Source organism: Nitrospirota bacterium, from assembly GCA_040757595.1.
GTDB lineage: Bacteria > Nitrospirota > Nitrospiria > Nitrospirales > Nitrospiraceae > JBFLWP01.
Map to the genome: position 1 here is coordinate 65,172 of JBFLWP010000013.1, position 54,817 is coordinate 119,988.

A 54,817-nucleotide genomic window follows, 5' to 3' on the forward strand; every position below is an offset into this window, starting at 1 on the left:
CGACGGGCTGGACACCGTCCTGGACGCGTCGGGGCAGGACACGGTGGCCTTCGGGACCGGGATCCGGCCCAGCGACGTGGTCGTGCACCTCCAGCAGGACGACGCCGGCAGGACGGTCGCCTATCTGCGGTTCACCGATACACAAGGGCAGGAATTGGCCGGTCAGGGACTGAACATCGGCGTCCCGTTGACCGGGATCGTGCCGATCGAGCGGTTCACGTTTGCCGACGGCACCACGGCGGGACTGTCCGACGTCCTGGCCGAGACGCGGACGTACATCGGAACCAAGCGCAAAGACGTGCTCCACACCGGTGCGGAGGACGACACCATCTACGCCAAGAACGGGGGCGACAAGGTCTTTGCCGGGGCGGGGTGGGACACGGTGTTCGGGGGAAAGGGCAACGACATCATCTACGGCGAGGACGGCAACGATCTGCTCTTCGGGGACGAGGGCAACGACCTCCTCGACGGGGGGGCCGGAGACGACCGGCTGCGCGGCGGGAAGGGGAACGACAATCTCTTCGGCGGCCAGGGGGACGACAATCTTCAAGGCAACGACGGGAACGATCTGCTCGACGGCGGCGCGGGCGACGATGTCCTGGACGGAGGCCGGGGGAACGACCTGCTCGTCGGCGGGGCGGGCGACGACACGCTCTTGGGCGGACGCGGGAAGGATACGTTGCAAGGCGGGGCGGGCGACGACATTCTCGACAGCGGCGAGGGGAAAGACCTGATCCTGTTCGGCCGGGGCGACGGTCACGACACCCTCGTGGGCCGCGAGAACAATCATGGGGACACGGTGCTCTTCGGCACCGGCATCCGCTACGATCAGCTCTGGTTCACGAAGGAAGGGAACGATCTCACGGTCAGCGTGCTGGGTCAATCGGGTCCCACCGACCGGCTCACCGTCACCGACTGGTACGCGGACAAAAAGAATCAGGTTGACGACTTCAAAACGAGCAACGGCGCCACGCTCGAGGCCAAGCAGGTCGAGCTGTTGCGCCAGGCCATGGCGGCCTTCTCGCCGCCCCAATTGAGCGCCGATCTCAAGCTGCCGGCCCCCATTCAGGACCAACTTTCTCCGATCCTGGCCGCTGCATGGCGCAAGGAGTAATCCCTCTGGACCCTTCCGGCCCTGCTGCGCGCGACACGGGCTTGGCCTGCCTCCTGATCCTCGCCCGTTACTACGGCGTGCCCGCCGACGCCGGGCAGCTCCGTCACCAGTTCGGCAAGGCCGGGCAGCCGGCCCTCGCCGAGGTGGATCTGCTGCGGGCCGCCAAGCACCTGGGCTTCAAGGCCGGCCTCGTCGAGAACGAGTGGACGCGCCTGGCCACCGTGCCCCTGCCGGCCATCGCCCGCCGCACCGACGGTCGCTACGTGGTGGTCGCCAAGGCCGACGCCGAGAAGGTGCTCGTGCAGGACCCCTGCGAGGACCACCCGCTGGTCCTCCCCCGTGGCCAGTTCGAAGCCGCCTGGAGCCGTCACCTCATCCTCCTCACCAAGCGCGCCGGGCTCCGGCCGGAGGACCGCACGTTCGACTTCACCTGGTTCATCCCTGCCATCGTCAAGTACCGGCGGCTGCTGGGCGAAGTGGCGCTGGCCTCCTTCTTCCTGCAGCTCTTCGCCCTCCTGACCCCGCTGTTCACGCAGGTCGTGATCGACAAGGTGCTGGTCCACAAGGGCCTGACCACCCTGCACGTGCTGGCCATCGGCATGGTGGCCCTGGCCGTCTTCGAGGTCGTGCTGGGCGCCCTGAGGGCCTACCTCTTCTCGCACACCTCCAACCGGATCGACGTGGGCCTGGGCGCCCAGTTGTTCCGGCACATCCTGGCCCTGCCGCTGGCCTATTTCGAGGCGCGGCGGGTGGGGGATACGGTGGCCCGGGTCCGCGAGCTGGAGACCATCCGCCAGTTCCTCACCGGCTCGACCGTGACTGCGGCCGTGGACCTGATCTTCGCCTTCGTGTTTCTGACCGTGATGCTGTTCTACAGCCCGTTGCTGACGCTCGTGGTGTCGGCCACGATCCCCTTCTACGCCGGACTTTCGATCTTCGTGACCCCCGTCGTCCGCGCCCGCTTGAACGAGAAGTTCAACCGGGGCGCCGAGAACCAGGCCTTCCTCGTGGAGTCCGTCACGGGCATCCAGACGGTCAAGGCGCTGGCGGTCGAGCCGCCGCTGCAACGGCGGTGGGAGGAGCAGTTGGCCGGCTACGTGCGCGCCAGCTTCCGGGCCACGAACCTGATCAACGTCACGGGCCAGGCCGCGACGTTCCTCCACAAGGTGACCACGATCGCGATCCTCTGGGTCGGGGCCCACTTGGTCATGCAGGGGGATCTGAGCGTCGGGCAGTTGATCGCGTTCAACATGCTGGCGAACCTGGTCACCACGCCGGTCCTGCGCATCCTCCAACTCTGGCAGGACTTCCAGCAGGTGGGCATCTCGGTCCAGCGGCTGGGGGACGTGCTGAACGCGCCGACCGAGCCGACCTACAACCCCAACAGGACGACGCTGCCGCAGCTCGAGGGCGGGGTGGTGTTCGAGGACGTGACCTTCCGGTACCGGACGGACGGGCCGGAGGTGCTGCGCAAGGTCTCCTTCGAGGTGCCGCCGGGCCAGATCATCGGGATCGTCGGCCGGTCCGGGTCCGGGAAGAGCACGGTCGCCAAGCTGGTCCAGCGGCTCTACGTGCCGCTCTCCGGACGCGTGCTGGTGGACGGGGTGGACCTGGCCCAGGTGGATCCGGCCTGGCTGCGCCGACAGATCGGGGTGGTGCTGCAGGAAAATTTCCTCTTCAACCGGTCGGTGCGGGACAACATCGCGCTGGCCGATCCGGGTCTCCCGATGGAGCAGGTGGTGCGGGCCGCGCAACTGGCCGGCGCCCACGAGTTCATCCTGGAGATGCCGCAGGGCTACGACACGGTGGTCGGCGAGCAGGGCTGCACCCTGTCCGGCGGGCAGCGGCAGCGCATCGCGATCGCGCGCGCCCTGGTGGCGAACCCCCGCATCCTCATCTTCGACGAGGCGACCAGCGCCCTGGACTACGAGTCCGAGTCCGTCATCCAGAAGAACATGGCGCAGATGTGCAAGGGGCGTACGGTCTTCGTCATCGCCCACCGGCTCAGCGCGGTCCGCATCGCCCAGGCGATCCTGGTCATCGAGAAGGGCGAGATCATCGAGCGGGGAACGCACGAGGAGCTGGTCCAGCTCAACGGGTACTACGCGCGCCTCGTCCGGCATCAGAAGGGGCTCTATGCCGTGGCCTAGCGCGTCGTCGTTGACTTCCATGAGCCACGGGCTGGCCCGGCACTTGGCGGTCTGGCGGGCCGCCTGGCGGGAGGAGCGCGGCCGCGGCGCGGGGCTCGCCCTCGGCCGCCGGGAGACGGAGTTCCTGCCGGCCGTCCTGGAGATCCAGGAGTCGCCGCCGTCTCCAGTGGGCCGTGCGGTGATGTGGCTCATCATGGCCGTGTTCCTGGCCGGCGTCCTCTGGGCCAGCCTGGGCCGCATTGACATCGTGGCGGTCGCCCAGGGCAAGATCATCCCGAGCGATTACTCGAAGGTCATCCAGCCGCTGGAGAGCGGCGTCATCTCGGTGATCCACGTGCGGGACGGGCAGGCGGTGAAGAGCGGGGAGGTGCTGATCGAGCTGGACGCCACCGTGAACGCGGCCGAGCAGGCGCGGCTGTCGAACGAGTACCGGGCGGCCAAGGTCGAGAGCGCCCGCCTGCGCGCCCTGCTCGCGGGCACGGACCGGATGGAGGCGCCCGCCGGCTCGGACGCCAAGTTCGTGGAGCTGCAGGAGCAGCTCCTGCGGGATCAGTTGGCCGAGCAGCGGGCCAGGATCGAGGCGGCGCGCCAGCAGGTCGAGCAGCGCAAGGCCGCCGTCGAAGGGACCAGGGCCGAGATCGCCAAGCTCGAAACGACCGTGCCGATGCTGACGCAGAAGGCCCAGGCGTTCAAGAAGCTCCTCAGGGACCAGTACGTGGCCGAGATGCAGTACCTGGACGCCGAGCAGAGCCGCGTCGAGGCGGCGCAGAACCTCGAATCCCAGAGGAAGAAGCTCGTGCAGGATCAGGCCGCGCTCGCCGAGGCGCAGAAGAACCACGAGCGGCTGAAGTCGGACGTTCAACAGAGCCGCATGGCCGAGCTGACCGCCATCGAGACCAAGGCGGCGTCGCTGGCTCAGGAGCTGGTCAAGGCGGGCCAGCGGACGGGCCAGCAGCGGTTGGCGGCGCCCATCGACGGGGTCGTCCAGCAACTGGCGGTCCACACCGTGGGCGGCGTCGTGACACCCGCCCAGCAACTGATGATCGTCGTGCCGAACGACCACCCGCTGGAGGTCGAGGCCTGGGTGGAAAACAAGGACATCGGTTTCGTCAAGGAGGGGCAGCCGGTGGAGATCAAGGTCGAGACCTTTCCCTTCACGGTTTACGGCACGATCAGCGGCCGGATCGTCAGCGTGTCGGACGACGCGGTGCCGCTGGAAAAGGGCGGGCTGGCCTACACGGCGCGCGTGAGCATGGACCGGTCCGAGATGGCCGTGGAGGGCAAGACGGTGCGGCTCTCGCCGGGCATGGCGGTGACCGCCGAAATCAAGACCGGCCAGCGGCGGGTGATCGAGTTCTTCCTGAGCCCCCTCCTCAAGTACGCACAGGAAAGCGTGCGCGAGCGCTGACCCGTTCCCTCCTCAGCCTGCCCGCCCGTCCTTCTCCATGATCGTCTTCGCACAGAGTTCACCGCTCTGGAGCGCGCTCTCCAGCGCGGGCGGCAGTCCCGTGTCGGTCCAGGCCCCGGCCAGGAAGAGGTTCGGGAAGGGACTCTGCGACAGGGGGCGTAAGGAAGCGCAGCCGGGATGGGGCAGGAGGTGAGCCTGGGGCATCCGGACGACGAGGCCGTCGCCGCCTGACGCGGCCGATCCGGCAAGGGCCGCAACCGCCTCTTCCCGCGCCAGGCCCTGCAGCTCCTGGTCGGACTTGGCCAGCAGGTCGGCCCGACCCACGGCGACGACCGAGACCGACTCGTGCTGGGCGGTGAGCCAGTGGAAGGTCCCTCCGGGGAGCAGCACCAGGCGCGGGGCGGAGAGCGGCTTGGCCCGCTTGAGCCGGACCGTCACCACCGGGCTGTCGCTCAGCCTCGTGAGCTGTTGAAAATAGGCGAACCGCGACAGGACCCGCTCCGGGAGCAGCGGGGTGACCTCCCGGTGCGGGACGGCCAGAATGTACCAGTCGGCCGTGAGGATCGCGCCGCCCGGCACGCGCACGCCGCTCACGCGCTGCTCGTCGAACCGGACCTGATCCACCCGGGTTTCCAGGCGGATCGTGGCGCCGGTCTGACGGAGCCGGTCACGGATGGGCCCCACCAGCAGGCTGCGCAGCTCTCGCGCCGGAACGGCGGTCCTGGCCTGCTGCGGGCCGGAGCCCAGCCAGCGGATCAACGTGTGGACCAGGAGGCCGGCGGAGACCGCGGTCGCTTCGCCTCCGACGAGAAATCGGACGAGCGGGTTCCAGATCCACCGGCGGGCTTCGGCCGATTGGCCGATGCCGGCCAGCCAGTCGTCCACGGTGCGGGACTCGAGGTCGTCCGGCAGCGGCGGATCCCCCTCCCAGGTCCGTTCCATCCAGGACAGGAACCGCCACCGATCGGCCGCGGACAGGCCGCGAAAGGTGGCGACGCTCACCAGGGTATGGAGGGGAGGGGGGGCGAGCGGTCGGCGGAGCTTGACGGTCCGTCCGTTCGGAAGCAGGAACTCGACGGGAACCTGCTGAGGGAACAGCTCCTGCCGGCTCAGGCCCAGGTGATCCAACAGCGACAGGGTGGCTGTGTGGCAGCCCAGGAGAACCGGCGGCACGAGGCCGAGCCGGCCCGCCAACCTTCCGTCCCGCTCCAGCAGGGTGACTCCATAGCCGCTGCGGCTGAGCCTGAGGGCTGCAGCCAGGCCGGCAGGGCCTCCTCCGACGATCAGGACGGTGCGCGTCATCACGGGGCTAGCGCGGGGCAGCGGCGAGTCGGTCGCCCCCGTTTCATTTGCAGGAGAGCAGGGAGCGCAGCCAGATCCCGCCGGCGATGGCCAGGCGATAGGGCGGCGCGAGCCGGACGCGGGACCCGAAGACCCGGTAGCCGGACGACTCGATCCGGTCGAGAATCCTGGCGTAGACGCCGTGCATGATTTCCGCGGCGATCAGCGCCCGGCGATCGTGGGCCGGGAGGCGCTCGACGGCCTCGCGGGCCTTGCGGTAGAACTGCCTGGCCCGGTCGCACTCGAAGCGCATCAACTCGACGAAGGGCGGAGACGTGGTTCGGGCGAGCAGGTCCTCCTCCCGGTAACCGAAGCGAGTTAAGTCTTCTTGGGGCAGGTAGATGCGGCCCCGGTCCGCGTCGGTGCCCAGGTCGCGCAGGATGTTGGTCAGCTGGAACGCCAGGCCGAGATTGACCGCGTAGTCGCGGGCCAGCGGGGAGGTCGTGCCGAAGACCTTCAGACACATGAGCCCGACGACCGACGCGACCCGGTAACAGTAGAGGTACAGCTCGTCGAAGGTCCGGTAGCGGGTCTTGGCCAGGTCCATCTCCACGCCCGCGATGAGCTCCAGAAAATATTCCTTGGGGATGTCCAGCCGGCGCACGTGCTCCGCCAGGCTGATTGCGACCGGGTCGCGCGGAGCGCCCTCGTAGACCGCCGTCAGCTCCTCGCGCCATCGGCGCAGTTGCGCCTGGGGGTCGCTGCCAGGCGGCGGGTCGTCCACCGCGCTGTCCACCTCGCGGCAGAACGCGTAGATCGTGTACATGGCCTCGCGCCGGGCCCGCGGCATGAACAGGAACGAATAGTAGAAGTTGCTTCCGCTCTGTTTCGTGACCGCGGTGCAGTGGGCCTGTGCCTCGGAGAAGGTCATCACGCGTCGGATTGGGAGCGGGTGCGGGGCAGCCGGCTCATCCGTTGAATGCCCGAGGGAAGGTCCGACCCGAACACCTCTGGATGGATGGCCGTGGCCAGGATGGCGACCCCCTCCACGAGCCGGGGGCCGGGCCGGTTGAAATACGACGGCCCGTCCACGACGAACACGCGGTCATGCCGGACGGCGGGTAGGCTTTCCCATCCGGGCCAGGAGGCCTCGGGGGCCAGACGCTCCAACTCCCGGAGGGTCCGGTCGATCGGAAAGCCGCAGGGCATCAGGACGAGCACGTCCGGCTCGGCCGAGCGGACCTGGTCCCACGTGATCGGCCGGGACGGGCCCCCGGCCGAGGCCAGCACCTCCGTACCGCCGGCCCATTCGACCATCTCGGGGACCCAGTGTCCCGCCGTATAGAGGGGATCGAGCCACTCGAGACAGGCCACCCTGGGCCGGTTGCGGCGGTCGGCAACCGGCGCGCGCAGGTCGTCGAGCCGTTTGCGCAGGGCCGCGGTCCAGGCCTTGGCCTCGGACAGCTTGCCCGTCGCGCTTCCGATCCGTTCGATGTCGGCCAGGACGTCGTCCAGCCTGGTCGGGTTGAGGGTCAGGAGCGAGGGGGGGGCGGGGAGCGCGGCGATGGCCTGCTGCAACTGGTCGGGCGTGACCGCGCAGACGTGACACAGGTTCTGGGTGATCACCAATTCCGGCTTGGCTCGCCGGAAGGCCGGCTCGTCGAGCTCGTAGAGGCGCCGGTTGCTCCCCAGCGAGGCCGCCACCTGGCGATGGATGTCGGCGCTGGTGGCCCGGTCCCCTTCGACGACCGCGCGCACCAGCACGGGTTTGTTCCGGATGGCCGGGGGAAAGTCGCATTCGTGGCTGATGCCGACCAGGTCGTCGGCCAGGTCCAGGGCTGCGACCACCTCCGTCGCGCCGGGAAGCAGGGAGCAGATACGCATCAGCGTCTCAGCTTGCTAGGTTGCGCCCCACAGACGCTGCTCCAAGTCGGACAATCGGACATCGGCAAGCGAGGACGTGACGGCGTCCGCCTCGTGCAGATCCTGAACGGTGTGGGTGTTCGAGACGGCCAGGGCTTTCATGCCGGCCGCGTGGGCCGCCCGGATGCCGGGGATCGAATCCTCGATGACCAGGCAGTCTTCGGCCCGCAATGGCGCCGCGCCGCTCGGCCGGCTCCGGTTGAGTCCCTGGAGCGCGTGGACGTAGGGCTCCGGATCCGGCTTGCCGCGCGTGACGTCCTCGGCGCTGGTAATGTGCTCGAATTCCTTCCGTATGCCGGCCTGTTCGAGGATGAACTCGATCTCATGGCGGAGCGCGCCGGATGCGATGGCCAGCCGGTATCGGCTGGCGGCTTCGCGGGCCAGCTCCCGGACGCCCGGAAAGATGACCAGGCGCCGCTTGATGTGGTCGAGGTAGGCCGAGGCCTTCCGCGCGACGAGGTCCTCGATCAACTTCCGGGAGACGGGCCGGCCGTGGGCCGTCAGGACCGCCTCGAAACAGCCCTTGTCGTCGAAGCCCAGATACTTGCCGTAGTAATCGGCCTCGCTCAACGGCAGGCCAATTTCGCTCAGCACCTTCTGGAACGTGGCGAAGTGGATCGGCTCGTTGTCCGCCACGACCCCGTCGAAATCGAAGATGATCGCCTTGAGCATGTCAGTCCGTGAGCCCGATCGGCCTGGTGCGCGCCGGCAGTCGCGATGTCGCCGGGCGCATTATAGCACAGGCGCGTGCCAGGCTCGCCCGTGAGCCGGCGATCGAACCATTGAGAAAAACGGTCGGGGAGGGAGTTAGGGCTTCGCGGGTCGCAAGCGCGTCTCCGCGATCCAGCCCGTGGCGCCCTGCTGTGTGCGGACCGCATAGAACCAGACATTGCTTCGCAACTCTCCGTCCACCACGGTGACGGACGTGCCTGGAATGACGGCGGGGCCCGGCTTGGTCCCGCCGGCGTCGCCGCTCAACAGGACGGGGCTGGTCGGGGAGGCCGAATCGGCCGCGACGGACACTCTCTGTCCCTCGCCGAACAGAGGAGACGGCGCGACGGTCACGGCCGAAGCGGGCTTCGTATCCGCGGGCATGGCCGGCGTCGGGACGGCCGGAGCCGGCTTGGGCGCGGCGGGCACGGGCGGCATCGCCGGCCGTTTCGGAGCCGGGATCGGAGCGGCCGGCGGCGCGTCGGCTCCCGAACCCAACAGGCTCGTGAGCGTGTCCGGGTCCGTGCCCACGTAGACGCCCGCGCCGACCACGAGGAGGAGGAGGACGAGGACGAGCGGGCGCCGGCTTCCGGATTTCCCGGGATCGCCGGAGGCCTTCCCCGAATCCATCATGACGGTCTTGTCGGACTCGGCGGTGCCTTCGTCCAGGTCCAGGTCCGGCTCTGGTTCCGGTTCGCGGGCAAACAGGAGGCTCCACTCGGGGAGACTGCCGAGGGCTACGGTCGCGCCGGGCTGCCTGAACATGCCATTCCCTCCTCGTCCGGGTGCCATCATGGTTGGGCGAAAAGCAGGGTCTCTACATACCATCGTTGTCCAGCCCTGTCAATTCCGGTTTCGCCCTGCCCGTCCGTGCCGGTCAGGTGATGACCAGTCCCGCGTAGCCGACGACGCTGCCCCGGTCTCCGCTGACGTCCCCGGAAGTGGCGTAGCGGATCAGCGACGCGCCGGTGGCGCCCAGTGATCGGACCGCGTGCAGGACGGTGACCATTGGGGCGTAGCCGCACATCGTAATCCGGTATCGCTTGACGGCGGCGCCCAACCCGTCCGGGTCCAGTCGTTCGATGGCCTCGATCGCATGCCGGTCTTTCTGGCGGACGACGGGGTCCGGATCGTAATGGCTGAAGTCCGTGCTGACGAGCAGGAGCGGCCTGGGCGCGCGGTCTCGGATCAGCCGGGCCAGGCAGAGGCCGAGGTCCCTCAGGGTTTGTTCGCTGTCGCTGCCCAGCACGATCGGCACGATGCTGACATCCGGACGGGCGTGACGCAGAAAGGGCAGTTGGACCTCCAGACAATGCTCGTTGCGGTGCGCGGAGGCGTCGGCCTCGGCCAGCGGGAAGGCCGCGAGGATCGCGCCGGCCAGGTCTCGGTCCACCGGCACGGTCCCGCCTGGGATCAGCCAGGCCCCGTCCTGATACACGGACAGGGGAGGACCGACGCCGGTGTGGTTGGGGCCCAACAGGATGACCGTCGTCGGCACGTCCACGCGGCTGAACACCGCGCCGGCGACGTGGCCGGAGTACATGAGCCCGGCGTGGGGGGACACGACGGCCAAGGCGGGCCGGCGGTCGGCGGAGAGGTCGGTGTAGCGCGCGACGTCCGCGCTCAGGGCCTCGGGCGAGGCGCTGTAGAACTGGCCGGCGACGGCCGGTTGTCGGATCATGGCTTACGCAGGTGCGGGGTTCGAGGCACGGGGCGCGAGGCTAGAGGGAAAATCCTCGACGAGTTTATGCCTCTTGCCACGAGCCTCGTGCCCCTTGCCTCCTAGCAGTACTGCACGCCCGCGCAGGAGAGGACCTGCTTCTCGCGGCTTCCCGTTCGGAAGACCGTGAGGCCCTTGCAACCAAGGCGATGGGCCAGGAGGAAGGCCAAGGCAACGTCCGCCTTCGTGGCCGATGCGGGCAGGTTGATGGTCTTGGACACGCCGCTGTCGCTGTGCCGCTGAAACGCGGCCTGCATCCGGACGTGGCGCTCGGGGGACACGTCATGGGCGGTGACGAACAGGCGGCGAAAATCGGACGGGATCTCCGAGAGATGCTGGACGGATTCGTTGGCGGCGATGCGTTCGAGCAGTTTCGGGGACGCGATGCCGGCCGCGCGGGCCATCTTGACGAACAGCGGATGCACCGTGACCAGGCGGACGTCCTCCATGACCGTCCGGACGAAGCTGACGCCATAGAGCGGCTCGATGCCGGCCGAGCAATCCGCGATGATACTGAGCGTGCCGGTCGGGGCGACCGTGGTGACGGTGGCGTTGCGCAGGCGGCGCCCGTCCGATTCCAGCCGGCTTCCCTTGAAGTTGGGAAAGAGCCCGCGCTCGACGGCCAGCTCCGCCGAGGCCGCCCACGCCCGCTCCCGGATGAACCGCATGACCCGCTCGCCCGTGGTCAGGGCCTCGTCGTCGTCGTAGGGGATGCGCAGCTTGATCAACAAGTCCGCGAACCCCATGACCCCCAGTCCGATCTTGCGGTTTCCCCTGGTCATGCGCTCGATGTCGGGAATCGGATAACGGTTCATGTCGATGACGTTGTCCAGGAACCGCACGGCCAGGGGGATCGTCTCGGCCAGGCGGTCGAAGTCGATCCTGGGGGCGGTGGCGGAGCCGGTCACGAATCGAGCCAGGTTGATGGACCCGAGGGTGCAGGATTCGTAGGGGAGCAGGGGCTGTTCGCCGCAGTTATGCACGACGAATCCGTTGGCATCGAATGTGCGGGGTCCCGGCACGTGCACGTCAAACACGTCCTCGACACCGTCCGCGCGTACGTTCGTCACACGCGCCAAGAAACGTTCGCGGTTGAGACGGCGCCGGTAGGTTTGCAGGAGGCGAGCAAGTTTGGCGGCTTTCTCCGTGTCCGCAAAGCCGATGCGTTCTTGAAAACGAAGCAGATTGTCTCCGTACACGACCAGGTCGTGCTGGCTCCGGATCGCATAGGCTTTGGAGCCGCCCTTCCCGTCAGGCAGGCGGTGGGAGCCCGTTCGCCTTCGGTTCATGTAGATTCGAGAGGCGATGCCGAGTCGCAGCAGCATCCGCTGGACGGCTTTCAGTCTGGTCGCGTCGCTTTGTCCGAGGTGCACGCTGACTCCCTTGGCGAGGGAGCCCTGCACCGAGCCGTCCGCGTCGAAGAACCCGCGGAGAAATCCTTTGTGAAAGTCGCTCGAACCTTGCTCGACCTGAGCGGTGATCGCTTTGTGACCTGGGCGCATGCCGCACGCGAGGGCAAGATGGCGGAGCGCGGCGAGGGCTAGCCGGTACTCGTGGCGCCCGGGCACGGAGACCCAGCCGTTGAAATCGCTCCGATGGGGCAGGCTATAGGCGCAGCGCAGGGCTTCGTTCATGACGCCCGCGGTCCCTTTGCCGCCCGTGTGCCAGACAGACAGAACGGCCTTGTCTTGTTTGAGCACCCCGTCCCCGACCAGGAGGCCGAGCAGGTATCCCTGCTCGAAAGTATAGTCGCCCTTCCACCCGGCGTTCGTCCGGTGATCGTGGAGGAGCACGGTGTCTCCCGGCACGAGGTCGCCGGCCCGATGCCACTCGCTTTCAATGACGTAGCGGGTCTTTCGAGTGACGCGACGGATCAGGTGGTCGGCGGTCACCCTGACGGTGTAGCCTTCGGCAGTCTGAATGCGCAGGACGGGTTGCGTGCCCGTGCGGAAGAAACCGTTCGGGCCGGTCACATGCGGTTCCCCGTGAACCTGAGCCAGAAAGGGTCTGCCGATCAGAGTCCCGACTTGTCGGGGTCCGTCAGCCGTGTGGACCCAGGTGTCCGCCGTCACGCAAGGATTCGTCGCTTCGATCCGGCCGATGTGCGGCGTCGGATTGGCGGCGTTGATCGTGTCGAGGAACACCACGCCCGGCTCCCCGCTGTGCCAGGCCGCCGCCACCAGCCGATCGAAGACCTCGGCGGCCTTGAGGCGGGTGACGGTCCGACCGGTCCTGGGGTTCACGAGCGCGTACTCCCGTCCCTGATCCAGCGCGCGCATGAAGGCGTCGGTGACGCCGACCGACACGTTGAAGTTGGTGAGCTCCTGGGGGGATTGCTTGACCGCGATGAACTCCAGGATGTCCGGATGGTCCACCCGCAGGATTCCCATGTTGGCGCCGCGGCGGGTCCCGCCCTGCTTGATCACCTCGGTGGCCATGTTGAAGACGCGCATGAACGAGACGGGCCCCGAGGCGATGCCGCTGGTCGAGGCGACACGATCGCGCTTGGGCCGCAACCGGCTGAACGAGAAGCCGGTCCCGCCTCCGGACTGGTGGATCAAGGCCTGCTGCTTGACGGCCTCGAAAATCGACTCGAGGGAATCCTCGACCGGCAGCACGAAGCAGGCGGAGAGCTGCTGGAGATCGCGGCCGGCGTTCATCAGCGTCGGGGAGTTGGGCAGGAAGTCCAGGCTCCGCATCAGGCCGTAGAAAGCCTCGCCCATCCGCGCGGCCCGCCGCGCCCCCTCCTTTCGACTCGGGGCGTACAGGTGCTCGGCTTGGGCGATGTTGCCGGCGACGCGCCGGAAGAGCTGCTCGGGCGCCTCGACGGGCTTGCCCAGGGCGTTCTTGGCCAGGTAGCGGCGCTGGAGGACGTTCAACGCGTTGGCCGACAGGCGAGGCGCGTTGGGAAGGGCGGTCCGTATGGTCATTGGCTCGACCGACGAGTGTGCCCTATTATATGCGAAAACCAGCGCGGTCCACCACGGATTGTGCGGATTGAGTTGGTGGTCGGTCTCGACTTCCGTCCGTTCGGCGCAGAAGTGCTTGCATCTCTTCTCTCACCTCAGGCAGAATGCGTCAGACGTCGGTTTCTTGGCCGCCCATGAAGTCCTACCGGGAAGAGCTCTGGTTCGAGACGAAGACCCGCCGCGCCTATCTCAACATCACGCCCCAGGTCGAAGCGGCCGTCCGGAAGAGCGGAATCAGGGAAGGGCTCGTCCTGGTCAACGCCATGCACATCACCGCCAGCATCTACATCAACGACGACGAGGCGGGGCTGCTGAAGGACTACGATGAGTTCCTGGAGCGGCTGGCGCCGCAGCAGGCCCGGTACCGGCACAACGAGACCGGCGAGGACAACGGCGACGCGCACGTCAAACGACAGTTGATGGGGCGGGAGGTCGTCGTAGCCGTCACGGGCGGGCGGTTGGACTTCGGGCCCTGGGAGCAGATTTTCTACGGCGAATTCGACGGCCGTCGCAAGAAGCGGGTTCTGATCAAAGTCATCGGGGAATAGCAATCGTCCTTCATCGTTCCGCGTTCGTCGTTTATGAGGGGGCTTGCCTCTGACCCGGAACTTTGGCAACATGACTGAGCGACGCGCGTTGCTCGTGAAGCGTTCCTCCTTCGTCGGGACCGAGTTCCCTGGAGCGACTTCCGCGATTCACGTCCCACGAACGACGAGGAACGGTTCAGGGAGGGGCATATGTCAAGTTGGTACCGGCCCGATCCTTTGACGCGAGACCTCATCCACCTGATCAACGCCCGGCGCCACGATCACGGGGATGCCGATGCGGCCGTGGAGACCTTGCAGGCGTTCCTCGAGCAGGATCGGGAGCAGGATCTCCTCACGGTGCTGGCCGCGCTCGACGAGGAGATGGCCGAGTGGCTCTTCGATCTTTTGGCCGAAGCCGCCTGCTCGGTGATGATGGAGGGGCAGCCGGAGGACAAGCCCACTTATGCGGTCATGGCTGCACTGGAGCTGCCGCTCCAGGCCAACCTCAGCCTGCCGCTCGGGCTGAAGATCGACCCGGTGGCCACGGCCGATCTGCTTCACCGTCACCTGCACCTGTCGCCGGGGACCGTCGTGATGGTCGAGCCCCGCCTGCTGACCGACGCGACGCTGGATCTCCTGACGCTCCATTCCATGTACGACCACATCGTCTCGCTGGCCGATTCCCGCCGCCGGCAAACCATGGCCGCTCGGCTGCATCCGCCCGTGGAGGCGACGGCCTACCTCATGTTCGAGTTGCTCGGCTCGCCCGACCCGGGGTTGCCGGAGACCTTGGAGGACGAGGATCGCCAGGCTCTGCTGGCCGGGCTCGTGGCCCAGTGCCCGGAGTTGGCCTCGGCCCCGCACATGTTGGACGCGCCGGTCTTCGCGGCCTACGCGATGTTCGATGCGCAGAACGCGGTGCGGCTCCACCGGCTGGCCGACGAGACCGTGGCCGTCTGGCGCGAGCTGGAGCCGACCGTGCGCAGCCGCACGATCGTGCACCTGCACACGCAGTGCGGGAACGGGGTCTACATGCCGGTCTGGACGGACTTGTTCGATCCCGAGCTGCCGGAGGATCACGGGCCGGTCTGGACTTCGCCGGACGTCTGGGTCTTCACGGCCGACCTTCCGATCGAGTGGCCCGGCGAGATGCTCACCAACCGCCTCCTTGCGGAGGGGTGCACCAGGTTCGAAAACCACATCGTCGAAGCGCCGGAAAACTGACCCGGGATTCCGGTCGGCTCGGTTGCGCTGAAGGGTCGGAGCGGATTCTGCTCAGCGGCTCGTGCCGCCGCGCCACTGACTACCGCCGGGATTGCTGCCCGGAGCGACGCCGCCCCCGTATGGGATCATCGGAAACAAGGGGGCAACCGGGGGAGCGAGGGGTGGGATGGTCGGGCCGATCCTGGGCGAGTCGAACCGGTAGATCGTGCCGGAATTGAGATCGCCGCTAGGCCCGCTGAACCGGTACTGCTGGATGGTGCCGAAGTCGTAGACCGTGCCGGTCGTCCCCCGTGAGTCGTTGTACAGCTTGACCCCGCCGAAGTCGTACACCGTCCCGGTCGTGCCGTCCTGTCCCCGCATGATGCTGATTCCGGATCCCCAGGCCTGGCCGACGGCAAGCAGCCAGCCAAGGGCGAGCGCGGCGAGTGTCCGTGTCATCGTGCGGCCCTCCCGTTGAAAGAGGACTCGGCAGGCAACCTATAACAGCGTTCCCATCATAGCAGACTTTTCTGCGTCCGCGAATGGATCGGCCGGTCCGGTTCAGGAGAAGGACGCGGCCGCGCGCTTGAGAGGCTCGATCAGCTTGCCCGGGACTTTCAGCCCGCCTCGGCCCACCCCCACCTCGATGTCCGGTTTCGTGATCCCATGGAAGTCGCTCCCGCCGGTGACCAGCAGGTCCAGCCGCCTGGCCAGTTCCAGGTACTGGGAAGTCTGCTGCGGACGGTGCGTGCTGTAGTGGCATTCGATCCCCATCAGGCCGGCGGTTTTCAGGTCGGAGCAGAGCCTGACGAGCGCCTCGCCGGTTTCTTTGAGCCAGGTCGGGTGGGCGAGCACCGGGATGCCCCGGGCTTCCCTGATCCAGGCCACCGCTTCGGCGGGGGCCGGCAGGTCCCTGGGAACGTACGCCGGCTTCCCGGCGGCGAGGTAGCGCTCGAAGGCTTCCTTCGCTGAACCGACGTAGCCCTTTTGCATGAGGACCCGGGCAATGTGGGGCCGTCCGACCGACTCGGTGCCGGCCAGTTCCCGGACCTCGTCATAGGTGATGGAGAGGCCCAGCCCGTTCAGCCTCTCGATGATCCGGGGATTCCGTTCGTGGCGACCGGCTCGAAGCCGGGCGAGGCGGGTCTGCAGGACCGGATCGGTCCAGTCCAAATAATACCCCAGGACGTGGAGCTCGTTGTCTCCGTGGCGGGAGCTGATCTCGATGCCGGGAATCACCTCGATTCCCAACCGCCTGCCCGCCTCGAGGGCCTCGGGGATGCCGTCCACGATGTCATGGTCCGTGATGGCCAGGGCCGTGACGCCGGCCTTGTGGGCCAGGGTCAGGACCTCGGCGGGCGGGAGGCTCCCGTCGGAATAGGTCGTGTGCAGGTGGAGGTCGAGCCTGCCGGGCTCTTTAGCCATGGGTTTCCTTTCGGGCGACCAGCCTGGCCGTGAACGCCGGCCGGTCCGTGCGGCTGTCCGCGTGCTCGCCCTCGTCATAGTGCAACACGCGCAGCCCCGGCACCAGCCGCAGCAGCTCGTTGCGTTCCAGGCAGAACTCGCGTCGGCGCGGATGCTGGTGTCGGAGGTGGTTGTCGATCAGGAACGTTTCGTAGACCAGGACCCCGCCTGGTTTGATCGCCTGGATGAGGGCCGGAAAAAACGGGCGGTGGAGGTAGAAGAAGACGAGAACCACGTCATACCGTTCCCGTGCGATGTCCGGCGGGCGGTCCCCGCTTTCGAAATCGACGGCGCGCGTGCTCAGGCCCGTCAGGTTCCTCTCCCGGGCCACGGAGGCCAGGGAAGCCAGAACCGACTGGTCCCGGTCCAGCGCGTCCACCGCATAGCCGCGGCCAGCCAGAAACAGGGCGTTCCGCCCGGATCCGCACGCGACGTCCAGCGCGGCTCCTTTGGGGAGGAGGTGCATCTGTTCCAAGAGAAAGGCGGCGGGGGCGGGATCAGGAACTTCGGCCGACCTCCTCCGTTCCAATCTGACCCCGACCGACCCCTTGACCTGTTCGAGCGGCGGGGCCAGCTTCCTGACCCAGAGCCGCACCGCGGCGACGGGAAATTCGGCCAGGATCACGGTCGCGAGGCGGTCCGCGAGCGTCTCCAGGAGGTGAAATTCCTGGGACGTGCCGGTCTCCCGTGCCCGCTCCGCCACCCGGGCATAGTCGACCGCCTTCGAAAGATCGTCGCTGGCAGCCGCACGCGCCAAACCGTCGGGCTGGTAGTCCAGCTCCAGATCCAGGGCGAGGGGCTGCGGCACGCGGCGCTCCTCGGGCGTCACGCCGCAGCGACCGAGGAATTCCAGATTCTGAATCAGCAATTGGTCGAACATCACCCCATTCTCATTGATGCTCGCACCGGGAGTCAAGCAACGGCCGCAGCGATCGGTGCGCCGGAGGGACGGTCGCCGGTTTGTGCGGGAAAAGGAAGCCGACCGCGCGGCTTGCGGTGCGCCATTGGCAGCGGCTCCATTTCGCTTGACTCCGTTTCCGAGCGACTTCTATAATTTCACCTGGTTCAACGGTTCGTGATTTCAGGGGAAAATGGCTGAGTTCACGCACTTTAACGAGTCGGGGCGGGCCCGGATGGTGGACGTGACCCAAAAGGACTCGACCGAACGGGTGGCCACGGCCCAGGCTCGCGTGTTCCTGCTTCCCGAGACCCTGGAGAAGATCCAACGGGGGAAGATCGCCAAGGGGGACGTGCTAGCCGTCGCCCAGGTGGCCGGAGTCATGGGGGCCAAGCGGACTCCCGACTTGATCCCGATGTGTCATCCCATCCTGCTCACCGGCGTGGACGTCGATTTCAAGGAGGATCCCCAGCCGGACTTGAACGGGCGATGCTCGATCACGATCACCGCCACCGCCAAGACCACCGGGCCCACCGGGGTCGAGATGGAGGCAATGACGGCTGTCTCGGTGGCCGCGCTCACGATCTACGACATGTGCAAGGCCGTCGACAAGGGGATCAGCTTCAGCGATGTCTATCTGGTTTCCAAGTCCGGGGGCAAGTCGGGGACGTACACGAGGGGCGCACGATGAACGCGGGGAGGGAAATGACTGGCAGCCCGAACGTGGCCGACGTCTCCATCCTTCGCTCAGCGCTCAGCCTTCAGCGCGGGGTGCGATCGTGATCACGATCAGATTGTTCGGTCTGATCAAGACGCTGGCCAACAACCAGCCAGAGCTGTCCCTGTCGCTCAACGGCGGCCGGCGCGTGAAGGATCTGGTCTCGTTGCTGGACCGCCGCTACCCGCAGATCGGCGAGCTGATCCACAAGAAAAAGGTGCTCGTGTCGGTCAACCAGGAGATCGCGCACGAGGAGACCGAGATCAAGGATGGCGACGAGATCGCGTTGTTGCCCCCCTTCGCAGGCGGCGCGCCCGACGGTGGCGACGAGGCCATGCTCGTGCGGGTCCAGCGGGAGAACTTCTCCGTGGACGCCGAGATCGACCGAGTCCGGCGCCGATCCACGCGCATCGGCGGAATCGCGACCTTTCTCGGAACGGCGCGGGATCGGTCCAAAGGCCACGACGTCAGCTCGATCACGTTCGAGCATTACGAGGGCATGGCCCAGAAGAAACTCCGGGAGATCCGGGAGCGGGCCCTGAAGGATTTCGACGTGCTGGAGGTTTTGATCCTGCACCGGTACGGCGACATTCAGGTCGGGGAGAACATCGTGTTGATCGTGGTCGGAGCCGAGCATCGGGCCGACGCGTTCCGGGCCTGCAAATGGTGCATCGACGAGTTGAAGCAGATCACGCCGATCTGGAAGCTTGAGCACACGCCGGAGGGCGAAGTCTGGGTGGAGGAGCATCCGTGAGCACTGGGCCAGCCAACAGCGCGTCGCCAGCGGTCGGCGATTCGTTCGGCCGTCCGTTGCAGAGCCTCCGCCTCTCGGTCACGGATCGGTGCAACCTCCGCTGCCGGTACTGTATGCCGGAGGAGGAGTACGTCTGGCTGCCCAAGGACACGATCCTGACGTTCGAGGAGATCGCGACGCTCACGGATCTGTTCACCGGGCTCGGGGTGGACAAGATCCGCCTGACGGGCGGCGAACCGCTCCTGCGGCGGGACCTGCCGACCTTGGTCGCCATGCTGGCTGCGAACCCCCGGATCAAGGACCTCGCCCTCACGACCAACGGCATCTTTCTGGCCGAGCAGGCTCAGGCTCTCCGCCAGGCCGGCCTTCACCGCGTGACGGTCAGCCTGGACACGCTCGATCCTGGTCGGTTCAAGGCCCTGACACGGCGCGACACCCTCGGCAAGGTGCTGGAAGGGATCGAAGCGGTCGGGCGGGCCGGATTCAAGGGGCTGAAGCTCGACACGGTCGCCATCCGTGGGTTCAACGACGACGAGCTGGTCAAGCTGATCGAATACGGGAGGCGGGTGGAGGCCGAAGTCCGTTTCATCGAATACATGGACGTCGGAGGCGCGACCGATTGGTCAATGGACAAGGTCCTGTCACGCGACGCCATCCTGGACCTCCTCGGACGGCGCTACGGGAGGGTCGAGCCGGTCGTCGAGGAGAGCTCCGCTCCGGCGCAGCGGTTTCGGCTGCCGGACGGGACGACTTTCGGGATCATCGCCTCCACGACGGCGCCATTTTGTGCGACCTGCGACCGAAGCCGGCTGACGGCGGACGGTCTCTGGTTCCTGTGCCTCTACGCAGTGGACGGCCTCGACCTGCGTCAGCCGCTCCGTTCCGGACGGTCCCGGGAAGAGATCGCGGCGCTCATTCGGTCCGGCTGGCAGGCCCGAAGGGACCGCGGGGCCGAGCGGAGGAAGGAGCTGGAGCGGGTGGGCGTCAGAGCCAGGCTGGTGGAGATCGAGCGGCTCCGAGAAGATCCCCACCTCGAGATGCACGCCCGGGGCGGCTGAATCCACCCCCGCGGCTCGCCTTCGGAACTGATCCACGGCCTCATGTCAGACGCGCATCTCATCACCCTGCTCGGGCTCGGGTTCCTGCTGGGGGCTCGGCACGCGTTGGATGCCGACCACTTGGCGGCAATCTCGACGATCCTCTCCGAACGTCCCTCCCTTCGCACCTCGGGATTCGTGGGATTCTGCTGGGGGTTCGGCCACACGGCCGTGCTCCTGCTGATCGGCTCCGCGGTCATCCTGCTCCAGGTCACCATTCCGGAACGGGTGGCCCAGGCGTTCGAGTGCGCCGTCGGCCTCATGCTGGTCCTGCTGGGGATATCCCTGGCCGTTCGGCTGGTTCGGGAACGGTGGCACCTCCACGCGCATCGGCACGGAGGGGAGACCCACCTGCATCTCCACAGCCATCGGCTCCATCCGGACCACGGGCACGATCACTGGCTGCGGCTTTCCCTCCGGCCCCTCCTCGTGGGCTCGGTCCACGGTCTGGCCGGTTCCGCCGCCCTCCTGCTGGTGGTGCTCTCTGCCGTCCGGTCTCCCTGGGAAGGCGTGGCCTATATCCTGTGCTTCGGGGCCGGCTCGATCGCCGGCATGATGGTGCTCGGCCTGCTCATCAGCCTCCCCCTGGTCCTCTCCGCCTCGCTCGGGAGTCGCGTGCTGGCCGTGGTCCAGGGCCTGGCGAGTCTCGGCAGCGTCGGGCTCGGCGCGACGATGCTGGTCCGCCTCGGGCTGGGTGGGAGCCCGTTCTGACCGTCCGCTGATTGCGGTCCCTGCCGAGCCGATTTGTGGTTTGTCCTCCCGGTTACTCACGGGTTTTCACGCATGGGCCAATGGCCTTTGATCTCGGAAACGGCCGTCTTGTTGCGGCCAATCGCGGGGCGGCTGACGGGCGTGCGGAATGAGTGATTCTTGGTGCGGGGGGAAGGCGTGCTGTGCTATCCTGCGCCATCTTTTTGAGGGGCTCGGATGCGGGGCGTGGCGTTCATGAAGCTTGCCGGCAGCCAGGAGACGGCGCCGTGAAAATCCGGGTCCTGGGGTGCCACGGGTCCGACCAAGTCGTCGGCGGGGACGTCGGAGTGCATCAGTGCCGGACTTGCGGCTTTCTGGTCAACGGGACCGTGATGGTGGACGCCGGCACGGTCGGCGCCGCCCTTCACCTTGAAGAGCAGAAGCGGATCCGGCACGTCTTGCTCTCCCACCTGCACTTCGATCACATCCAGGGGCTGCCGACGCTGGCCGACAACCTGGTGGACGACGCGGTCAATTCGGTGGTGCTGACCAGCATCCCGCAGGTCCTGAACGGGCTCCGGACGCATCTCTTCAACGGGAAGCTGTACCCGAATTTTTTCAGGCTTCCCAACGCCAGGCAGCCGATCTTCGTCCAGCGGTCGCTGACGATCGGCCGGGAGAGCGAGGTGGCCGGGCTGCACGTGACCCCCGTCAAGGTCAACCATCTGGTCCCTACCGTGGGCTTTTTGCTCCGCGAAGGAAACGCTTCGTTCCTCTACAGTGGGGACACGTACGAAACTGGGGAGATCTGGAAGGTCGCGGCCAGGGAGCCCACGCTGAAGGCCGCGTTCATCGAAGTGTCTTTCCCGGAGGAGATGGCCGAACTGGCCCGCGTCAGCAAGCACCTGACCCCGTCCCTCTTCGGTCGGGCGTTTCGCCGGATCGGCCGGCCTGACCTGCCGGTGTACGCCTATCACCTGAAGCCGCGGTTCCGCGAGGAAATCAAGCGGCAGCTGGCTGACCTGAAGATTCGCAACCTGACGGTGCTGGAAGAAGGACAGGAAGTCCACATTTGAACGCAAAGCGATGAACGCTGAACGCTGAACGAACGAGGATTGCGGAGTTTTCCCTCATTCATCGTTAGAGCAAGCAACGTATGGCCTGGTTCAAGAAGGACGCGCCGTCGAGTCAGGAGGCCTCGAGAAGACCGAAGGTCGTCGAGGGCCTGTGGCTGAAGTGCAGCCATTGCCGCGAGATCGTCTATCGCAAGGAGGTGGACCGGAACAACAAGGTCTGCCCGAAGTGCGACTACCACTTTCCCATTTCCGTGACCGAGCGGATCGCCATGCTGGTGGACCTCGGCACGTTTCGGGAGTGGGAGGCCGATCTCGAGCCGCAGGATCCTCTCGGGTTCCTGGACACCCGACCCTACCGGGAGCGGCTGCGCGCCCAGCAGGAGAAGACCGGGCGAAAAGACGCGGTCGTGATCGGCGAGGGGGCCATCAACGGCCGGCGGGTCGCGCTCGGCCTGTTCGACTTCGGGTTCATGGGGGGCAGCATGGGGTCCGTCGTGGGAGAGAAGCTCTGCCGGGCGGTGGATCGCGCGCTGGCCGCGCGGCTCCCCTTCGTGCTGATCACGGCCTCGGGCGGGGCGCGGATGCAGGAGGGCATCCTGTCCTTGATGCAGATGGCCAAGACTTCCGCCGCCGTGGCCAGGCTGGGAGAGGCGCGCGTGCCCTTCATCTCCGTGCTGGCCGATCCGACCTTCGGGGGGGTCACGGCGAGCATCGCCATGCTGGGGGACGTGATCATGGCGGAGCCGAAGGCGCTCATCGGGTTCGCCGGCCCCCGCGTCATCGAGCAGACGATCAAGCAGCAGCTGCCGGACGAGTTTCAGCGGGCCGAGTTCCTGTTGGAGCACGGCATGATCGACATGATCGTGGAGCGGAAGCACCTCAAGGAGACCTTGGGTCTTCTCCTCAGCCACTTGTAAGGCTGCCGCCCGGCAGCCGGATCCTCATGCCCTATCCCGACGCGCTCGAGTTTCTACACGGGCTCCAGAGGCACGGCATCAGGCCCGGCCTCGACGTCATCGGCACACTCGTGGCCCGGTTGGGACGCCCGGACCGACGCTTCCCGTCGCTGCACGTAGGGGGGACGAACGGCAAGGGATCCACGGCCGCCATGGCTGCGGCCGTGCTGCAGGCGGCCGGCTATCGGGTCGGCCTCTACACCTCGCCGCATCTGGTCGATTTTCGGGAGCGCGTCCGGGTCAACGGCGAGCCGATCGCCGAGGATGATCTGGCCGCGCTGGTCGAGCGCCTGCGAGAGGCTCTCCCCCCTTCCTGCGCGCCGACCTTTTTCGAGTTCACGACCGCCCTGGCGTTCCAGCATTTCGCCGAGGCTAAGGTGGACATCGCGGTGGTGGAAGTCGGCTTGGGAGGAAGGTTCGACGCGACGAACGTGCTCGTTCCGCTGGTCGCGGTGATCACGAACGTGGCCCTGGATCACCAGGAGTATCTCGGGGAGACGGTCGGCGCCATCGCGTTCGAGAAGGCCGGAATCATCAAGCCCGGAGTCCCGCTGGTCACCGGACGGCTTTCGCCGGAGGCGGAGGGGGTGATCGGTCGGGTTGCCGGGGAGCGTGCGGCCCCCTGGTCCAAGTGGGGACGCGATTTCCGAACGACGGGGGAGCCGCTGACGGGGTTCCGCTACGAAGGGTCGCGTGGGTCGTACCAGGGGCTGTCCTGTCCCCTCGCCGGCGCCCATCAACTGGAAAACGCGGCCTGTGCGCTGGCGGTCCTGGAGCTGGCGTCGGAGGCCGGTCTGCAAGTACCCGAGTCGGCCGTCCGGTCCGGCTTGCGGCAGACCCGGTGGGAAGGGCGGCTGGAGGTCGCGGAGCGGCATCCGACGATCCTGCTGGATGGAGCGCACAATCGGGCCGCCGCCGACGCGCTGGCCGTCTACCTGGCCGGCTACCGCCGCGAGCATCGGGGCTCGCGCGTCATTCTCCTGGTCGGCATGATGCGCGACAAGGACCGTCGCGGGTTCCTCCAAACGCTGGCGCCGCTCGCCGACGAGGTCGTGGTGACGCAGGCGGCGATTCCGCGCGCGGCGTCGGTGCAGGAGATGCTGGAGGCGCTCGGCGGACAAGCCGGGAGCGCCTATGCGGAGCCGGTCCCTGCCGACGCGCTGGCGCGAGCCAGACGGCTGGCCGCTCCGGAGGACCTGATTTGCGTGACCGGGTCCCTGATGCTGGTAGGCGACGTGAAAGCCCTCCTGCGCGGGTGCGGGCTGTCTCCCATCAGGGGCTGAAATGGGCCGAAGCCGCCGGTCGGTGCTCGGCTGCCCCATCCTTGCCTCCCTGGCCCTTCTGATCGTGATCTTGCCGTCGGGCGCAGCGGTCTCCTGGGGCGCCAAACCGACCCTCTCGGCTACGTCCGCCGCCGCCCAGCCGATCGAGATCACCGCCGACCACCTCGAATACATCCAGGGCAACGAGGTCTACGAGGCGGTCGGGTCGGTGAAGATCGTCCAGGGGCCCCTCCAGCTGACCGCGGACCGCGTGACCGTCATGATGCTCTCCGGCACGCTCATCGCCACGGGGCACACCCACCTGAAGGACCCGACGTCCGACCTGTGGGCCGACCGGCTGGAGCTGGATGTCAACACGGATGCGGGGGTCATCACGAACGGCAAGCTCTTCATGAAGGAGTCGAACACGCTGGTGACCGGCCGCTTGCTGCAGCGGTTTTCGGAAGACCATTACCGGGCCAAGGAGGGTTCGTTCACCAACTGCGACGCCAAGGAGGGGCAGGTCCCGGCCTGGCGCTTCACGTTCAAGGACATGGACCTGAACGCGGGGGAAAGCTTCTACGGAAAGGACGTCTGGTTCTGCGTGAACGACGTGCCGGTCCTGCCCCTCCCGTCCCTCAACTATCCCGTCCAGAGCGGCCGCAAGAGCGGGTTCCTGGTGCCGACAGTCGGGTACGACAACCGGTTCGGCATGCATTACCGGCAGGGTTTCTTCTGGGCGGTGGACCCCAGCCAGGACATCACGGTCACGCCGGACTATCTGAGTAACCGGGGCTACGGCGGAGACCTGGAGTACCGCTACGTCTGGGATCGGAACACCAGGGGCCAGTGGCTCGGCACGTTCATCGAGGACACCAAGGTCGGGCGGGGCCGCGCGCTCCTGACCGGAGCCCACACACAGAAAGTCACCGACACCCTGTCCATCCGCGCGCAAGCCAACCTGCTCAGCGATCCGAACTACTACAACGACCTCAGCAACACGGGCTTCCTGCGCGCCCTGCCCAGCCAGGAGTCCAACATCAACGTCAACAAGCGGCTCCCGACCGGCAACGTGTACCTCCTGGGCCAGTACCTCCAGCCGTTGCAGGTCGGAGGCAACTCGACGTTCCAACGGCTGCCCGAACTGGGGTACAGTCTGCTCAACGTGGCGCCGTTCGACAATCCGCTGGTCGTCGGCCTGGATACGACCGTTGTCAACTGGCACCGGGACCAGGGGTTCCAGCTCAACCGCGTGGACTTCATGCCGGGGATCGGGACGGAGACGCTGAACGTCGGCGACGTAGTCGGCCTGACTCCCCAGGTCCGGCTCCGCGAAGTCTATTACACGAGGGGCGTGACGACCGCACAGTCGGTCCACCGGGAGACCTTCTGGGCGAGCCTGGACGCCACGACGCGGTTGACCCGGCGGTTCAACCGGGAGGGCGGGGGGAGCCTGCTGCACACGATCGAACCGGACGTGATCTACGAGTTCGTGCCCGCCACCAGCCAGTCCCAGATCGTCCAGATCGACGCGGTGGACGACCTGCCCAAGAAGAACCTGGTCACCTACAAGCTGCGCAACCGGCTGCTCGGCATGGGGCCGGAGGGCGCGACCGTGAACTGGCTGGACTTGACTCTCGCGCAAAGCTATCACGTGGGCGGCGTCCAGACCCAAGCCCGGCAGTTTCCGTTTCCCGACAGCGTCCAGTACACGACCCTGTCCCAACAGCTCCAGCCCACCATGGTCGCCGTGGCCGGAAGGAAATTCTCCGATATCTGGGCCAGAGGCGTCATTGGCAATCCGATCAGCACGTCGCCTCGGGACAGACCCGTGTCGCTGACGGTCGACACGTTCTTCGATCCTTACGAGAGGAACCTGAGCCAGTGGAACACCGACTTGCGGTACCAACACGGGATGAGCTGGTACGCAGAAGTGGGGCAACGGTACACGCGCGAAGGCAACCGGGTTCGACGAGGCGACATCTGGAACCCGCTTTCGTTCGGCGAGGTCTTCGCCCCGACGCCCACCGTCCAGTACGTCACCGCCGCCGGAGGCGTCCGGCTTCCCTACGGGTGGACGGTCGGCGCCAAGACGTACTACGATCTCAAATCCGGGGTCAGGCCGGAGACGGACGTCGTCGCGGTGTACCAGAACCCCTGCCGCTGCTGGTCGCTGGGTCTCTACTACATCCAGTTCCCGGACCGGGTGCAGTACAATTTCCTCATCAGCCTGACCGGCATCGGGGCGACCGAAGGCGTCGGCACCATGCTGATCAAGTCCATCCTCTATCCGCTGTTGATGGACGAGAAGGGGCTGCCGTGGCCAAGCACGACCGCCCGGCAGCCGATCGTACCGGAAGCGGCACCGGGCGGCTCGCCCACCATGGGCCGGCCCTATTGACGCGCATCGCGCGCGGGAGGTGTAGCGTGGAGCAGGAAACGCGGGGAAGATGGCGGACGGAATGGGTTCTAGCCCTTCCGGTGCTCGCGATGTGCCTGATCGTGCCGGACGGCTCATCCGTTGCGTCGGAGGGGGCGCGCGACCATCTCAAGCGGGCCAAGGTGTTTCTCGCGGCAGCGGACTATCGGCGCGCCCTGGAAGCCTGTCAGCGAGAGGTGGAGGAGGCTCCTTCGGCGGAAAGCTACACCTACCTGACTTATGTTTTCCAGGCGCTCGACGGCTATCTGGAGGCGCTGGCCAAGGAGGATCGCTGGGTGGGCGTCGAGCAGCTGTTCCTCAACCTGGCCACCCGGGACACTCAGGACTTGGTGGATCCGCCCGATGTGCTCGCACGGATCGCCAAGGAGATCATCCAGGACAGCGTCCGGCGGCAGGCCGACATCGCCGCCGCCATGGCCACTCGTCTGGACAAGACCGCCACCGAGCGGCTGTGGCGACAGCAGACAGAATGGCGCAAGGCCAATCCTGACGGATGGTGGGCGGGGGTGCCGGCGGAGTGGAGGTGGTAGCCGGCGCTTCGGCCCAAGTTGACAGTTTTGAGAAGCGTGCTGTACGATGCCGGCCTGGGCGGAGCATCCTGCCGCTCATAGCGCGAAGGAGGAACTCCCGTGGCGGCACAGGCGATGAAAGTGGACGAAGGCAGTTGGGACGCCGAGGTCATGAAGGCTCCCGGACTGGTGATGGTGGATTTCTGGGCCGTCTGGTGCGGGCCCTGCCAGATGGTGGCCCCGGTCGTCGAGGAACTGGCGAACGAGTATGCCGGAAAGGTGCGGGTCTTGAAGCTCAATACCGACGAGAACCCGGAGATCGCCGGCCGTTACCAGATCATGAGCATCCCGACCATCATGTTTTTCAAAGACGGCAAGCCGGTCGAGAAACTCATCGGCGCGAGGCCCAAACGCCAGTTCAAGGAAGTGATCGATTCCCTGCTCGCGCAAAGCACCCCCACCGCTTGAACAAAGGATGAAGGGCGAAGGCGGAAGCCTTCATGCTTGCTCGTAAGAATGGCCGGCTCGCATGCTCACCGAGCTGCGCATTTCCAACTTTGCGCTGATCGACAGCCTGAGCCTGGAGTTCGCCGAAGGCTTCCACGTCCTCACCGGCGAGACGGGCGCAGGAAAATCCATCCTCGTTGACGCCATCGCGCTGCTGGTCGGCGGCCGGGCCGGCGGCGATCTGATCCGGACCGATGCGGAGGAGGCCGTGCTGGAAGCGGCCTTCGTCCTGCCGGCGGCCAGCCCTCTGCTCGCCCCCCTCCGAGAGAGCGGCTCGCTGGCTTCCGGGGAGTCGGAGCTGATCATCCGACGGGTCCTGTCCCGCACCGGCCGAAACCGGGTCTATCTGAACGGGCACCTGACGCCCCTGCACGTGCTCCAGTCCCTGGCGGGCACGCTCATCGACATCCACGGTCAGCACGAGCAACAGTCCCTTCTTTCCGCTGAGGCCCAGTTGGAGGCGCTGGACTGCTTCGGGCGCCTCAAGGACCTTCGCGCAAACTATGCGGCCCAGTACGAACGGTGGCGAACCAGCCAGCGCGAGCTCGAGGAAGCGACGCGGCTCGCGGCCGACCGCGCGGCGCGGGAGGAGTTCTTGCGTTTTCAGGCCAAGGAACTCGAGGAGGCCCGAGTCCAGCCGGGCGAGGAAGAGACCCTGCTTGCCGATCGCCGACGCCTGAGCCACGTCCAGCGGCTGGGAGAGCTGAGCGGAGAGAGCTACTCCCTGGTCTACGGGGGTGAGGCGTCGGTGCTGGCGATGCTGGCCTCCGTGGCTCAGCGGCTCAAAGAGCTCAGTGCGATCGATCCGGACGCAGCCGAGTGGGCTGAGTTGTGCGACGGCGCGGCCGTGCAGGTGCGGGAGCTCGCTCAGCGGCTGCGGGATTATCAGAAACAGCTTGACCGGGATCCGGATCGGTTGGGCCAGGTCGAGGAGCGGCTCGATCTTCTGCAACGACTGAAGAAGAAATACGGGGGGACGATCGAGACCCTGCTGACGCGAGCCGCCGAGGTGAAACGGGAAATCGAAGCCCTGGGGAGTGATGAATCGCGCCTGGCCGGGCTGCGCGACCGGGTCGCCGAGAACCGTCAACGCGTCTCCGCCCTGGCCCTGCAGCTCTCCGAAGGCCGCGCCCGTGCCGCCAAAAGCCTTGAGACTCGGCTCAAGGAGGAACTCGCGGCGCTCAAGATGGAGCGAACCAGGATCAAAATCGCGGTCGTGCGGGAGGAAGAGGGTCTGGGACCGAGCGGATACGATCGAGTCGAGTACCTCTTTTCGGCGAACCAGGGGGAGCCGCTCCAGCCCCTCGCCCGCGTGGCGTCCGGCGGGGAGCTCTCGAGAGTCATGCTGGCCTTGAAGACGGTGCTGGCGGAGGCCGATCGGGTGCCGGTCTTGATCTTCGATGAGGTGGACTCGGGAGTCGGCGGCGCGGTCGCGGCGGTGATGGGACGGCGATTGCAGGCCCTGGCTGCCTACCATCAGGTGTTTTGCATCACCCATCTGCCGCAGATTGCCTCCCAGGCCGGCACGCATTTTCTCGTCGAAAAATCCGTCGTCAAGAAACGGACGGTGACGACGGCCAGGCGCCTTGACGACACGGCCCGGCACGAAGAAATCGCCAGGATGTTGGGGGGATTGGCCATCACGAGCGCGGTCCGGCAGACCGCCGCAGAGATGCTCCGGGAGGCCGGCCGGAGAGATTGATGGACCCAGTCAGAGGAGATCGGCCCGCTGATCAGTCGGGAAGAGCAATGGTCCGCGACGAGAGAGCGGGCAGCGTGGTCTTGTTTTCGGCCATTGCCCCGAGGAAGAGCTCCGCGAGCTTGGGATCGAACCTGGTCCCCGCCTGCCGCTGAATCTGCTCACTGGCTTCCTCGATGGACAAGGCTGGTTGAGCGGGTGAGCCGGTAACCATCAGGTCGAATGCCTGGACCAATCCTACGATCCTCGCAGACAGGGGAATCCGCTCTCCTTGCAGCCCGCTGGGATATCCCAACCCGTCATACCGCTCGTGGTGATGGACGATGGCTTGACGGACTTGGGCCGGCAGGCCGAGCGGGAGGATGATCCGGGCCCCGATTTCGGGATGCGGTCTCAACGGTTCCCGTTCATCATCCTCCAGTTCTCCAGTCTTTGAGAGAAAAGGCTCGTTGAACGGAATCGTGCCGATATCATGTAAAAAGGCACCGATAGCCAGCAGCTTTTGTTCCTGGGCCGGCAGGTAGAGGCGCCGGGCCAGCAGCCCGGCGTAGAAGCTGGCGCGAGAAGAATGGTTCAACAACTCGCGGTCCTTGGCTTCGAAGAGATCGGTGATTAATGGAATGAATGCCAGATACTCGGCGGAGCCGAGCGCCGGCTTGGTTGTCTTGGTGAGCGAGCCGTAAAGTTCGAGGAGGAGGCGCCAGGTCCCTGTGGTATCGGGGTGTTCTCTCCAGACGACTGCGTGGGTCTTGAGAAACTCCCGCAGTCCTTGCAGCCTTTGCTTCTTTCCCAACGCCTGGTTGATGACGGAGATCAACTCCGTGACGTTGAACGGTTTCACGAGGTAGCCGGCTGCGCCGTACCGGAGCCCGTCCATGGCCGATTTGAGGCTCCCGTAGCCGGTAATGATGATGACCTCGACATCGCTCCGTTCCTGCTTGATGTCCCGCAAGAGATCCATCCCCTGTCGGTCCGGGAGCTTCAGGTCCAGGGTGACCAAGTCGATCGGCTGCTCTCTGAGCGTCTTCATGGCGGTCAGGGCGTTATCAGCCATATGGAGACCGTAAAACGGCCTCAGAATGATCTTGAGGGCATCGCGGGGACCAGCTTCGTCTTCCACAATCAGGATCGTCGGCTTGCTTGCGGTCATGGTCATGGGATAGCTCCACCCTTTTCGATGAAAGAACCACAGAGAATTATCAAGTAACCGCCATCAGTTGACGAGCAGGTCTTGTGCCACAATCAGTGCCCATTCAGACTGGAAAACCACCCCTTCCCCATCACTTGGCAAGGTCGAAGCGTGCAAATTTGTACGGGCCCGTGTCATTTTTACAGCTTTTCGACCTCCAGCTCGGAGGCTGTCTGGCTCGTGCCGATCCCGAGCGTATCCATTCGATACTTCAGCATCCGCCTGCTGATGCCCAGCAGGGCCGAGGCATGGGTCTGGATATAGTCGGTCTTCCGCAGCGCGTCCAGGATAATCTCTTTTTCGAACTCGAGCACGGCTTTTTCCAGAGAGAGGTGGCCGGAGAGGGTCTCCTCGCGCAACGAGCTGAAACGGGAATCAGTCTTGACGGAGGCCGGCAGGTGCTCCGTCGTGATGGTGCCGCCTTGGGACCAGACCAGGGCCTGCTCGACGACGTTTTCGAGTTCGCGGACATTGCCCGGCCAGTGGTACCGGGTGAGGACCTCCAAGGCTTCCTTGGAGAATTCCTGTTCGGGACGAGAGTCTTCTTCGAGCCGCTTGCTCAAGAAGTGTCTGGCCAACAGGGAGATGTCCTGCCGACGGTCACGTAGAGGAGGCAGAAAGAGCGAGACGACGTGGATCCGATAGTAGAGGTCCTCCCGGAACTGTTTGCGGCGCACCAGATCCTCGAGATTCTTGTTCGTGGCCGCAATGATCCGGACATCCACCTTGACCGGATGGGTGCCGCCGATGCGGGTAAATTCACGCTCCTGGAGCACGCGCAGCAGCTTGGCCTGCGTCGCCAGGCTCAGGTCGCCGATCTCATCCAAGAACAGGGTTCCGCCGTGAGCCAGCTCGAACTGGCCCGCTCGCCGGGCGGTGGCGTCGGTAAAGGCCCCCTTCTCATGGCCGAAGAGCTCGCTTTCGATGAGGGTTTCCGGTAAGGCCGCGCAGTTCAGCGCGACGAACGGGCGATCGCGTCGCGAGCTGTTGAAGTGGAGCGCCCGGGCGACCAATTCCTTGCCGGTGCCGCTCTCGCCGGTGATGAGCACGGTGGCCTTGGTATCGGCTGCCTGCTCGATCTTCGCGTAGATCTCCTGCATGGCCTGGCTCTTGCCGACGAGGTTGTGGAAGGCGTACCGGGTGGCGACCTGGGACCGGAGGTACCGGACCTCCTGCTCCAGTTCGTGGGCCGCGAGCGTTTTGGCCACGATGAGCCGCAATTCCTCGATGTCAAAAGGCTTCGTGAGGTAGTCCGCCGCGCCCAGCTTCATGGCGTCTACGGCGGTTTTCACCGTCTTCGTGGCCGTCAGCATGATGACGGGTTTGCTCCGATCCTCGGCGCGGAGGGTCTGGAGGAGCTCCAAGCCATTCGTGCCGGGCAGGATCACGTCGAGGAGCACGAGGTCCGGAGATTCCTGGCGAAACAGGTCCAATCCCTCCTGAGCGCTCGAAGCGCAGATGACCTCGTAGATCGGCTCCAGGACCACCTTCAGTGAGGCCAGCACACTCGGTTCGTCATCGACCAGCAAGACCCGTTTCTTCATACTGTTCGTGCTCCTTCCGCAGTTTGCCCGGAACCGGGTTTACAGGGAGATTGACGAGAAAGGTGGTGCCCTTACCGACTGCGCTTTGCACTTCGACATTTCCGCGATGTTCCTGCACAATCTGATGGACGATCGACAAGCCCAATCCCGTTCCTTCCCGTTCTCCGCTCTCGTGTTTAGTCGTGTAGAACGGGTCGAATATCTGCTCCAGGTTCTCCGGCTGGATGCCGCGGCCGGTGTCGGCTACCTCGATCTGGACCCACGAATCCCCGGACGCTTTCGTGAGCCGATGGGTCTTGACGGTCAGCCGGCCGCCTGAGTCGGGCATGGCTTCCATGGCGTTGAGGAAGAGGTTCAAGAGCACCTGCCTAATCTGCTGGCGGTCCAACCTTACTAAAGGCAAGTCCGATGCCAGATCCTTTGCAATCGTGACAGCCTGACTGTCCGCCTTGACCTCAACGAAATACAGACAGGAAGCCACCACGTCATTGAGGTCCTCTTCCGTGAACTTGGGCTCCATATAGCGTGCATAATCTAGGATTTCCTGGATCAGCCGCTCGATTCGCTCCACATCCTCTGATACAACTCCGCTGAAATGCTCCATAAATTCAAGGTCGTTCCGGCGCTCAGGCGCGAGTTGGACGAAGGTCTTGATCGAGGTCAAGGGATTGCGGATCTCGTGGGCGAATCCGCCCGCGATGGTTTCCAGGGAGCGCAGACGGTCAGTGCGGCGGACCAGGGTTTGGGACCGCCTCAAGTCCTCGTACAGCATCGCATTGTCCAGGGCGATCGCAGCGTTGTGGCCGAGCGTGAACAGGAGATTGAGGTCATCCTGTGAATACATGTTGTGGTCGGCCTTGTAGCCGAGGTTCAAGAAGCCGATCAGCCGCTCTTTGTTGATCAGGGGAACGCAGAGTTCGGACTCCAGGGCGGTCAGCGTGTCCACGAGCACCTGTCGCTCCCGGAGCTGCGGCAGGCCGAGCCCGTGCTCCAATTCTTCTTTGAGAATGGGCTGGTCGAGCTCTCGCAAGGCTCGGACGAATTGGTCGTGGCTTTTCAGTTGCAGCATCCTGAGGCGGTCGTCGCTCACTCCGTGGAAAGCCCGGAGGGAATAGGAGCCCCGTTCGTTATCCAAGATGAACAGGGAAACCTTTTGGATTCCCATGACCTTTGCCAGGGTGGAGGTGATCTCTTGGTACAGCGTTTTCAAATCCAGGATCGAGACCATCGCCCGGCTGAACTCGATGAGCGTTTCATAAGCGTCATAGCGCGTTTTGAAGAGAGTCTTTTCGACGGCCTTTTCCATCCTCCGCCGGAGATTCACGAGAAGGCCCGCAAAGACCGAAAACACCGCCACGAGGATGCCAGCCAGGACAAATTGCATGGCACCCGTATAGAGGCGAAGCAGCAGGAGGATCATCACGTAGAACGGGATCAGCGCCAGGGCCTGAGCGAGCGGCATGATCCGCGGCTTCGACGTGATGAGCGTCACGTCCATGACCCGATGCTTCACGATCGCGTAGGTGACGATGAGTGGCCAGAGGCTGGCAAAGACCCAGCCGAAGGGATAGAACTCGAGCCCGTAGCTCTGTACGAAGTCAATTGACGCGAGGTACCCGATGGCAAAAGCCCCAAACACGTACTTCACGCGCCGCGCGTCGAGCGGGGCGTTCGCCTGCTTGAGCGTATAGCCCTGGTGGAGCTTGTAGAGGGAGAGCCCGCTGACCAGTCCGAAGTACAGCAGAAACAGCGGGTGCAGCACGCCGGCTTGCGGATAGTACCCCCAGAAGTAGCGATAGTGGCCGCTCAGAAAGTAGGGCGTCGGGATCAGAACAAGAAACGCGGAGCTGACCAAGTAGTTGGCCAGCACTGATCTCCTTGCCGGCGGGTCCTTCAGGAAGCTTCTGTGGAAGTGATAGAACAGGGCGGGGATGAACGCGACTCCTACGTACACGAACCGTCCCCACAGCAGCGCCTCGCGCTCCTGCGAGGCCGAGTACATCAGAAAGACTCCGGACAGCCAGGTGCAGACAGCGAGGCACAGCAGGCCGAAGGTGATGTTCGTGGTCGCCTTCGGGTTTTCCAGCAGGACCCACAGACCGCAAGCGAAGACCAACGTGCTTGCGAACAGCGGAGGGAGTGAATAGAGCGTCGCGCGGTGGCTGATGATCGCGATGATGTAGACAGGCACCATGACGAGGCCGAGCAAGAGGGCATAGGCGAGCCATTTGTTGACGACTATGCGGATGTCCAGGAGCCGGTGCTTGACGATGGCGTACGTCGTGGCCGCGACGTAGAGGGGGATCGCATAGGTTCCGAAAGGGTTGAGGAGGGGGATGTTCAAGCCAAAGACTAGAAGGAAGTTTGCGCCTCCACCGAAGTAGCCGAAGGTCGAAGACCAAAGGAGGTAGGCGAGTTGATTGCGCCGAGAGCCCGAGGCACCGGTATAGGCCCTATACAAGTGATAGTGACCGTAGGCGATGCATGACAGGAAAAACAGGACGGCATATGAGTAGAGAGGGCCTGGTGTCAGGAGATTTTTCAGGTAAAACTTCGGCTCCGTGTCGGCGATCATGTGGGGGGTCATCGAGAGGCATGCAAAGGCAAAGCTTAATGCGTAGCAGACCGCGAGAAGCCATCGCCTTTCTCGGATTCCGAGCAGCCGATGGACGAAATCCACGAATAGGCTGGGGATGAGGAATGACCCGCCCGCCGTCATCAATCTGGCAGCGAGCAGAGACAGGTTCTTGTCCGCAATGAAGTGATGGAAGATTTGAAAAAAACTCCACCACGCGATGCTGAGGCAGTACAGAAAGAAGGTCCTCCCAACAGGGCTTTCCCGTTTATAGAAGAGGACGAAAAGTCCTAGAGCGAGAGTCGTTGAGGAAGTGAGAGAGAGGGCGAGCGCGAGATGGGTGGCAGGAGATGTCATCGCGACATGACTGGTTTCTTTAGAGGATCAGTCCCATGATTCCGACGCCGAATCCGCCGGACCCACCAACGAGCAAGATTTTGTCCCCAATCTTTAAACGGTTTTCGCTTAGAGCCGTACAAAGCGCGACAGGCATGCTCGCGGCCCCGACATTTCCGTGTCTGGGGTAACTCCAGAATATTTTTTCCTGCGGCATTCCCAGTCTCTTATGGAATAAATTGTCGATGATATGGTGTGAAACCTGATGCGGGACGATCAACTCGATATCGGAGATATCCCAATCCAGCATCCTCATGGTTTCCTCGACACCGATCGGAACGTGTTGGAGTGCGGCCCGCTCAATTTCGACCCCATTGCTTCTGAAAAGCCTTTTGCTCGACGAGTTCTCCATGAGCGGGACAACAGCCACCTCCCAATAAGAACTGTCCGTCAGGAACCACCGAGCCTTGATTCCACGCTGCTCGCCGTTCTTGGTGCGCGTGAGGACCGCGGCGCCACCGCCGTCTCCGAGCGTATAGCCCATTGAACTGAGTCTCAGGTCGCCCTTTGTCTCCGGCTCCCAGTTGATGAATTGGGAAATCACCTCACCTGCCGTGACGAGACCTACTTCATACCGCCCGGAGGCGATGAACGAATCCAGCACGTCGATCCCAGAAACGAATCCATTGCAGGCGTTGGCCAGGTCAAAAACATAGGCGTTCGTTGCCCCGAGTTTTTCCTGGATAATGCAGGCGGTTGCAGGCTCTTCGACATCGCGAGAAACGCCGCAGGAGATAATGACCTCAAGATCCTTCGGATCCACGCCGGCGCTTTTCAAGGCGCGAGCGCTAGCTTCTACGGCAAGATCCGACGGGTATGTCCGCGACCCTGCGTAGTGGCGGGCTTGAATGCCGGTGAGTGCTCCAACCACGTCGCCGAACTTTGTCTTTTCACCGTTGCGGGCCAACATGGCGTTGACGTGGCCGTTCGTGATCATGTTGGGGGGCAGGTAGGCTCCCCAGCCGATGATTTTGGAAGCATGAACGCAGCTACGACGAGCGGTGTGGAGCCTGTCAGCTCGCGGTCGTTTCGCTTGGGTGTACAGCTTGGCGGCTTCCAGGGCGACCGCGTCCTTACTGACTAAGAGCGTGAGCAGGGACTTCTCCCGGCCGGAGGGATTCTCCCGCAACGATTCGACGGCCGAGAGGATGATTTTTTGTTCCCAGTCTCGGAGGGCCGCGAGCCGCACCCCGATGGTATAGAGAGGAGAGGCATCGCCTTCCATCCTTCGACAGTACGCGACTTGCGCGGAGAGATCCAAGTAGCAGGTTTCTGCGAAGGAGCACTGCAGCGTGAGCGGCGTCCCGACGCCTAAGGCCGTGTCACTCAGGATGCTGATCCCAGTGGGGCTGATGTCCTGCGAGACTCCGGACACTTCGGTGTCTTGGAAGCGCAACCGAAAGGGGATGCGTAGCGGGTCTCGATGAGCGCCGCGCCGGTCTGCGATCGTTTCCGACTGCGCCGAGGGGCTGGCGGCCTCGGCGTGAGCTTCCCCGGCTTCGAGTTGGAGAGCCTCTTGAGAGTCTGCAGCATTTTTACTCGGCATCGGTTTCCCCTCTCTCCCGGTTCATTTGGTGGTTGACCCTGTTTGTCTGGGCAGAACGGCCCGCAACGGGTCGTGATTCAGCCTGGGTTCCGGTCGAAACCACGGCTAACTTGGCGGATGATCGGGCAAAAGGTTGCGTTTGTCAATGGAAGCCGGGCATTTTGCATGCCAGGCTTGGGCTGACCGAGGGGGGAAGCGCTAGGCCTTCGCTGTCAGGGCGAGGACGGCTTGATTCGCGAAGACACGGTAGATTCGCGGACATTGGGCGCCGCTTGCGCGCAGAAGGGCCGTCAGTTCGTGTTCGTCAATCGGTCGGACGCGGGCAGGCGTGGCGCCTTGCTCGATTCTGCTCCAGAGGCTCAGCAGCTTCATGGCCTGCTTCACCATGTCGGGCTGGTCGGCAATAGGAAAGAGGTTTCGCTGGATTTCTGACAGGTCGGCCAGGGGTTTCAAGGTCGTGACGACCAGGGTTCCCCCCGGGCGGAGGAGCCGCACCAATTCGCGAAGGGAGGATTCCGGGCTCTCCAGATAATTGATCACGAAGTGGCAGACGATCCGATCGAACGAACTTTCGCGGAACGGAAGCTCCCGGTTCAGATCCGCGACGCCGAAGGAGAGCTTCACGAGGGACTCCGGCCATGCCACTCCTGTGGATTGAGCCGACAGCTCGGCGGCCATTCGGGACAGGTTGTGGCTGGCCCGAAGCAGCGCTTCTGAGACGAAGTCTATGCCCACATAGTGAAGCGGTTTGGCCAGGTCTCTCGGTGCGCTGCGAACTCGATAGGCTTCGTCCATGAGGAGAAATGTCCCTGCGAGTCCAGATCCGCAGCCCGCGTCCAGGATTCGCTCGCCCCCGCGGCGCGCTCCGGCTAGGCGGAAAATTTGGGCGAGCGTCTGCCAGTAGTCGGGAAAATTCGCGAGGCACGCAGAGTAGGCAAGATAATTCTTCCACACGGCTCGGCCTTCAGCCGGTCTGCGGCCTTCAGGTTCCGAGTAGGGCGTCGTGGGGGACTCCGTCCCCTTTGAGACTTCCTGCTCTCCCATATCCTGCGGGAGCGATAGGGAGCCGGCCAGTTCGATTGAAAGCGTCTGCCGCGGTATCTCTTGCAGCAGTTGTGCGAGAACCGCTCCTTCGGTGGCGCCGAGTTGGGAAAACGCCACGATGCATTCGAACGCGGAACCAACGCTGGAAGCGATTGGGCCCGATGTCCCGCCGATTCTGACTCTGCTGACCACTCCCGGCAATTCGAGGACCGACGAGTCGAAGTGGATGACGATCTGTACCGGTTGTCGTTCGGCAGCGGGGACCGTCTCATCGAAACCCAGCCGCACACCGCCGAGCGAAATGTCCATGGACGTCCCCTCCCACTTCCATGGCCCAAGGGAGAAGCGAGCTCTGCCGGTCAGAGCCACGCGCGGGGCGCACCGTCGTTCCCCTGCCTGCGGAAGGCGCGGCGGTCGCAGCCGGTCTCCTGGCTCGGGAGATGCGATGGACGCTTGCGGACGTGGAAGCTCGGCCACCGGCAGCGGGAGCGCGCTGGCCTCCCCGTGTACGCCGCCAGTCTTGCGGATGACGCCGATGGTTCCCACAAACCGCCGCTTGTCGTAAAGCCCGGTGGCGGCCAACTCCACCTGGACGATGGCTGACTGCGTCCCATGCGCCGATTTGGCGGCAAGGGGGAGTTGTAGCCGGCGCGTCGAACGCGACCCCGTGCGCCGTTCGTTCATTCGCCATATCGCAAGCCCTTCGTGAGTTTGGGGAATGAGGGTTGAAAAATGGGCGCCGATCAGTTCTTGGGGGTTGTACCCGAGCAATGAGAAGACGTTTTGGTTGATGGAAAGGAAGCGGCCGGCCGAATCCAGCTCGTAGACCACGTCCGGCACGATTTCCATGAGTTCGCGGTAGCGTGTGAACGAGATGTCCAATTGGTGGCTCAGCTCCCGCTTTTCCACGACATCGCGGGCCACGAGGGGCAGGTCCAGAAGGAATGTGGGAGACCTCTTGGAGAGGTAGGAGTCGGCACCGCCCCGCAGGGCCTCCTCCGCGATGCGTGAATCAATCCGCTCGCCTTGCAGGATGATGCACGAGTCGGGGGCGCGCTGTCTCAATTCGGGCAGGACATCCAATCCGCCGCGCGGAGGGATTCGCTCGTCGAGAAGGATCACGTGCCAGGCCTGCTTCACAGCCCATTCCAACACCTCCTCGGCGGAGAACACGGCTTCCGCACGGCATCCTGGGTAGAATTCGCGCATGCGGATCGTCACCCGCTGGATTTCTTCAGGATGCCAATTGGCGAGGAGGAGCGTAAGGGGAGCGGGCAGCGTCATCAATGGCGTCCCCGCCGGTTGATGCGTAAAAAGCCCCGGACCTGCTCTGGCGCGGCCGTCAAGCCAGCCGGACATATGAAGGAGCAACGAGTCGTTGTTTCGTCAGGGGCAAGGGGAGGAAAAGAAAATAAAACGCCAACTTAGTTGAAATCCCTGCTGCAAGAGCCAGCGGGTGCATAGATAGTCCGTGCGCTTATGCCACAACAAGGTATAGTAGTCAAGTAAGATGTTTTTGAGCGAGTACAACTAAATGTTGTGGTAGGGGGAGGGATCGCGGAGGTCACCTGGCCGAGCCTGGGGTAACCGGCTGGCGGACAACGACGACGGTGACGTTGTCGAACCCGCCTCGCCGGTTCGCCTCTTGAACCAGGTTCCGGCAAGCCTGGTGGGGCGAGCCTCCGGCGCCGAGGACCTGATCGAGGATCTGGTCGTCATCGAGCATTTTCGTCAGGCCGTCTGTGCAGAGGATGACGCGGTCTTCCGGTTCGAGCTGGTACACGGAGATGTCCGGCTCGACTTGCTCCTCGGTTCCCAGGGCGCGACTCAGGACGTGCCGCCAGGGATGGGACAGGGCTTCGGCCGGCGACAGGAGCCCAGCGCGGACCTGCTCCTCGACCCACGAATGGTCCCTGGTCAGTCTCGTGATCGTCCGGTCGCGTACGGCATAGGCTCGACTGTCTCCGACGTGGGCGACGATCGCGCGGGCGTGAGGATCCGGGACGATCCGCAAGGCGACGAGGGTCGTGCCCATCCCGGTCAGCTCCGGCCGACGGGACGCTTCCATCAGGATGGCGTGGTTGGCCGCGGCGATCGTGCGGCGCATGGGCAAGGCTGGATCGGCTGGATCGAGCTGGCCGGCGTCGCCCGCATCGTGCCCGTGGGGCGCCCCGCCGGACAGAGGCCATTCTGCCGCGACAGCGTCCACGGCCAATCGGCTGGCCACGTCGCCCCCGGCGTGGCCGCCCATCCCGTCGGCGACGATCCAAAGGCCAAGGTGATCGAGGACGGCGAAGGCATCCTGGTTGGAAGACCGGACCAATCCCGTATGGGTCAGCCCGACGCCTCGCCACTGGAACGACGGACGCGCCACCTTACTCGGGCTCCCCGGCCGTCGCGGTCCGGCCGGCCGGTCGGTGCAGGGCCGTCAGCCGGTCGTAGAGGAGGTCGGCCAGCGGTTCCAGGTTCCTCGTATCGGATTCGTTGTAGCGGAGCAAGAGGTCGAGGGCCGAGGGATCGCCGCGACGGGAGGCTTCCCAAAGCCGGACCGCTTCCCACCCGTCGAGTCCGTGGAGCTCCGCCGGCCGGGGCACGCCGAGCAGGCGTTCGAGGTGTTTGAGGCCTCCCCTGAGGCCCAGGTGTCTGGCCGCGAAGCAGAGGTCGAAGTGGGGCTGGTCCAGGACCAGCCCGGGGAACGTGGCCCGCAGGTAGGGCAGATCGAAGACGCTGCCGAAGTAGGTGACGATCAGGCGATACCGGCTCAATTCGTCGGCCAGCCGCTGCTCGGTCAAGGATTCATGGAGCACGAGGCTGGTCATGCGGCCGTTCGCATAGAGTCCCACGACCGTCACTTGGCCGTAGGGGGCGGGCTGGCCGGTGGTCTCGATGTCCAGGTAGACGGCGTCCGATCGGAAGGCGCCGTACAACCGCCAATGATCGCGGGGTTTCAAGCGACGGGTGAAGTAGCGGGCTTGGCGCTCGTCGAGGTGACGGATGGCGCCGGCGAGTTCGGCGTCGTAGAGCGGTTTCCGCGCCGGGGCGATGCCGGGCAGTGTGTCGCGGCTCAGAAACGCCTGCCAGTCCGGAACGCCGTTCTCCCACAAGCGCCGTTCCGTCCGCTCGCCGATTCCCTTCAACAGGACGAAGGTGGATTGGATCATGGCGGCAAGCCGATCCGCATGATTCTCCGCGGGATTCTAGCCTTGATTTCAGGGGGGAAACAAGCTACATTCCGCGAGAGGCCGTACGACGAGGAACGGAGCACGCCGACTGGTTCACGCATGGGTGAGAACGGAACGCGACGCATCAGGATTCTGGTAGGGGGGATCAAGCTCGACGCCGAATTGAAGGCCAACAAGACCGCCGACGGGATCTATGCGGCCCTGCCCGTCGACGCTCCCGTGAACCTCTGGGGAGAGGAGTTCTACTTCAAGCTGCCCGGAGTCAGAGACCATCGGGAGACGGCGACGACCCAGGTAGAAATCGGCGACATCGCCTATTGGGGGATCGGGGAGATCCTGGCCATTTTCTTCGGACGGACGCCGATGAGCCTGGGACCGGATCCGGTGCCGGCCGACCGGGTCAACGTCGTGGGGCGGATTCTCGGGGACGCCACGCTGTTGCGTCAGGCCGCGGAGGCGACCAGAATCCGGGTGGAGAAAGTCTGAAGGCCGTCCGGTGAAGCTTTCGAAGGAGCGGATTGCGCATCTGGCCGCGGCCCTGGCGACGCGACTCCGGGAGGAGGGGCACGTGGAGATCGCGGGGCCGGAGAAGGCCCTGGTCGAAGCGCTGGACCAGGCGATCACCGACGAGCTGTCGATCGAGGACCGCCTGAACGCCGAGGTCCGCGGGCTCCTGAAAGCCTACGAAGCCGAGATCGAACAGGGCCGCGTGGACTATCAGAAGATGTTCACGATGATCAAGAACAAGTTGGTCAAGGAGCGGGGGCTGATCCTCTAAATCGTGAAACGTGAGACGTGAAACGTTGGACGTGGGAAGACAAAGAAGGGTGTGCCCTGCTCTCTCCGCCGACGTTTCACGTTTTACTTTTCACGTCTCACGGCATTCGTGATGCTGCTCAGCGACGACAAAGTGACCCATCTGTCGCACGTCATCCTGAACACCCTGAAGAAGACCGCCGCGGCGAAGCTCAAAGGGGACGAGGCCTCGGCCCTCAGGGAGATCAAGCGGGTGCTCGCCGCCGAGCTGAAAGAGGAGGAGGACGTCGAGCGGGCCGTGCGGGCCCGGCTGGCCTCCTATTCGCGTCCGATTCCGGAGGGCAGCCAGGAGTGGGACGTGCTCTATCGGAAAACGGTCGAGGAGGAGGCGCGGAAGCGTCGAAAGCCATGAGGAGAGCCGTTAGTCTGTTGCTGCTCCTTCCGCTCGCGTTCTGGCTCGCGGCTTGTGCGCACAAGGAACAGCCGAAGCCCCGGTCGCCCCTGGCGATCAGTCCCTCGTTCCCCAGGACGGTGATCGAGGCGAACCAGCAGGGGACCGTCCAGTATCAAGGCGGGGACTTCGAGGGGGCCAAGTCGCTCTTCACGCAGGTGGTGACGGGGGCTCCCCAATCCGCGGAAGCCCACTATAATTTGGGGCTGGCCCTGTACGCGCTCGGGGAGGCCGACGAAGCCCGCGACCACTTCATCGAGGCGGCCAATCTGGCGCCGGGGAACAAGGTCATCTGGGACTCGCCGGCCCTCCGTCCCTACGGCTCTCCTGATCCGAACATCCCTCCCAAGAAAGCGAAGGAGTACCAAGGCCGGGCCGGAGGCCGCCTCGGCCAGCGCTGACCCTGGTCGGGACAGGAGAAATTCGAACATGGCGGAAGTGGGCAGAGGTGATCGGGCGCCGGATTTTTCCCTGCCCGATCAAAACGGGAAGACCGTCAGCTTGAAGAGTCTGAAGGGCAGTCCGGTGGTCCTCTATTTCTATCCCAAGGATGACACGCCGGGTTGCACCAAAGAGGCCTGCGGGTTTCGCGACGCGGAGGCCCGCATCAAGAAGGCGGGGGCGATCGTGTTGGGCGTGAGCCTGGACGGTCCCGAGTCTCACCGCAAGTTCATCGGCAAATACAACCTCCCGTTCTCGCTCCTGTGCGACGAAGAGGCGGTCGTCTCCAAGGCCTACGGGGTCTACAAGCGGAAGAGCCTGTATGGCAAGACCTACTGGGGGATCGAACGCAGCACGTTCGTGATCGGCCCAGACGGCATCGTCAAGGCCGCGTTCCGGAAAGTGAAGGTTGACGGCCACACGGACGAGGTGCTGGCGGTCCTGAAAGGGTGACAGGTTATGGGTGATGCGTGACGGGCAGGAAAGGTATGGCGACACCGTAAAGGCACGCCGCTCGTCCATCACCGGTCACTCATCACCCTTCACCGGGCTGCCATGGATAACCGTGAGAAGACCTGGCACGGATTGCGAGCCGCCACCCTCTCGATCGTGCCGGGAGCGGGGCACTTGTACCTGGGAGAAAAGCAAGGCTATGCGATCCTGGCCTTCGCCGCGGGCCTGCTGGTCGTCTCGCGGCTGCTCTGGCGCCCGGCCGAGCTCCTCTATCTGAGCCTTGTCATCTTCTCCGCCTTCGACGCCTATTCGATTGCCAAACGCGGGCACGGCCTGATGTAGCCGGTGCCCGATCCCCCGGGCTTCCGAAGTAGAGGTGGCGATGGCCAAGCGCCCGACAAAGAAGCCGCCACGCGGCTCCCTTCCCCTGATCCGGACGGTGCCGCCCGGCCCCAAGGCCCGGGCCTGGGTCCGGCGCGACGAGCAGACCGTGTCACCCTCGGTCACGCGCATCTACCCGCTGGTCGTCGAGCGGGCCCGCGGGGCGATGGTCGAGGACGTTGACGGCAACCGCTACCTGGACTTCACGGCCGGCATCGCGGTCGTGGCGACGGGCCATTCCCATCCCAGGGTCGTCGAAGCCATCCAGACCCAGGCCGCGCGCTTCATCCACATGTCCGGGACGGACTTCTACTACCCGGCCCAGGTGAAGCTCGCGGAAGCCCTGGCCCGCATCACGCCGGGGAGGGGACCCAAGCGCACCTTCTTCAGCAACTCCGGCACCGAGGCGGTCGAGGCGGCCTTCAAGCTGGCCCGCTACCGGACCAGACGTCCGCTGACGATCGCCTTCCAGGGAGCCTTCCACGGCCGCACGATGGGAGCGCTCTCGCTGACCGGCAGCAAGGCGGTCCAACGCCGGCATTTCTCGCCGTTGGTTCCCGGCGTCACCCACGTCCCGTACGGCTACTGCTACCGCTGTCCCTACGGGTTGACCTATCCGTCCTGCGAGCTGCACTGCGTGAACGTGATTCGGGACGTGTACTTCAAGAGCCTCGTGCCGCCGGAGGACGTGGCGGCCATCGTCGTCGAGCCGATCCAGGGCGAGGGAGGCATCGTGGTTCCGCCTCCGGAGTTCCACCCGATGCTCGCGAAGCTGGCACGGGAGTTCGGCATCCTGTTCATCGTGGACGAGGTGCAGTCCGGCATGGGCCGGACCGGGAAGCTGTTCGCGATCGAGCATTGGGGCGTGGAGCCGGACATCCTGGCGACCGGCAAAGGCATCGCGTCGGGGCTGCCCATGGGGGCGACCGTCGCCTCGGCTGACCTGATGACCTGGCAGGCCGGCGCCCACGCCAACACGTTCGGCGGGAATCCGATCGCCTGCGAGGCGGCGCTGGCGACGATCGACCTGCTGGAGAAGAAGCTGGTGGCCAACGCGGCGGCGGTGGGCGAGTATCTGTTGCACGGGTTGCGGCAGTTGATGGGACGGCATTGGCTCATCGGCGACGTGCGCGGGAAGGGGCTGATGATCGGCGTCGAGTGCGTACGCGACCGGGAGAGCAAGGAGATGGCGGTCCGGGAGCGGAACGAGGTGATCCAACGGTGCTTCCGCAAGGGCCTGCTCCTGCTCGGGGCCGGGCAGAACGTGATCCGGCTGGTGCCCCCGCTGATGGTGACCAGAGGGGAAGCGGATGCGGCTCTGGAGATTCTGGACGCCGCGTTGGCCGATGTGGAAGGCGGCTGATTGGCGCATGAGGGGCGGCGCGTGGCTCCTGTGGGCGGCCTGCCTCTGGCTGGCGGATGGCGCGGCGGATGGCGCGGACAAAATCGCGGGCCGGCTCTCGGCCCCGGATGCGTTGACCATGCCGGGTCGCCAAGTCACGCTGGAGGCCCGCCTGTTGCGCGTCGGGCTCCTGGCCCAGACCGGGCTGGGCGGCGAGCAGGTGGAGTTCCTGGTGAACGGGAAGCCGGTCGGCACCGCCATGACCGGCGGAGACGGGCGGGCGTTTCTCCGGCACACGCCGCGCATGCGCGGGAACCAGGTCGTGACGGTCAGGTTGGCGTCCAGCAAGCGGGTGGAGAGTGAGCCGGCGACCGCCACCCTGGCCTGCTGGGAGCGCCGCCGTCCCATCCTGCTCGTCGACCTCGCCGCGCTCGTCGGGGAACCGGAGGCACCATCCCTGCCGCTTCCCTCTTTCCCGCGGGCCGTCGGGCCGGCGGATCGGCCAGCCCCCGCCGCCGAGGCGGCGGAGGAATTGAAAAAGCTCACCGATTATTTTTTCAACGTCATGTACCTGGCCAGGTCCGATCGGCAGGGGGGCCGGGAAGAGTCTCAGGCCTGGCTCAAGCAGCACAAGCTGCCGCTCGGCTACCTCGTCGCGCTCAAGGGCGGCGAGGACGCCCTGACGGAGCTGATCGACCGGATGAGAGCGGAAGGGTGGGACAATCTCAAGGCCGGGGTCGGACGGACTCGCGACTTCGCCGAGGCCCTGGTGAGCCGCCGTCTCGAAGTCGTCATCATGCCCGCGTCCTCCAGGGATGAGGATGTGCCGAAGAAGGCCCGGGTCGTCAAGGACTGGAAAGAGGTCCGGCGGAAGCTCCAGGACTGACGCGCACGGTTCGTGAGGCAAGAGGAATTCCCCCGGCTGTCTCCGCTCCCGAGCCTTTGTAATTCCTCGCCGGTTCCTTTAAGATGCAGGCGAAACTCCTGCCCGATTCGTTGGACGAGAGGCGCCGGTGGGGCGGCCCAAGACCACATTCCTGTGCCAAACCTGCGGATATCAATCACCTCGATGGCTGGGGCGATGTCCGGACTGCGGCCGGTGGAACAGCATCAAGGAAGAACCGGTAGTGGCGCCGGGGAAGGGGCGGCCGGCGATTCAGGGCTTTGGGGCATCCCGGGCGGTGCAGATCGACGCAATCCAGGAAGTCGGGGAAAGCCGGCTCAAGACCGGAATCGGAGAGTTCGACCGGGTGCTGGGCGGCGGAGTCGTGCCCGGCTCGGTGACCCTGATCGGCGGGGATCCGGGGATCGGGAAGACCACGTTGTTGCTTCAGGTTCTCCCGCGGCTGGTCTGGGAAGCTCAGAAGGTTCTGTACGTCTCCGGGGAGGAATCCCCCGGCCAGATCAAGATGCGGGCCCAACGCCTGGACGTCCACGGCCCGAGCCTCTACATCCTGGCCGAAACCTCGCTCGAGGCGATTCTCAAAACGGTTCAGGATCTTGAGCCGACCGCCCTCGTGGTGGACTCGATTCAGACCGTTTCCACCGATCAGATCAGTTCGGCGCCCGGCAGCATCAGTCAGGTCCAGGAGGTGGCCGGCCAACTGATGTGGTTCGCCAAGCGGAGCGGCGTCCCGGTTTTCATCATCGGGCACGTGACGAAGGAGGGAGCGATCGCCGGGCCCCGGCTCCTCGAGCACATCGTGGACACGGTGCTCTACTTCGAGGGGGACAAGGGGCACGCCTACCGGATCCTGCGGGCGGTCAAAAACCGGTTCGGCTCGACCAACGAGATCGGGGTCTTTGAGATGAGGGACAGCGGGCTGGAAGAGGTCGGGAATCCCTCGGCGCTCTTTCTGGCGGAACGGCCGGAAAAGAGCACCGGCTCGGTGGTCGTCGCCAGCGTGGAGGGATCGCGCCCGATTCTCGTCGAGCTGCAGGCCCTGGTGTCCCAGACCGGCTATGCCATGCCGAAGCGGATGGCGAACGGGGTGGAGATCAACCGGGTCGCGCTCCTCTTGGCGGTGATGGAGAAGCGTCTGGGGCTCCACCTGTCCGGGCAGGATGTGTACGTGAACGTGGTCGGGGGCATGCGGGTCGAGGAGCCGGCCATTGACCTGGGCATCGTCATCGCCGTGACGTCCAGCCTGAGGGAGCGGCCGGTTGATCCGAGGACGGTCGTGCTGGGGGAGATCGGGCTTGGAGGAGAGGTGCGGGCGATCAGCCAGGCGGACTTGCGGGTACGGGAAGCGGCCAAGATGGGATTCCGACGGTGCCTGCTGCCCGAGCGAAACCTCGCCAAGCTGGACCAGGTGGAAGGGGTGGAGCTCGTGGGGGTCCACGAGGTGGGGGAGGCGTTGGATGCGGTCTTTGTTTAGAAAAGGTCGGCGGAGGGCAGCCGGCAGTCGGCCGCACTCCCCAGCCTCCTGCCTTCTGCTCGCGGCCTTCGGGTGCCTCTTGGTCGTACAGACTGGCTGTGCGGGCTGGCCCTGGCTGGGCGAGCGGGAGCTGCGCGAAGCGACCGCCGGTCAGTTGACGCAATTGCTCAAGGAGCGGGAGACGGCCGTCCAGACGATGAAGGGGCTGTTCCGGGCGCAGATCAAGGGACCGGGCATACCCTTCTCCCAGCGGGTGGAAGGAGCCATGTTCTACCGTCGGCCGGACCTGCTCCGCCTGCAGGGGTTCAACCAGGTCGGCGGAGCCCTGTTCGATTTCGTCCTGACCGAGGACCGGTATCTGCTCAAGGTTCCGGCGCTCGGGCAGGTCTTGAGCGGACGGCGGAACGACTTGGGCCGTCTGGGGAAGCTGGGCCAGCCCTTCCGGCTCACCCTGCTGGCCGTGAGCGGCGTGGTGGGAACCGCCTCCGTCGAAGAGGGGCAGACCGTGTCGCTTGCGGAAGACGAGGATCGCTATCGGCTTGACGTCCTGTCGGCCGGGTCGGGAACGCCGTTCCGCCGTCTCTGGTTCGATCGCCGGACGCTGCAAGTGGTGCAGGAGGACTGGTTGAAATCCGACGGGACCGTGAAAGCGACCGTGCGGTTCGAGGATTTCCGGCAGATCGAGGGGCCGGCGAAGGCCGTGTCGGCATCGGAGCCGGCCACGGCGGCCGTCGGACCCCTGCTGAAGCCGTTCAAGGTCGTGACCGAGGATGGCCAGAGCGGAGGGAGCCTGAAGCTGACGTTCCACGAGATCGTGCCCAATCCGGACCTCACGCCGGAGGAATTGGGGGTGGGGGTGGCACTGGGCTGGGAGGAACCGGAAACGGGGAGCCTGGCTCCGATGGTGCGAGGCGAGCCGCTGGCGGAAAGGGGCCGGGTCGGGCCGTGAAGCTGTTGGCGGTGGAAACGGCGACCTCGCGGCAGAGCGTCGCATTGCTGGACGGACAGCTCGTGATGGACCGGTTGGACCGGGACTCTCGCGGGAGTCATGCCAAGTGGCTGGTCCCCACCATCGACGGGCTGCTCCAGGCGAACGGCCTGACCCTTTCTGACCTGGAAGGATTGGCGATCTCGATCGGTCCCGGGTCCTTTACCGGTTTGCGCGTCGGTCTGGCGACCATGATGGGGTTCAGGGCGGTGACCGGGCGCCCTCTCGTAGCCGTTCCCACCCTCGAAGCATTGGCCTGGAATCTGCGCGGAGCCGCCGGTTCCGTCTGCCCGATCCTCAGGGCTCGCGCCGGGGAGGTCTATTGGGCCGTCTATTGCTGGAATCGGGATGGAGGGCTTCGGCAGACGGTGCCGGAGCAGGTCGCCCCGGTCGAGAGGGTCGCACGGTCCCTGCGGGGGCCGATGATCGTGTTGGGGGAGGGATGGATGGAGTACCGGGACGAATGGCGTCGGCTGCTCGGAGACCGGAGCGACGCCGTCCGTGAGGCGCCCGGGGACGCGATGGCGGCCTCGGCCGTCAGTGTGGGCTTGGCGGCGCTGGATCGCCTGGGGCGGGGGGAGGTGGCCGGGCTCGGCCTCGCTCCCCGGTACGTCCAGCGGACGGAGGCGGAGCTTGCCTGGGCGGCGAGGCACGCGGAACGATGAGCCTGCGTGATGGCCATGGCGACACGGTGAAGGGGAGACGGGGTGATTTCCCCGCGCTTCCGCGTCCCCGTGACTCCCCGTCGTCGGCCGCGCGTCTGCCGTGGCTCATCGAGGCTGCGACCGTACGGGACCTTGACCAGATCGTCCGCGTTGAGCGAGACTCCTTTTCCGCCCCGTGGACGCGCAGCATGTTCGAGGCCGAACTGGGCGGAAATCCGTTCGCGCGCTTCGCCGTGGCGCGTCTGCCCGAGGCTGGCGGCGGGAGCGGGATCGTCGCGTACGTTTGCTTCTGGATCGTCTTCGAAGAGCTGAGGCTGATGAACCTGGCAGTCGATCCCGCTTGGCGCAGACGGGGGCTGGCGACGGCGTTGGTGCGGCATGCGTTGCGGGAAGGGGCGAAGCAGGGGACCGTGCGGGCGACCTTGGAAGTCAGAGCCTCCAATGCGGCGGCCCGCAGCCTGTATGAAAAGCTGGGCTTCCGGGAAACGGCCAGGCGGGCGAGCTACTATACGAATCCGGTCGAGGACGCGGTGCTCATGGAAACGCCCGTCGGCGGGTGAGCCACGAGCCGTTCGCTCACGCGGGATGGAGGAAGAATCTCCGGAAGGTTTGATCCGGCCGCCAGGAACCATCGCATGGACGACCGGCGCGCACGAAAGAGGTTGATAGCTCATTGGAGGCAAGGTCACTATCCGCCGCGAGTTGATTGAACGCGGCGGTTCAAGCGAGCTTAGCATGGAGGTGCAGGATGCTCACGGACGAACGGATCGCACAGCGCTTGCGTGAGTCCAGCGTCGAATTTCGAGAGCTGGAGGAGTCACACCACCGACTCGACGTGGAACTGGCGGAACTCCAGCGGCGTCACGTTCTGACTCCGCAGGAGGAGCTCGTCAAGAAGCAGATTCAGAAGGAAAAGCTCGCGAAGAAGGACAAGATGGCGGAGCTGATCCGCCAATTCCGGGAAAGCGGGCAACGTTCCGCCGCCCGTTGAATCCAGGGGACGAGACGCGTCACGGACACACCGGGGTCTGCAAGCATGTCAACCGTTCTTCCCCCGCTGGCGAGCCACCTGGCTTCGATCAAGCGGCGCCTCCTGATCGTCGCCGGCACGGTTTCGGCTTCTTTCGTCCTCACCTTCGCCTACGCGGCGGAGCTGATCGACTGGTTCAAGCGCCCCTTCACCGACGATCTGATCTTCTACGGGCCCACCGAGGCCCTCTTCGCCTCGATCAAGATCTCTTTCCTGGCCGGGATCGTGATCAGCCTGCCCATGATCCTCTACCAGAGCTGGAAATTCATCGAGCCCGCGCTCCTGCCGCGCGAGCAACGGTGGGCGATTCCGCTCTTCTGTCTGGGAGCGGGATTTTTCGCGCTCGGACTGGCCTTCTGCAACTTCGTCATCCTGCCCCTGGTCATCCAGTTTTTCATCAGCTTCGGCATGGACCGGGAGCTGACCCCCCAACTGGCCGTGGGCACCTACGTGGATTTCAACGTCAAGTTTCTGCTCATTTTCGGGTTTGCCTTTGAGCTGCCGCTCGCGCTCACGTTGCTCTCGCGGATCGGCGTGATTGCGCCGGAGCAGCTCGTGCACTACCGCCGACACGCGATCATGATCGCGCTGATCCTCTCGGCGGTCGTGACGCCGGACGCGACGTTGTTTACCATGCTGCTGATGGCGGTCCCCCTGATGGTCCTCTACGAGATCGGGATTCTGGGGGCGAGGCTGTTCGGACGACGGGCGCCGACCAGGGCGTCGAACGTGCCGGAAGGCCCGGATGCGCCGGTTATCCCGACCGGAACGGCCGGCCATCGAGTGAGGTGACCCGGTGCGGAATGACCGGAAACGATCCCCGGCTGGTCTCGTCACGGTCCGGTCGCTGGTGGCCGCTGCGGCGCTCGGGGTGGGACCGGCCGCCTGCTGGGGCTCCATTGCGGCGGGCGGAGACGCGGATGGGGAGGCGCGACTGGCTCCGGCCACGGCCGAGCTCGTTCAGCAGGAGCCGGTCCGCCGGTCCGGCGAAGCGCCGGCCATGCGGGCTCCGAGCATTCAGGCCTTGGCCGTCACGAGCGCTCAGGCCGTGTATGCCGGCTCGTTCGGCCTGGGCGTCTTTCGGAGCAACGACCGCGGCGGATCCTGGGTCGCAGTCAATGACGGGCTCACGGATCCGTTCGTGCTCGCTCTGGCTGCGGCTTCGGACGGGACGGTCTATGCCGGGACGTTCAGGGGCGGCGTGTTCCGCAGCTCGGACGGCGGGAAGAGTTGGCAGGCGGTGAACGCCGGGCTCAAGAGGCTGGAAGTCAAGGCGCTGCTGATCGAGGGCGGCACGGTCTACGCTGGCACGGGGGACGGGGTCTATCAGCTCGGGAAGGGAGAGGAGCGGTGGACGTCGGTCACCAAGGGGCTCGACGACACCCTCGTCCACTCACTGGCGATCGCCGGCGACCAGACGCTGTTTGCCGGCACTTCCGGCAAGGGGCTGTACCGACACAAGGCCGGAGGGTCGGGCTGGACCAGGATGTCCCACGGACTCGTGGACCATGAAGGGCTGATCGAAAACTTCATCAGGGTCATCGCGGTCGACAAGGACCAGGGGCTGTATGCGGGAACGTTCGACGGAGGGGTCTTCCGCAGCGGGGACGGCGGGCTGACCTGGCGCCCGATCAGCCGCGCGCTGCCGAATGACTCGATCCGGGGCATCGTTCCGAGCCTGAAGGGGCTGTTCGTGGCGACCGGCCGGGGGGTGTTCAAGACGATGGACCAGGGGCGCCGGTGGTCGCCGGCGAACCGGGGGCTGACCGAGCTGTCGGTGCAGGTGTTGGTCGCCGCTCGCGACGGGGCCCTCTATGCCGGGACCAGTTCCGGGGTCTTCCGGAGCGACAACGACGGGGACAGTTGGGTTGGGGTGAGCGAGGGACTTGGGGACGCGAGCGCGCCCATGAATCCCTTTGTGCGTTAAACTAACGGCAACAGAAAGGTCTCACATGGCCCAGGCGAGCGAGGCGACTCAGGCGACGATCCGCGTGACGATCAAGGGGGAGCCGATCGGCGAGATCGTGCTGCGATTCTTCCCTGACGTGGCTCCCGGCCACGTGGACAATTTCATCAAGCTGGCCAGGGAAAAATTTTACGACGGGACGACCTTCCACCGGGTCATCCCCGGGTTCATGATCCAGGGGGGCGATCCCAACAGCAAGAGCCAGGACCGGTCCACCCACGGGATGGGAGGGCCTGGCTACCGGGTCAAAGCGGAATTCAACAGCCGCCCCCACAAGCGAGGAGTCCTGTCCATGGCGCGGGCCAATGATCCCGACAGCGCCGGCTCGCAGTTTTTCATCTGTGTGGCGGACTCCAATTTCCTGGACTGGAAGTACACCGTTTTCGGAGAGGTGGTGAGCGGGATGGACGTCGTGGACAAGGTCGTCGGCGTCAAACGGGACGGCCGGGACAACCCCCTGGAACGAGTGGAAATGACCGTCGCAGTGGCGGGGGGGTGAGAGCCTGCCGTTCCGGGCGGCGCGGGAACGCGATGAAGGCGATCAAAGAGAAGACGTTCACGATCCTGGTCGTCGAGGAAAACGCGGCTGACGTGGAGCTGTTCCTGCGGACGATCGAGCAGGAGCTGCCGCGCAGCGAGGACGAGCACGTCGAGCTGGTGTTTGCAGCCAGCGCAGAGGGGGGGCTGAAGGTTCTCGACGAGCGGCGGATCGACTTGGTGATCACGGAGATCCGTCTGCCGGGCATGAGCGGGATCGAGCTGCTGCAGCGAATCCAGCGGATGAACCGGCGCATCCCGGTGCTCATCATGAGCTGGATCACCGCCGTTGATGCGGCGGTGGACGCCATGCGGCACGGCGCGTTCGATTACATCGTCAAGCCGTTTCAGAAGATGGACTTGGCGGTCCGCATCCACCGCGCCATGCGGATGGCGGAGATCTTCCTGAGACACCCGGGGCTGGACCGGCCCGGACATCTCCCGCCGTTCAAGAACCTGATCGGAACCAGCCCGGCGATCCAGCAGGTCATGCGCATGATCGATGCGGTGGCGCAGGTGCCATCCACCGCCCTCATCATCGGCGAGACCGGATGCGGAAAGGAGTTGATCGCCCGAGCCATCCACGAGCGGAGCGCCGAGCGGGACGGGCCGTTTCAGGTCGTGGATTGCACGACGTTCACGGAAGGGACGGTCGAAAGCGAGCTCTTCGGGCACGTGCGGGGCGCTTTCACCGGCGCGGTGGCGGACAAGCAGGGGCTCATCGAGCTGGGCAGCGGGGGCACGGTGTTCCTGGACGAAATCGGGGATCTTCCGCTGAATCTCCAGGCCAAGCTGCTGCGAGTCCTCGAGGAGGGAGAGCTCCGCGCCGTCGGGAGCACGCAGCAGAAAAAAGTGAACGTCCGCTTCATCGCGGCGACGAACCAGGACCTGGCCGAAAAGGTGAAACGGGGCGAATTCCGGAAGGACCTGTTTTTCCGGCTCAACGTCATGGTCATCCCGGTTCCTCCGCTCCGCGAGCGGACGGAGGACATTCCGCTTCTGGCTCGACATTTCACCCTTCGCTTTGCCAAGGAGTTCGGAAAGCCGGTGGAAGACCTGCACCCCTCCGCCGTCACGGACCTGATCGCCTATCCTTGGCCAGGGAACGTGCGCGAGCTGCGGAACGTCATCGAGCGGGCCGTCATGCTGGCCAAGGGGGATCGGGTCACGCGCCAGGATGTGATCGGGCTTCTCCAGCCAACTGCGGCCGGCGGTCTCTCGATGGGCGATGACTACCTCCAGCTTCCTTATGCCAAGGCCAAGGAAAGGATACTGGAGGAGTTCAATCGCCGGTACATCAAGTCCAAGCTCACGGCCCACAACGGCAACGTGACCCATGCGGCCAACGACAGCGGAATGCCGCGATCATACTTTCACGAAATCATGCGCCGGTACCTCAAGAGCAATGACGAATGACTGTCAGGAAAGACGGACAGCTAAAGTCCGATTTTTCGGAATAATAATTAGAAAATCCATGAGTTATGAGTTTTAGATGTGAGTGTCATGAATCGGTGACATTAAATTAGTATTATATTTCCATAGTTTATATATTCTCTCCGCCTCTCGCGTCTGTCTCTCCTAACAGCCCTGAGATTTCTCCGAACAGAGCTGCACTTCTAATCCCATCAGTTCATCTTAACACATTGTATTTTCTAACATTTTTAATTGCCATTGGCCACAAGCCGTTTCTGCCTCCATGGCATCAGGTTTGTAACCTTCTTCCCGGCCCGTCAAGGGAATTGGTCTAACCGGCTGTCGGAATAACGAAAATGTTACCGGTTTGACTGTCTCTGCGGGGACCGGAAGGGGGGTGGGAAAGGGCAATCGGAACTGACGGTTTTTGGGAGAGAGTTCGGTTTATTAGCTAGGAGGTGTGGACGATGCATTTATCACGACGGCAATTCTTGAAAGTCTCGGCTGGCACGGTCGCGGCCGCGGCGATCGCCGACAAGGCCCTCGCCCTCACGGCCCTGCAGCCGGTCATCGAGGTGGGCAACCCCCTCGGCGACTATCCCGACCGCTCCTGGGAGCGGGTCTACCACGACCAGTACCGGTACGACTCCTCCTTCACCTGGTGCTGCTCCCCCAACGACACCCACGGCTGCCGCGTGCGCGCCTTCGTGCGCAACGGCGTCGTGATGCGGGTGGAGCAGAACTACGACCACCAGACCTACGAGGACCTCTACGGGAACCGCGGGACCTTCGCCCACAACCCGCGGATGTGCCTGAAGGGGTACACCTTCCACCGGCGCGTGTACGGGCCGTATCGGCTGAAGGGCCCGTTGATGCGCAAGGGCTGGAAGGAGTGGATGGACGCGGGCTCCCCGGAGCTCACGCCCGAGACCAAGCGCAAGTACAAGTTCGACGCCCGGATGCTCGACGACATGCTGCGCGTGTCCTGGGACACGGCCTTCACCTACGTGGCCAAGGCGGCCATCGTGATCGCCCAGCGGTACAGCGGGGAGGCGGGGGCGCGGCGGCTGCGGGAGCAGGGCTATCCGCCGGAGATGATCGAGATGATGAAGGGGGCAGGCACCCGCTGCTTCAAGCACCGGGCGGGCATGCCGGTCCTCGGCATCGTCGGCAAGATGATGAACACGCGGTTCAACGGCGGGATCGACACGCTGCTGGACGCCTGGATCCGCAAGGTGGGCCCCAACCAGGCGCAGGGCGGCCGCTACTGGTCGAACTACACCTGGCACGGGGACCAGAACCCGGCTCACCCGTTCTGGTCTGGCTCCCAAGGCTCCGACATCGACCTCGCGGACATGCGCTTCAGCAAGCTGAACACGAGCTGGGGCAAGAACTTCGTCGAGAACAAGATGCCGGAGGCCCACTGGAAGCTGGAGAGCATCGAGCGGGGTGCCCGGATCGTGG

At 65.1% G+C, this 54,817-nt stretch carries 49 protein-coding genes and 2 pseudogenes (1 of these 51 running past the window's edge); 33 read left to right on the top strand and 18 right to left on the bottom strand.

What is annotated here, in order from left to right; genetic code table 11:
- The 3 genes in view from AB1411_12390 to AB1411_12400 are tightly spaced (at most 19 nt apart) and all read left to right on the top strand, a layout consistent with a single transcriptional unit that may run on beyond the window.
- A protein-coding gene (locus tag AB1411_12390; protein MEW6544393.1) for a calcium-binding protein crosses the window boundary here: on the top strand, positions 1 to 1,114 show its 3' end. Its footprint begins 1,511 nt before the window's first position; the window shows 1,114 of its 2,625 coding nt (coding positions 1,512-2,625); its start codon lies off the left edge, out of view; its stop codon occupies positions 1,112 to 1,114.
- The gene (locus tag AB1411_12395; protein ID MEW6544394.1) at positions 1,099 to 3,264 is read left to right on the top strand and encodes a type I secretion system permease/ATPase; all 2,166 of its coding nucleotides are present in this window, start codon (positions 1,099 to 1,101) and stop codon (positions 3,262 to 3,264) included. The genes AB1411_12390 and AB1411_12395 overlap by 16 nt, the downstream gene beginning before the upstream one ends.
- Positions 3,265 to 3,283: 19 nt before the next feature.
- Positions 3,284 to 4,672: an HlyD family type I secretion periplasmic adaptor subunit gene (locus AB1411_12400; protein ID MEW6544395.1), complete on the top strand. Its 1,389-nt coding sequence runs from the start codon at positions 3,284 to 3,286 to the stop codon at positions 4,670 to 4,672.
- A gap of 12 nt (positions 4,673 to 4,684) precedes the next feature.
- Here the strand turns inward: AB1411_12400 and AB1411_12405 are convergent, their stop codons facing one another.
- The 7 genes from AB1411_12405 to AB1411_12435 form a co-directional block, all read right to left on the bottom strand.
- Positions 4,685 to 5,974, bottom strand: coding sequence for an FAD-dependent oxidoreductase (locus AB1411_12405; protein MEW6544396.1), 1,290 nt, complete (start codon positions 5,972 to 5,974; stop codon positions 4,685 to 4,687).
- A 43-nt stretch (positions 5,975 to 6,017) separates the two neighbouring features.
- On the bottom strand, positions 6,018 to 6,884 hold the full coding sequence (hpnD, locus tag AB1411_12410) for a presqualene diphosphate synthase HpnD (GenBank protein ID MEW6544397.1): 867 nt from the start codon (positions 6,882 to 6,884) through the stop codon (positions 6,018 to 6,020).
- On the bottom strand, positions 6,884 to 7,837 hold the full coding sequence (locus AB1411_12415; protein MEW6544398.1) for a cobalamin-binding protein: 954 nt from the start codon (positions 7,835 to 7,837) through the stop codon (positions 6,884 to 6,886). The genes hpnD and AB1411_12415 overlap by 1 nt, the downstream gene beginning before the upstream one ends.
- Positions 7,838 to 7,852: 15 nt before the next feature.
- The gene (locus AB1411_12420) at positions 7,853 to 8,548 is read right to left on the bottom strand and encodes an HAD family phosphatase (protein MEW6544399.1); all 696 of its coding nucleotides are present in this window, start codon (positions 8,546 to 8,548) and stop codon (positions 7,853 to 7,855) included.
- A gap of 135 nt (positions 8,549 to 8,683) precedes the next feature.
- Positions 8,684 to 9,352 carry a hypothetical protein gene (locus AB1411_12425; protein MEW6544400.1) on the bottom strand — a complete coding sequence of 223 codons (669 nt, stop codon included), beginning with the start codon at positions 9,350 to 9,352 and terminating at the stop codon, positions 8,684 to 8,686.
- 112 nt (positions 9,353 to 9,464) lie between these two features.
- Positions 9,465 to 10,268, bottom strand: coding sequence for an AmmeMemoRadiSam system protein B (amrB, locus tag AB1411_12430; protein ID MEW6544401.1), 804 nt, complete (start codon positions 10,266 to 10,268; stop codon positions 9,465 to 9,467).
- Positions 10,269 to 10,369: 101 nt separating this feature from the next.
- On the bottom strand, positions 10,370 to 13,237 hold the full coding sequence (locus AB1411_12435) for an LAGLIDADG family homing endonuclease (protein ID MEW6544402.1): 2,868 nt from the start codon (positions 13,235 to 13,237) through the stop codon (positions 10,370 to 10,372).
- A gap of 173 nt (positions 13,238 to 13,410) precedes the next feature.
- On the opposite strand from AB1411_12435, the gene AB1411_12440 reads away from it, so the two are divergent.
- Both AB1411_12440 and AB1411_12445 read left to right on the top strand, forming a co-directional pair.
- Positions 13,411 to 13,824 (top strand): secondary thiamine-phosphate synthase enzyme YjbQ, encoded by a 414-nt coding sequence (locus AB1411_12440; protein ID MEW6544403.1) that lies wholly within the window; start codon positions 13,411 to 13,413, stop codon positions 13,822 to 13,824.
- 189 nt (positions 13,825 to 14,013) lie between these two features.
- On the top strand, positions 14,014 to 15,027 hold the full coding sequence (locus AB1411_12445; GenBank protein MEW6544404.1) for a hypothetical protein: 1,014 nt from the start codon (positions 14,014 to 14,016) through the stop codon (positions 15,025 to 15,027).
- A gap of 51 nt (positions 15,028 to 15,078) precedes the next feature.
- Here AB1411_12445 and AB1411_12450 read toward each other — a convergent pair whose 3' ends face one another.
- From AB1411_12450 to folB, 3 genes are all read right to left on the bottom strand, one after another.
- Positions 15,079 to 15,465: a hypothetical protein gene (locus tag AB1411_12450; protein MEW6544405.1), complete on the bottom strand. Its 387-nt coding sequence runs from the start codon at positions 15,463 to 15,465 to the stop codon at positions 15,079 to 15,081.
- Positions 15,466 to 15,567: 102 nt separating this feature from the next.
- Entirely contained in the window at positions 15,568 to 16,431 is an 864-nt protein-coding gene (locus AB1411_12455) for a PHP domain-containing protein (protein ID MEW6544406.1), read from the bottom strand.
- Positions 16,424 to 17,350 carry a dihydroneopterin aldolase gene (folB, locus tag AB1411_12460; GenBank protein ID MEW6544407.1) on the bottom strand — a complete coding sequence of 309 codons (927 nt, stop codon included), beginning with the start codon at positions 17,348 to 17,350 and terminating at the stop codon, positions 16,424 to 16,426. Before folB ends, AB1411_12455 begins: the two co-directional genes overlap by 8 nt.
- 211 nt (positions 17,351 to 17,561) lie before the next feature.
- Here folB and moaC point away from each other — a divergent pair, with 211 nt between their 5' ends.
- The 11 genes from moaC to recN all read left to right on the top strand — a co-directional run bounded on the left by moaC (position 17,562) and on the right by recN (position 29,079).
- A complete protein-coding gene (gene moaC, locus AB1411_12465) occupies positions 17,562 to 18,059 on the top strand; it encodes a cyclic pyranopterin monophosphate synthase MoaC (protein MEW6544408.1) in 498 nt (165 codons plus the stop codon).
- An 88-nt stretch (positions 18,060 to 18,147) separates the two neighbouring features.
- Positions 18,148 to 18,840 carry a molybdenum cofactor biosynthesis protein MoaE gene (locus AB1411_12470; protein ID MEW6544409.1) on the top strand — a complete coding sequence of 231 codons (693 nt, stop codon included), beginning with the start codon at positions 18,148 to 18,150 and terminating at the stop codon, positions 18,838 to 18,840.
- On the top strand, positions 18,837 to 19,898 hold the full coding sequence (gene moaA / locus AB1411_12475) for a GTP 3',8-cyclase MoaA (protein MEW6544410.1): 1,062 nt from the start codon (positions 18,837 to 18,839) through the stop codon (positions 19,896 to 19,898). The genes AB1411_12470 and moaA overlap by 4 nt, the downstream gene beginning before the upstream one ends.
- A gap of 42 nt (positions 19,899 to 19,940) precedes the next feature.
- On the top strand, positions 19,941 to 20,648 hold the full coding sequence (locus AB1411_12480) for an urease accessory protein (protein MEW6544411.1): 708 nt from the start codon (positions 19,941 to 19,943) through the stop codon (positions 20,646 to 20,648).
- 266 nt (positions 20,649 to 20,914) lie between these two features.
- Positions 20,915 to 21,703 (top strand): 3',5'-cyclic-nucleotide phosphodiesterase, encoded by a 789-nt coding sequence (locus AB1411_12485; GenBank protein ID MEW6544412.1) that lies wholly within the window; start codon positions 20,915 to 20,917, stop codon positions 21,701 to 21,703.
- An 80-nt stretch (positions 21,704 to 21,783) separates the two neighbouring features.
- Positions 21,784 to 22,620, top strand: a complete 837-nt coding sequence (accD, locus tag AB1411_12490; protein MEW6544413.1) for an acetyl-CoA carboxylase, carboxyltransferase subunit beta — start codon at positions 21,784 to 21,786, stop codon at positions 22,618 to 22,620.
- 26 nt (positions 22,621 to 22,646) lie between these two features.
- Positions 22,647 to 23,942 (top strand): folylpolyglutamate synthase/dihydrofolate synthase family protein, encoded by a 1,296-nt coding sequence (locus AB1411_12495; GenBank protein ID MEW6544414.1) that lies wholly within the window; start codon positions 22,647 to 22,649, stop codon positions 23,940 to 23,942.
- A gap of 1 nt (position 23,943) precedes the next feature.
- Complete coding sequence (gene lptD / locus AB1411_12500; protein ID MEW6544415.1) at positions 23,944 to 26,322, top strand: LPS assembly protein LptD; 2,379 nt, start codon at positions 23,944 to 23,946, stop codon at positions 26,320 to 26,322.
- A gap of 26 nt (positions 26,323 to 26,348) precedes the next feature.
- Positions 26,349 to 26,891, top strand: a complete 543-nt coding sequence (locus AB1411_12505; GenBank protein ID MEW6544416.1) for a hypothetical protein — start codon at positions 26,349 to 26,351, stop codon at positions 26,889 to 26,891.
- Between the two features lie 99 nt (positions 26,892 to 26,990).
- Positions 26,991 to 27,338: a thioredoxin gene (gene trxA / locus AB1411_12510; GenBank protein ID MEW6544417.1), complete on the top strand. Its 348-nt coding sequence runs from the start codon at positions 26,991 to 26,993 to the stop codon at positions 27,336 to 27,338.
- Between the two features lie 61 nt (positions 27,339 to 27,399).
- Positions 27,400 to 29,079, top strand: a complete 1,680-nt coding sequence (recN, locus tag AB1411_12515) for a DNA repair protein RecN (protein ID MEW6544418.1) — start codon at positions 27,400 to 27,402, stop codon at positions 29,077 to 29,079.
- 31 nt (positions 29,080 to 29,110) lie between these two features.
- Here recN and AB1411_12520 read toward each other — a convergent pair whose 3' ends face one another.
- The 8 genes and pseudogenes from AB1411_12520 to AB1411_12555 all read right to left on the bottom strand — a co-directional run bounded on the left by AB1411_12520 (position 29,111) and on the right by AB1411_12555 (position 40,531).
- Positions 29,111 to 30,232, bottom strand: a complete 1,122-nt coding sequence (locus tag AB1411_12520) for an HD domain-containing phosphohydrolase (protein ID MEW6544419.1) — start codon at positions 30,230 to 30,232, stop codon at positions 29,111 to 29,113.
- A gap of 173 nt (positions 30,233 to 30,405) precedes the next feature.
- A complete protein-coding gene (locus AB1411_12525) occupies positions 30,406 to 31,809 on the bottom strand; it encodes a sigma-54 dependent transcriptional regulator (protein ID MEW6544420.1) in 1,404 nt (467 codons plus the stop codon).
- The gene (locus AB1411_12530) at positions 31,781 to 34,741 is read right to left on the bottom strand and encodes an ATP-binding protein (GenBank protein ID MEW6544421.1); all 2,961 of its coding nucleotides are present in this window, start codon (positions 34,739 to 34,741) and stop codon (positions 31,781 to 31,783) included. Before AB1411_12530 ends, AB1411_12525 begins: the two co-directional genes overlap by 29 nt.
- 19 nt (positions 34,742 to 34,760) lie before the next feature.
- Positions 34,761 to 36,326: a 3-oxoacyl-[acyl-carrier-protein] synthase III C-terminal domain-containing protein gene (locus tag AB1411_12535; protein MEW6544422.1), complete on the bottom strand. Its 1,566-nt coding sequence runs from the start codon at positions 36,324 to 36,326 to the stop codon at positions 34,761 to 34,763.
- Between the two features lie 198 nt (positions 36,327 to 36,524).
- The gene (locus AB1411_12540; protein MEW6544423.1) at positions 36,525 to 38,279 is read right to left on the bottom strand and encodes a methyltransferase domain-containing protein; all 1,755 of its coding nucleotides are present in this window, start codon (positions 38,277 to 38,279) and stop codon (positions 36,525 to 36,527) included.
- 54 nt (positions 38,280 to 38,333) lie between these two features.
- Positions 38,334 to 38,729 (bottom strand): annotated as a pseudogene (locus tag AB1411_12545) (response regulator).
- Positions 38,730 to 38,934: 205 nt separating this feature from the next.
- Positions 38,935 to 39,744, bottom strand: a complete 810-nt coding sequence (locus tag AB1411_12550) for a Stp1/IreP family PP2C-type Ser/Thr phosphatase (GenBank protein ID MEW6544424.1) — start codon at positions 39,742 to 39,744, stop codon at positions 38,935 to 38,937.
- Between the two features lies 1 nt (position 39,745).
- The gene (locus tag AB1411_12555) at positions 39,746 to 40,531 is read right to left on the bottom strand and encodes a ribonuclease H-like domain-containing protein (protein MEW6544425.1); all 786 of its coding nucleotides are present in this window, start codon (positions 40,529 to 40,531) and stop codon (positions 39,746 to 39,748) included.
- Between the two features lie 120 nt (positions 40,532 to 40,651).
- Between AB1411_12555 and AB1411_12560 the strand changes: the two genes are divergently transcribed.
- From AB1411_12560 to AB1411_12640, 17 genes and pseudogenes are all read left to right on the top strand, one after another.
- Positions 40,652 to 41,038, top strand: a complete 387-nt coding sequence (locus tag AB1411_12560; protein ID MEW6544426.1) for a cyclophilin-like fold protein — start codon at positions 40,652 to 40,654, stop codon at positions 41,036 to 41,038.
- A gap of 10 nt (positions 41,039 to 41,048) precedes the next feature.
- Positions 41,049 to 41,720, top strand: a pseudogene (locus AB1411_12565) (DUF507 family protein).
- Positions 41,717 to 42,160 (top strand): tetratricopeptide repeat protein, encoded by a 444-nt coding sequence (locus AB1411_12570; GenBank protein MEW6544427.1) that lies wholly within the window; start codon positions 41,717 to 41,719, stop codon positions 42,158 to 42,160. The pseudogene AB1411_12565 and the gene AB1411_12570 overlap by 4 nt, the downstream one beginning before the upstream one ends.
- A 28-nt stretch (positions 42,161 to 42,188) precedes the next feature.
- Positions 42,189 to 42,653 (top strand): thioredoxin-dependent thiol peroxidase, encoded by a 465-nt coding sequence (bcp, locus tag AB1411_12575; GenBank protein ID MEW6544428.1) that lies wholly within the window; start codon positions 42,189 to 42,191, stop codon positions 42,651 to 42,653.
- Between the two features lie 102 nt (positions 42,654 to 42,755).
- Positions 42,756 to 42,995, top strand: a complete 240-nt coding sequence (locus AB1411_12580; GenBank protein MEW6544429.1) for a hypothetical protein — start codon at positions 42,756 to 42,758, stop codon at positions 42,993 to 42,995.
- Positions 42,996 to 43,035: 40 nt separating this feature from the next.
- On the top strand, positions 43,036 to 44,397 hold the full coding sequence (locus tag AB1411_12585; protein ID MEW6544430.1) for an acetyl ornithine aminotransferase family protein: 1,362 nt from the start codon (positions 43,036 to 43,038) through the stop codon (positions 44,395 to 44,397).
- Positions 44,398 to 44,404: 7 nt separating this feature from the next.
- Positions 44,405 to 45,262 carry a hypothetical protein gene (locus AB1411_12590; protein ID MEW6544431.1) on the top strand — a complete coding sequence of 286 codons (858 nt, stop codon included), beginning with the start codon at positions 44,405 to 44,407 and terminating at the stop codon, positions 45,260 to 45,262.
- A gap of 127 nt (positions 45,263 to 45,389) precedes the next feature.
- The gene (radA, locus tag AB1411_12595; protein MEW6544432.1) at positions 45,390 to 46,754 is read left to right on the top strand and encodes a DNA repair protein RadA; all 1,365 of its coding nucleotides are present in this window, start codon (positions 45,390 to 45,392) and stop codon (positions 46,752 to 46,754) included.
- Between the two features lie 79 nt (positions 46,755 to 46,833).
- Complete coding sequence (locus tag AB1411_12600; protein MEW6544433.1) at positions 46,834 to 47,703, top strand: hypothetical protein; 870 nt, start codon at positions 46,834 to 46,836, stop codon at positions 47,701 to 47,703.
- Positions 47,700 to 48,407, top strand: a complete 708-nt coding sequence (gene tsaB, locus AB1411_12605) for a tRNA (adenosine(37)-N6)-threonylcarbamoyltransferase complex dimerization subunit type 1 TsaB (protein ID MEW6544434.1) — start codon at positions 47,700 to 47,702, stop codon at positions 48,405 to 48,407. The genes AB1411_12600 and tsaB overlap by 4 nt, the downstream gene beginning before the upstream one ends.
- A complete protein-coding gene (gene rimI / locus AB1411_12610; protein MEW6544435.1) occupies positions 48,404 to 48,967 on the top strand; it encodes a ribosomal protein S18-alanine N-acetyltransferase in 564 nt (187 codons plus the stop codon). The genes tsaB and rimI overlap by 4 nt, the downstream gene beginning before the upstream one ends.
- A gap of 188 nt (positions 48,968 to 49,155) precedes the next feature.
- Positions 49,156 to 49,398 (top strand): DUF465 domain-containing protein, encoded by a 243-nt coding sequence (locus tag AB1411_12615; protein MEW6544436.1) that lies wholly within the window; start codon positions 49,156 to 49,158, stop codon positions 49,396 to 49,398.
- Between the two features lie 45 nt (positions 49,399 to 49,443).
- Positions 49,444 to 50,229: a twin-arginine translocase subunit TatC gene (gene tatC / locus AB1411_12620; GenBank protein ID MEW6544437.1), complete on the top strand. Its 786-nt coding sequence runs from the start codon at positions 49,444 to 49,446 to the stop codon at positions 50,227 to 50,229.
- 4 nt (positions 50,230 to 50,233) lie between these two features.
- Positions 50,234 to 51,364, top strand: coding sequence for a hypothetical protein (locus tag AB1411_12625; protein ID MEW6544438.1), 1,131 nt, complete (start codon positions 50,234 to 50,236; stop codon positions 51,362 to 51,364).
- Positions 51,365 to 51,389: 25 nt separating this feature from the next.
- Positions 51,390 to 51,902 carry a peptidylprolyl isomerase gene (locus AB1411_12630; GenBank protein ID MEW6544439.1) on the top strand — a complete coding sequence of 171 codons (513 nt, stop codon included), beginning with the start codon at positions 51,390 to 51,392 and terminating at the stop codon, positions 51,900 to 51,902.
- A 32-nt stretch (positions 51,903 to 51,934) separates the two neighbouring features.
- A complete protein-coding gene (locus tag AB1411_12635; protein ID MEW6544440.1) occupies positions 51,935 to 53,356 on the top strand; it encodes a sigma-54 dependent transcriptional regulator in 1,422 nt (473 codons plus the stop codon).
- A 464-nt stretch (positions 53,357 to 53,820) separates the two neighbouring features.
- Positions 53,821 to 54,817 (top strand): twin-arginine translocation signal domain-containing protein (locus AB1411_12640; protein MEW6544441.1); only part of this gene is annotated, 997 nt, incomplete at its 3' end.

Coding starts and splice junctions, on each gene's coding strand:
- AB1411_12395 (MEW6544394.1), top strand. CDS start 1,099: ATGGCGCAAGGAGTAATCCCTCTGGACCCTTCCGGCCCTGCTGCGCGC.
- AB1411_12400 (MEW6544395.1), top strand. CDS start 3,284: ATGAGCCACGGGCTGGCCCGGCACTTGGCGGTCTGGCGGGCCGCCTGG.
- AB1411_12405 (MEW6544396.1), bottom strand. CDS start 5,974: ATGACGCGCACCGTCCTGATCGTCGGAGGAGGCCCTGCCGGCCTGGCT.
- hpnD (MEW6544397.1), bottom strand. CDS start 6,884: ATGACCTTCTCCGAGGCACAGGCCCACTGCACCGCGGTCACGAAACAG.
- AB1411_12415 (MEW6544398.1), bottom strand. CDS start 7,837: ATGCGTATCTGCTCCCTGCTTCCCGGCGCGACGGAGGTGGTCGCAGCC.
- AB1411_12420 (MEW6544399.1), bottom strand. CDS start 8,548: ATGCTCAAGGCGATCATCTTCGATTTCGACGGGGTCGTGGCGGACAAC.
- AB1411_12425 (MEW6544400.1), bottom strand. CDS start 9,352: ATGTTCAGGCAGCCCGGCGCGACCGTAGCCCTCGGCAGTCTCCCCGAG.
- amrB (MEW6544401.1), bottom strand. CDS start 10,268: ATGATCCGACAACCGGCCGTCGCCGGCCAGTTCTACAGCGCCTCGCCC.
- AB1411_12435 (MEW6544402.1), bottom strand. CDS start 13,237: ATGACCATACGGACCGCCCTTCCCAACGCGCCTCGCCTGTCGGCCAAC.
- AB1411_12440 (MEW6544403.1), top strand. CDS start 13,411: ATGAAGTCCTACCGGGAAGAGCTCTGGTTCGAGACGAAGACCCGCCGC.
- AB1411_12445 (MEW6544404.1), top strand. CDS start 14,014: ATGTCAAGTTGGTACCGGCCCGATCCTTTGACGCGAGACCTCATCCAC.
- AB1411_12450 (MEW6544405.1), bottom strand. CDS start 15,465: ATGACACGGACACTCGCCGCGCTCGCCCTTGGCTGGCTGCTTGCCGTC.
- AB1411_12455 (MEW6544406.1), bottom strand. CDS start 16,431: ATGGCTAAAGAGCCCGGCAGGCTCGACCTCCACCTGCACACGACCTAT.
- folB (MEW6544407.1), bottom strand. CDS start 17,350: ATGTTCGACCAATTGCTGATTCAGAATCTGGAATTCCTCGGTCGCTGC.
- moaC (MEW6544408.1), top strand. CDS start 17,562: ATGGCTGAGTTCACGCACTTTAACGAGTCGGGGCGGGCCCGGATGGTG.
- AB1411_12480 (MEW6544411.1), top strand. CDS start 19,941: ATGTCAGACGCGCATCTCATCACCCTGCTCGGGCTCGGGTTCCTGCTG.
- accD (MEW6544413.1), top strand. CDS start 21,784: ATGGCCTGGTTCAAGAAGGACGCGCCGTCGAGTCAGGAGGCCTCGAGA.
- AB1411_12495 (MEW6544414.1), top strand. CDS start 22,647: ATGCCCTATCCCGACGCGCTCGAGTTTCTACACGGGCTCCAGAGGCAC.
- lptD (MEW6544415.1), top strand. CDS start 23,944: ATGGGCCGAAGCCGCCGGTCGGTGCTCGGCTGCCCCATCCTTGCCTCC.
- recN (MEW6544418.1), top strand. CDS start 27,400: ATGCTCACCGAGCTGCGCATTTCCAACTTTGCGCTGATCGACAGCCTG.
- AB1411_12520 (MEW6544419.1), bottom strand. CDS start 30,232: ATGACCATGACCGCAAGCAAGCCGACGATCCTGATTGTGGAAGACGAA.
- AB1411_12525 (MEW6544420.1), bottom strand. CDS start 31,809: ATGAAGAAACGGGTCTTGCTGGTCGATGACGAACCGAGTGTGCTGGCC.
- AB1411_12530 (MEW6544421.1), bottom strand. CDS start 34,741: ATGACATCTCCTGCCACCCATCTCGCGCTCGCCCTCTCTCTCACTTCC.
- AB1411_12535 (MEW6544422.1), bottom strand. CDS start 36,326: ATGCCGAGTAAAAATGCTGCAGACTCTCAAGAGGCTCTCCAACTCGAA.
- AB1411_12555 (MEW6544425.1), bottom strand. CDS start 40,531: ATGATCCAATCCACCTTCGTCCTGTTGAAGGGAATCGGCGAGCGGACG.
- AB1411_12560 (MEW6544426.1), top strand. CDS start 40,652: ATGGGTGAGAACGGAACGCGACGCATCAGGATTCTGGTAGGGGGGATC.
- AB1411_12570 (MEW6544427.1), top strand. CDS start 41,717: ATGAGGAGAGCCGTTAGTCTGTTGCTGCTCCTTCCGCTCGCGTTCTGG.
- bcp (MEW6544428.1), top strand. CDS start 42,189: ATGGCGGAAGTGGGCAGAGGTGATCGGGCGCCGGATTTTTCCCTGCCC.
- AB1411_12580 (MEW6544429.1), top strand. CDS start 42,756: ATGGATAACCGTGAGAAGACCTGGCACGGATTGCGAGCCGCCACCCTC.
- AB1411_12585 (MEW6544430.1), top strand. CDS start 43,036: ATGGCCAAGCGCCCGACAAAGAAGCCGCCACGCGGCTCCCTTCCCCTG.
- AB1411_12590 (MEW6544431.1), top strand. CDS start 44,405: ATGAGGGGCGGCGCGTGGCTCCTGTGGGCGGCCTGCCTCTGGCTGGCG.
- rimI (MEW6544435.1), top strand. CDS start 48,404: ATGAGCCTGCGTGATGGCCATGGCGACACGGTGAAGGGGAGACGGGGT.
- AB1411_12615 (MEW6544436.1), top strand. CDS start 49,156: ATGCTCACGGACGAACGGATCGCACAGCGCTTGCGTGAGTCCAGCGTC.
- tatC (MEW6544437.1), top strand. CDS start 49,444: ATGTCAACCGTTCTTCCCCCGCTGGCGAGCCACCTGGCTTCGATCAAG.
- AB1411_12630 (MEW6544439.1), top strand. CDS start 51,390: ATGGCCCAGGCGAGCGAGGCGACTCAGGCGACGATCCGCGTGACGATC.
- AB1411_12635 (MEW6544440.1), top strand. CDS start 51,935: ATGAAGGCGATCAAAGAGAAGACGTTCACGATCCTGGTCGTCGAGGAA.